This window comes from Candidatus Methanomethylophilaceae archaeon (assembly GCA_017524805.1).
In the GTDB taxonomy this organism is placed as follows: Archaea; Thermoplasmatota; Thermoplasmata; order Methanomassiliicoccales; family Methanomethylophilaceae; genus Methanoprimaticola.
In genome coordinates, this window is the sequence record JAFXUX010000043.1 from 1 (window position 1) to 57671 (window position 57671).

Consider the following 57671-nt stretch of genomic DNA (forward strand, 5'->3'; position numbering starts at 1 on the left):
AACAAGATACACGCAAGGATACCAGAACCGAACGACAATGTGACCATGACCATGGGCAACAAGTCCGTGGTGGATGCGGCGTTCGCTGACATGGGCCTGGATGATTTTCTGGATGGGCTGAAGAGGAAACAGGGCAATTCGGTCGCCGCCGAAACAGCGGCATTGGTGGCCAATTCGGTGGAGATGACAGGCATCTCCGTGAACAGGATCGACCGGATCCTCGAAGAGGATGCCGTCCGTGAAGAATACGGGCTCGACGCGAATGCACCGAGGTCCGTGTACCGCACCGTGAAGCGGCTGGGGATGAATTCCGATGCCATCGTGAGATATCTCGGGGATGTCCTGAAGAGGAAATACGGGTTATTAACGCTTTGTAGATATATTACAGAAAAACCTTGACAAATATCCAACCAGAACCCCTAATTGATGGGAAGATAAGAGCAGCTCATCCATATGTGCCGATCCTCCGGCAACATTGGAGAATCTCGAAAGTGCTTGCGGCTCGGAGCGGCGATCGATGGCACATGAAATTGTCCCCATGGGGGGCGCCGCAGCCCCCATGAAGAACAGTTCGGCTCAACTTGCCGTCAGCCGATAGGCACCGTCTTTACAACCAATCTGATATCACCCGACGGCACGAAATCGAATTCATTTTCCTGGCATATCGGATCCGATGCGCCGTCGATGAACCATCCGACCAATGAATACCCGTCGGCAGGCTGCGCCAGAATCTTGATTGAATTTCCGCTTTCTACAGTAGCGACGATAGAGGAGCCGAACTTCTTCTCACCATAGTAAAAATTACCGTTATCGATGGAAATGGACACGTGGAAAATCTCGGTCTTAAACATGACCGCCCCTGCGCTGACGTTCTGCGTTCCCATCGTGAACACTATACCCGGAGAGCTGAGGGTACTGCCATCGATCACCCAATGGTCGAAACGGTATCCGGAATCCGGGACAGCCTTCAGCGTATGCTCCTCGCCGCAAGGAACAGCGATGTCCATGGAACTGCCCATGTCAACACCATCAAACTCTATGGTTCCGTTGATGGCAGTGACGTGAAGGATCGCATCCTCCATTTTGGCGCATTCAGCCGTGGCATAGATGTCATTGTATCCCATGGTGAACGCAATGCCCGGAGAGCTGAGGGTACTGCCATCGAACACCCAATGGTCGAAACGGTATCCGGAATCCGGGACAGCCTCCAAAGTATGCTCCTCGCCGCAAGGAACAGCGATGTCTATGGAGCTTCCCATATTGACCCCGTCAAACTCTATGCTTCCGTTGACGATAGTGGCGTGAAGGATAGGGCCCTCTGTACTGACGCATTCAGCCGCGGCGCGTATGTCATCGGATCCCATAGTGAACACGATGCTCTGGAAATCCGGCCCATACTTGCTGCCGTTGATGTCCCAACCGGAAAACATATAGCCGACATCAGGGGCGACGACAACCGCGAGAGACTCGCCTACGCAAAGGCTGGCTTCGTATGAGGGGCCGACATTCTCTTCATCTATTATGAGAGTTCCATGCGAGACCGTCACGGAAAGAGTATGGATCAAAGATCCGACCACCGCCTCATAATCCGCATCTCCGGTGACGACGAATTCGTACGTCTCAGAATCGGATACCACGTCGTCGCCATTCGTCCATCCTCTGAAATAATATCCATACGCGGGCTCAGCGATGACGGTCACCGTCTCGCCCTGACGGAAAGTCCCGGAGATGGATTTGGCAGAAATTCCGTCGCCGAAAGACACCGTTCCGGCCTCTATGGATGCGGACACAGTGCGGAGAGGCGCTGCGCTCATGTATGCGATGGCATCGAAGCCTCTGCTCACATTGATTATTATAATGGAAGAATTGAACTCGGTTCCGTTGACCACCCATCTGTCGAACTGGCATCCGATGCCGGGCACCGCCTCCAACGTGATGGAATCTCCTTTTGCGAAGGTTCCGGAATACGTTTGGCCTTCATCTACCCCATTCACGCAAATAGCCCCGGATCCGCTGCCGGAAATCGATGCGGTAACATCGAACTGAGAGGAAGCCCTTTCCTTGAGCGTCCCGCGAAGGCCGGCGAAGATCTTCCCTGCGAGATTGTCCGCCGTTGCCGGAATCACCTTGCCATCGAGATCTTGGAAGGTCACCTTCCAGAATGCGTTGTTCCCGACAGAGGAAAGCGAACCGGGGAATGATATCTCCGCCAATCCGACGCAGTTGGCGAAAGCGTAATCGCCGATCGAGCTGGCGGATATGGCAGCGGATAAGAGATTGGAGCAGTTGGCGAAAGCTTTGAACCCTATTTCCTGAGCCGATGTTATGTACACCATTCTCAGGGATTTGCAGCCGTAGAATGCATAGGCCCCCACGGAAACGACCTGGTATGACTTCCCGCCGCTGCTGACCGAAGAAGGAATGATTATGCTGTACGGACTTCCTGAATACCCTTCGACAGAGACTATCCCGTTCGAGACTATCGAATACGCAATCCCATCGACGGTGAATTCCGAGGGAATGGAACTGAGAATCCTGCCAGTACCTTCGAAAATCTTTCCGGCCAAGCTTTCGGCGGAAACGGCCGGAACTCCGGACTCGTCCAAGAATTCGATGCCGTAGAACGCGCTCCTCCCGACCGAGGTCAAAACGTCGGAGAACGAAACGTAAGACAGCCCCGCACAATTGGCGAATGCGTAGTCCCCGATGGAAGATGCGCGGATATCGACGGACGCCAGCTTTCCGCAGTTCGCGAAGGCTTTGAAGCCTATATCCTGAGCCGAACCGAGATCCGCAGATTCCAACGATGAGCAACCATAGAATGCGCGCGCTTGCACGGATGCTACGCCGTATTCTTTGCCGCCTATCTGGATGGAAGCTGGCAGAACGATTGCGGACGGACTCCCGACGTATCCGGTCACGGAAACTTTCGAAACGGAAGCAATGGAATACGTCAGACCATCTACGGTCGCATCGATCCCGCCTATCCTAAGGACTCCGCCATGGCCATCGAAACTCCCGCCTCTGAGATCTGCGGCGGAAACCGCGCGCTTGCCTGAAGAATCCAGCAGAATCGTCTTGTAGAACGCGTAATCGCCGATCTGCCTCAGAGAAGCGGAGAAGAATGCGTGCGTCAGCGAAGAGCAGTTGGCGAAAGCGAAATCGCCTATGACCGATGCCGAAGAATCAATGGACTCCAACGAAGAGCAATTCGCGAATGCCTTGAAGCCGATCTTCTGGGCGGAACCCAGGTCGAATCCTTTCATAGAAAGACAACCATAGAACGCATAGCTGCCTATGGCTTTGAGAGTGCCTTCAGAACCGCCCATATATACGTCGGCGAGGCCGGAGCAGAAACAGAAGGCATATGCGCCGACCGATTCGAGGGAACCGCCCATAAACAGAGCCTTTATTCCGGAGCAATTCGCGAACGCTTTCATCCCTATGCTGCGCACATCCCCGATATCTACGGAGGTGAGGGATTTGCAGGCGTAGAACGCTTTGGTTCCTATCTCGGTGACCGGGACTGACACCCCATTGAAGACGACTTCCGGAGGGACTGCAAGCTCTTCCTGGAGCGTCTCAAATCCGGTAAGGGATGCGCTCAGAGGATTGTCGGAGACTATCCTGAATGTCAGCCCTTCGGATACAACCGTATCCCCGACGGATACACCGGATTCGCTTCCATAATCCTGAGAGGCATCGGAATCTGCCGCCGCCATTGCAAACACCAATATGGCAAGCGAAATCACCGCCATGAACACCGATTTTGCGGTCATGGCGTCTGACCTCCGTCTGATGTGCTCCCATATTCGGAAGCCCTCCGATCGAAATGCTTGAGCCTCTTAAGCTCCGAAACGATGGCGCTGATTGGTTCCATGGCCGTCCCTTCCGCTATGAGATAACTATACTGCAATAAGCCGATTCGCTTCCGAAGACCCCATTTCCGCGCACTTTGGGACGAAGATGCGTTTCCCACCGAATGCGTATCCAAACCACAAAAATACGTTCAAAAAAACGTTTTTCGAGTCGGATTCCAGCTGATTGACACGGTTCTGACAATATTTTTAATCGTTCAATGCATTACAGAAATGGGATGCGTGGATGGATGAGACACTATTATTGACGAACTTAGCGCTGTTCACTCTTCTAGCTGGATTGTGCTCTACTGTCCTCAATAAAGTGAAATTCCCGCCTCTCATAGGCTATCTGGTCGCCGGGATCGTCATCGCCAATGTGACGACCGTGGACGAGACCGGAGAGATAGCTGTGGAATTGCTGTCCGATATCGGACTGATTCTGCTGATGTTCTGTCTCGGATTGGAGATCAATCTGAAGAAGCTGAAAAAGCAGGGGACCGTAGCTATCAAGGTAGCAATAACCCAGCTTCCTCTGAGCGTCATCGGAGGGATGCTTGCCGGCACTCTGATGGGATTCGGTTCCGTTCAATCGCTCATATTGGGCGCCGTCTTGGCCGGATGCAGCACAGCGGTCGTCACGGCAGTCCTCTATGCCCAGAAAAATCTGGACCGCGAAAGCATCGAGACGATCATCCTGATCATGATAATGGAGGACATAGGACAGGTCATAATGCTGTCGATTCTGACGCCCATCATGGCAGGATCGTCGATGGATACCTCCGATCTGATCGTCCTCATAACCACCATCGCGATTTTCATGGCGGGCAGCCTTTTCCTCGGCCTGAAATTCGCCCACAGGATAATCAACTGGATATCAGACAATGTGTCCGAAGAGATTCTGCTGATAATCTCGGTGGGAATGGCTTTCTTGATGGCCCTGATCGCGAATCTCTCGGGGCTCTCCATGGCCATCGGCGCGTTCCTGATGGGAATGATAATGACCAAAGCCAGGAAGAAGAACTACATCGAGCAATCGGTGATGCCGATGAAGAACCTGTTCATGGCGATGTTCTTCATTTCCGTGGGGATGGAAGTGAATCTGGGCACCTTGGTCTCCAACGTCGGGATGATGTTCATAATCTACCTCCTGTTCGCTGGGCTCCTCATATTCACGGTCTCCCTGGGATTCTGGATCGCAGGAGTGGACGGACGCAAAGGATTCGTCTCTGCGGTCGGCCTCACGGCGATGGGAGAGTTCGCGTTCATCATATCCAAGGAAGCCCTCGATTACGGGGCCGTGAACGAATCGTTCTATACGTCGGTCATCGGGGCCGCGCTGATATCCATGATAATAATGCCCATAGCCAACAGGTATTCCGACCGCGTCTGGACCTTTTGGGAGTCCAGACGCCCCCAATTCATATCCAACTGGTCGGCGGATGCCACGGGCTTCAGGGATAAGCTGTATAGCAACTTCTCCTCGGCATCAAGGAGATCCAAGAAGATCTACAGGAGAGGGATGGCATCCGGATACATAGACCTCCTGGCAATAATCGTGATCGAGCTCGCTTTCTATATTGGCGCACCGATTCTCAGCCGCACCTTATACGACATTTTCGGAGGAAGCGTCTGGCTATGGAACTTCGTGCTGCTGATAATCAATTTCATCGTCCTCATACCCCCGATATCCTATCTGGTCAGCAACATCAAGAATCTGGAGAAGATCGTCATCGGAGCCTCCAGGAACATGGCTAAGAAGGGCGGCGGCGGGGACTTGGTCAAAACCGGGGACCTCTACGAAAAGATCCTCGGCATGAGCAACCTGATCATAGTTTTGGCCATAGACGTGGCTATAATAGCGATCATACCCAACCCGCTGGGCCTGATCGAGCATATCATGCTCCTCGCGATCGCCATCGGAGTGGCCATCGCCATCTATCTCCGCATGACCAGCAAGAAACCCAAACACACGGACGACGGGGACGACGCCGAAAAGAACTCCCATGTCGAAGAGACCGACGTCGGAATAAGGGATACGGGCGACTGAGAGCCTTAATCCCAACGTTTTTAGCCAACCTGCTTATGGGGTCTTGACCTTATATGGAAGAGATCCCCCTGCTGACAAGCATAGCCATTTTCACTCTCCTCGCCGGAGTGTGCTCCATCATCTTCAACAAAGCGAAGCTTCCCCCTCTTATAGGCTATCTCGTCGCAGGGATCGTCGTCGCCAACGTCATCGGGATAAACGAGATCGGGGAGGAAGCCGTGGAGATGCTCTCGGACTTCGGCCTCGTCCTTCTGATGTTCTGCATAGGGTTGGAAATCAACATAAAGAAAATCAAAAAGCAAGGCCGCTTCGCCATAATCGTAGCCGTCGTCCAGCTGCCGCTGATGGTCCTCGGAGGAATGGTGGCTGGGACCGTTATGGGATACGATTCGGTCCAAGCCATAGCTCTCGGCGCCATTATCTCCGGTTCCAGCACGGCGGCGGTTCTGGCCGTTCTTCAGTCGCAGAACAAACTCTCCAAAGAGGAGATCGAGATGCTCGTCCTCATAACCATAATGGAGGATATCGGACAGGTCATCATACTGTCGATGCTGACCCCGCTCCTGGCCGGATCCAGCATGGATATGATGGATCTGATCGTTCTTATAGCATCCATCGCCGTATTCATGGTCGTAAGCCTGGCGGTCGGCCTGAAATACATCCCGAGAATGATCAACTGGATATCGGACAACGTGCCGAACGAGATTCTGATAGTGTTCTCGGTCGGGCTCGCCTTCGGGATGGCATGGCTGGCCACCATAGCGGGCCTGTCGATGGCCATCGGAGCGTTCCTTATGGGGATGATCATATCCGGGTGCAGGAAGAGCAAAGACCTCAACAGATCCATCGAACCCATGAAGGACCTGTTCATGGCCATGTTCTTCATTTCCGTCGGGATGGAGGTGCATCTGAACACCTTGACGGAGAACTTGGTCACGATCGTGATATTCTACCTCCTGTTCTTCTGCCTCAAAGGCTCCACCGTGTTCCTCGGCTATTGGATCGGAAAGGAGACCGGGCGCAACGGATTCATATCCGCGATAAGCCTGACAGCGATGGGAGAGTTCGCGTTCATCATATCCAAAGAAGCGCTCAATTACGGCGTCGTGAACGATTCATTCTACACATCTGTGATTGGAGCGGCCCTGCTGTCGATGATCGCTCTGCCGATAATAAGCAGGTACACCGACAGAACCTGGGACTGGTTCTCCGCCAGAAGCCCCCAGGCTGTCGGCGGGGCCATATCGAAAGTCAACGGCATCAGAGATGGGATATACGAAGACCTGCAAATCGCCTCCAGCGTATCCAAAAAAGCAGTCAGCAAAGGCATGACCTCGATTTACATCAACTTCATCCTGATAATCATAATAGAGATCGCGTTCGCGTTCGCGATGCCGGAATTGGCTCCGATGCTCAGCGGCATGTTGGGCGGAAGCGAGCGCACATGGTATTTCGTCTTGGTCACGCTGAACTTCGTCGCCTTGCTGCCTCCGACCGCCATCCTGGTGTCGGGACTGAAGAACATAGACAGATTGGTGATCGACGGCTCCAGCAAAAAACAGGACGGGAACGCCAGAATCCTGATGCACAAGGAGCTGATGAGCGTCAACAAGCTGGCCATAATAGCCATTTTCGACCTGTTCATCGTCGCTCTGGTTCCAAACCCGCTGAGCTATGCGGAACAGGCGCTGATGTTGGTGGTGGCCATAGGAATAGTGACAGCGATTTACCTCAGATTGACCAAAAACAAGCCCGACGAAGCCGATTCTGCCGTCCCAGAAGGATCGGAGCCGACGAATAAAGAAGAAGAAACATCCTTGGCAGAGGCGGAGCCAGAAGGTTCTGAGGGAAAGATTTAACCCTGCTCCAAAGAGTTCGGCTGGCATGCTGTTCAATTTCGTCGTCCACGAAACGTCGATTCTGTTCTATATCATAGGATGGGCTTCGATGCTTTTCGTCCTCATCAAGGAATGGCGTTACCCGCGCAAGGCGGTGTTTTGGATAGCAGTTCTTTTCGCGCTGCCGATCGTCGGATTCGCGTTCTATCTGGTTCTTGGGCAATCCAGATACAGAAAATACTCCCTGAGCCTGCCTGAAGAGGATTCTGAGGCCCTGCACAAAATCAGAAAGGAAAGGAACGCGGGGCACGAGATCGGATTCAAAGGCAAAGAAATCGCCGATGCCTTAGAGAAAGTCGGATCAGACCTCACTTATGGCAACGATGTGAGGCTTTACACGATCGGGAACCCCAAATTCGAGGACCTGATGGCCGATATCAGGGGCGCCAAGGATCACGTCCACCTCGAATACTACATAATACGCGACAATGACCCCCTTAGCAAGGAGCTTTTCGATCTTCTCGGCGATAAGGCGCGGAATGGGGTCGAGGTCAGGCTCATCGCGGACTGGGTCGGACTCAAGAACAACAGGGTGATGGTCAACAAGCTCAAGAATGCCGGAGCCAAGGTCAAGATCTTCAACCCTCTGCTCCCCAATCTGTTCAGCCCCAAGAAGAACAACAGGGACCACCGCAAAATCGTCGATATAGACGGGGAAACGGCGTACGTAGGCGGATTCAACATAGGCGTGGAATACCTCGGGCTTGGGGAATTCGGGTATTGGAGGGATTCCGGAACCAGAATCAGAGGGCCGGCGGTATCCGAAGTGATCGAAAGATTCCTGATGGATTGGAAATACGTCAGCGGAGAGGACCTTTACGGGAATCCCAGGTACTCCTACAGAAGCTCCCCCGAAGGGAACATTCCCGTGCAGATCGTCAGCGGAGGGCCGGACATGGATTATCACAACCAGGTCGCGTTCCAGTATCTTATGATGATAGAGAAGGCTGAGAAGACGCTGCACATACATGCCCCGTATTTCATCCCGGACGAGACGTTCTCCATGGCCCTGAGGGGCGCGGCGATGCGCGGAGTCGACGTGAAAGTCATAATACCCGACATCCAAGACCATCCCCTCGTATTTTGGGCCAACAGGAAATTCGCGGATGAAGTCATGAAAGACGGCGTGAAGGTGTACGAATACAACGGCGGATTCATCCATTCCAAAGCGCTCGTAGCCGATGGATGCATATGCTCCGTCGGGTCCGCCAACCTGGATGATCGCAGCCTGAAGCTCAACTTCGAGACGAACGCGATGATCTACTCGGAAGAGATCGGAAATAAAATGGAAGAGGCATTCCAAGATGACATAGCCCAGTCCACCGAATACAGCCGCGAGAAATTCTCTTCGATGACTTTGTGGGAGAGAATCATCACGAAGATCTCGTGGTTCCTCAGCGGAGAGCTGTGATTCCACGAAAAGAAGAATGGAGCCCGGAATCTCCGGACCCCGGATTGCGTTTCATCTGAGGCAGAGCGATTTCCAGACTTCCTCGGATTCCGAGAGCACAGCATCGGCATCCAGAGTGACGTAACTGCCATTCTCCAGGACCATATCGCCCTGGCAGAAGACCGTCTTGACGTTGAAGCTGCTGCCGGAATAGACGATGTTGGCGATCATGTTCTCCGGGAGCAGAGGCCTGAGGTTGGGAGCTTTCCCATCCAAAATGACGACGTCGGCATACTTCCCAGGTTCGAGGGAGCCGATGGAATCCTGCATTCCCACGGCCTTCGCGCCGTTTACGGTGGCGAAATCCAGGAGCTCCTGTGCGGTCGCTATGGTAGGGTCCCATCTTGCAGATTTCTGCAGGAGGCCGAGGGATTTCATCTCCGCGAACATATCCAAGGTGTTGTTGGTGGTGCTCCCATCGGTTCCGATTGAGACGTTCACGCCATGCTTCTGGAACTCAGGGACGGGAGCGACGCCTCCTGTGGCGAGCTTCATGTTGGAGACTGGGCACGACGATATCGACATCCCTGCGCTTCCCATCAGCTTTATTTCGTTCATGGTCAGCCAAGCGGAATGGGCCGCAACGCCTCTGGGTCCGAGGACGCCGATGTCGGAAAGCCATTCTGCCGGCCTCTTGCCAGTCTTCTTCTTGTGGTCGTTGACTTCGCCGCGGGTCTCGGACAGATGGAAATTCATAGGGGCGCCGACGCTGTCGGAGAATTCCTTGGCTCCGACGCAGGTTTCCTCGTTGCACACGTATACCCCTTGGAGGCCGACCCCCGGTACGATCTTCCTCTGGCCTTTGAACTTGGAATAGAAATTCTTGCAGTTCTGCAGAGGATTCCCGGTCTGGGTGGTCATCTCCTGATCGAGAACGCACCAGCACAGGACCCCTCTGATCCCGGCTTCCTGGGTGGCCTTGGCGATCACGTCTTCGGAGTAGTAGAGGTCCATGAATGTCGTGGTCCCTCCGCGCATCATCTCCATGCAGCCTAGCTTGGTGCCTATCGCGAGATCTTTGTCGGTCCTGTCAGAATCGATTTTGAACGATTTGGATAGGAAATCGGGGAAGAGAAGGTCATCCAAGGCCCCTTTCATCACAGTCATAGCGATGTGGGTATGGGTGTTGATCATCCCGGGCATGACGATATCGCCGGAAGCGTCTATCTCCCTGTCTGCGGTTCCGCTGTATTTCGGCCCGACCGAAACGATCCTCTCGTCTTCGATGACCAGATCGCCTCTAACAATCCTCCTTTGCGCATCCTGCGTGACTATCCAGGCGTCGCGTATGGCTGTAATCATGCCGCACGCATATTTCTGATTGGACATAACAGTTTTTACGGAACTTTCCGGGTATTCGATTCGTCGAAACTTTGTGATAACACCCGTATTCCCGCAAAATACCGTGCTGGTTTCCGCAGTATTACGATAGAAGGATGATAGAAAAAGGCCACAGCGGACTGACATCCGGAACCGTGGCTTCGTTTGTATTTTGTTTTTGCACCTCACCAGGCCTTCGCTTCCAACGCCATCGCCACAGACAGATAGAAATTGAATGCGAAGTTCAGCAGCGCAACAATCCCTATTATCCAGTGCCAATAATCGCCGCCGACTATGCCAGACAACCCTACGGTAAGGAACACCAATCCTGTGGTGAGACAGATCACCGTCAGCGCTTTCGGAGTGCCTATCTTGAGCGACCATACGATCGCTACGAAATAAAGCAGAGCAAAAGTCAGATTCTCAACCGGACCCATTCCGAATCCGGTCAGCGCTACAGCGGCACCCACCAATGCAAACACGGTGAATCCGAAATTGCTTCCTGCAACGTATGCCAGCAATGCGATGACCAATATGCAGATCCCTATCACTTTGAAGGCTTCCGCAGAAGGAAGCACTGGGAACACCGACGGATCGTTCACCAGCTGCCCCAACGCCAGCGGCAGCGATATCGCCGCGACGAAGAACAGCCCGCATGCCGTCGGATCGATCGGCTTGAATTCGTTCATTTTATTCCTCCTTGGGTTTCAACCCGCAAAATAATTGGCTTATGATTGAAAATATGTTTCTAAAACTCGATGATAATAAAAGAAATATCATATTAATAGGAATTAATATCCAATATCAATCCAAATTATTACATAAAGCATTCCGACTTGGCGGCGGCCAGTGCCTGACAGCGGAACAATCGGCAGACATGTTCCTGCGGGATCTTTGGATAGAACCATTTACAGCCGGATAAAATGGAAAAAACCGTATATCCAGCCGTCGTTCTGTGGGCATGGCATTCCGCATAACTTATCTCGGCACCGGCGGCGGGAGACACACCTCCATGTTCCAAGTGCGCAGCACCGGCGGGATGCTGATAGAGCATGACGGCCATTTCCTGCACGTGGATCCTGGACCCGGCGCCCTGACTCAGATGCACAGGATACACTACGATCCCGCGCGCACCGATTCTGTTATCGTATCCCATTGCCACCCTGACCACTACTCGGACGCGGAATCCGTCATCGAAGGCATGACCCATGGCGGCTGGGAGAAACGCGGGCATGTTTATGGATCTGCCACGGTCGTCGAAGGAAGCGGGAAATTAGGCCCCTGCCTCTCGGCTTATCATAGGAACCTTCCTGTTAGCTGCGAAGCCGTGAGGCCTGGAGACTCCAAGAACATCGTCGGGATGAGAGTGGATTTCTTCAGGTCTATCCACAGCGACCCCACCAACGTGGGGATGACGTTCCATACGGAATTCGGCAAGGTTTCCTATGTGAGCGACACGGAATTCGACGAGGAAATCGCCAAGCAATACATAGGGAGCAGGGTGCTTATGCTCCCAGTGACCACTCCCAGAGGCAACAGGATACATTTCCACACCTGCACCGAGGATGCGGTATTCTTCGAGGATATCATAAAACCGGAATTGACGGTGTTCATCCATCTGGGCGTGGTTATCATCAGAAAAGGCGTAGATTCCGAGGCGTCATGGGTCCAAGAGAAAACTGGGTTGCACACCATTGCTGCCCGCGACCGCATGATACTCGATGTGGGGGAAGAACTGAGCATCCATGACGCGCCATGCTTCGATGACGAATGGATACCCCCGTCCTCGGTATAAGACTATAGTGATAATCATAAGGTAAACTATAGTCTTACTGATGACCATCTGACTTATAATCAGATTTGCCCAGCTTCATCTCAGACTTCTGATCTCCGCTTTGACAGCATCGCTAACGCGGTACGATTCCAAGCACTTCTGCATGGCCTTGGAACGGATCCAATCGTCGACCCCGCATTCCCCGCCCAAATACCCCAAAGTGACGTCCGGGAATTTCGCCATACATTCTGACAGACACCAAGCCGCGGCCATCCTGTAGTAATACCCTTCGCAGAGGACCCGATCGATCTCTGATATCACCTTATGAATGTGGCCCTCATCTATGAAATGGTCCAGCATCATGACGGCCGCGAACCTCATCTGATACTCCATCCCGGTGCTCAGATAAGGGACGATGAAATCCCACACCGCTTCTTTCTCGTTCTCTTTGGGCTTCCATGTGGAGCAGAACGAATCGCATACAGACCAATTGTCTATGAGGGGAATGAAATCCTGGTACAAGCGAAGCCTCTCATCCAGAGGGACTTTGGCATAGGCTGTGGCCAGACCTCTTAGCATATAATCCTCGAAGTATTCGGGCTCCCAAGCAGCCAAATACCCTTCGAGGTCGTCCTTCGCTATCCTTTTGGCCAGCTTTCTGAGCTCCGGAATCCTCGCTCCCAAAAACTTATGGTCGCATGGGGTCAGCTTCGCGCTGAACTCAGCGTTTCCGGGATCGGCCAAAACAAGGAGCTCTTCTCTGACGTTAATCATGCCTTCATCCTGTACCGGAAGGATACGATCCCTGCTATGATGAAGAAGACCAGCATCCCCAGCGTGAAGTAAGTCAGAGAATTATCTTTCTTGACATTGTCTTCCTCATCCAGTATCTCTACGTCACTATAGTGCTCTTCCCAAGATTTCCTGTCCTCGGTTTCGACATAATACTTCACCGAACTCAGATCCAGCCCGGAGAACACCTCTTGGATGTTTGCGGGCCAAGGGCAGTGAGCCTCTATCTCGGCTATCGAAGAGCACCCCGAGAACGCGCCTGTCCCCATGGTCTTCATGCTCTCCCCGATGACGACGCATTCCAGCTCGGATGATGCCCTGGAATTGGCGAACGCATCCGAGCCTAAAGACTCCACGCCGGCAAGATCGACGTAGGTTATGTCTCCGCAGTTGTAGAAGGCGCTGTTCCCTATCGACTTCACGGAAGCCGGGAACGTTATCCCGCCCAAAGAGACGCAATTGGCAAAGCAGCTGTCCGGAATGGCGACGATGGAATCTCCGAGCTTCACGCCCACCAGATTGGAGCACCCATAGAAAGCTGCGTCACCCATAGATTTGAGACTCCCAGGCAGAGAGACCCTTGCAAACGTCTTTGCGGAGCATCCTCTGAACCCGCCTTCGCCTATGTACAGAAGCGAATCAGGCAGCGACGGGGAGGAAAGCGAGCGGCAGCTCCCGAATGCGCCGTCCCAGATGCGGACCACGGAATCCATGCCGAACACGTTGCGGACGGTAGATCCTCTGAATGCGTCGGCCATGATGTCTGTCACGGAAGAGGGTATCTCCACCGTCTCAAGATTGTAATCGCGATAGGACAGCCCGTAAAGCTCATAATCGGACCCTTCGGCGAGCATGAAAGCGGAATTGCCGATGGCGACGATCGGATACACGTTGCCCATGGCGGAGACGTATCTGGGTATCTGGACGTAAACGCCCGACACATACCTGTGCACTATGGCCTTCCCATCGATTATGAAATAGTAGAAAGAGAACGGGTCTTTCTTGTAGGCCCCGTCGTAAAGCAGAACCGGAACCTCGTCGGTCTCGGAATCCCAGCCGGAAGCGCCGGAAAGCCTGTGTACCGTGACCGAAGCCGGGATTTCCCCGAAGAATTCTGGCTTATCCCCGAGGAAATAGACATCCGCCACGGAATTCGACCAATTGTTCCAGCTGAATTTGGATACCGTCGCGGGGACCGCAATGGCCGGGGCGTTCCTAACATCATTAAGTGCTCCCTGAGCCACGGAGACCAGCGCGTTCGATCCCAACGACGAAGGCAGGAACAGAATATCGCCCAAGTTGTCGATGGACATGGACGTCAGCTCGGCCGCATATCCGCTTCCGACGGATACCCTGGAGAACGAGGTCTTCCCCGTGGGAACGATGACCTGCTCCTTGACTGTCCCGGCGTTCTCGCTGTCGGTTCCGACGGCATAGAACTGGATTGTGGGGGATCTGAAGCTCACTTCCCTGCCATCGTATTCCGATTCCATCTGGGTCAGGACACCTTTCGAGGAGATGTTCCATGCGGCACCGTTCAATCCCTCGGCCAGATCCACCGGGAAAGAGAGCTTCGCTTCGGATCCCATCTCCGTCAGATCCGTGATGGAGCGGCCTCCGACCTTCAGAGCGACGCTGTAGAACGCTGAATAATTGATCCTCTTGAGGGCAGAAGCCATCCTGATGCTGGACGGTCCGTTGCTCACGGACAGGGTTATATCTCCGCCCTCGGCCAGAAGAAGCATATCCGAAGCCTTCATGGATACGGACCCTCTGGGAACCGACATCTTCAGAAGCGTGCCGGAACCGACCTTCTCGGCAGCCAGCCTCACCGATTCCTTGTCGATGGACGCTATGAAACCGCTCCCGAACTGGGAGATGTCGTACAGAATCGCTTCGCCGTTCTCAACTGGGATCTCTGATGCGGTCGATTGGTTGTGGGAGACGGAGATGGCATTCCCGATGACGTTCCCGGAAGCGTCTCTCTCTGCCGCATAGATTCCCGGGATCTTCTTGACGTAGACATCGGTATTTCCGATGACCACGTCGTCGACAGACATCGGGATGGAAAGGCCGCTGTCCCTGTAGAACAGAGCGATGCCTTCGCCTTCGAAGATGTCCAGGGCGGCAGCGCCTCCAATGGGCGTGTTGTATTCCCTGACATCCTTGCGGACGACGTCGCTTCCGTGATGGAAAGACACCGTGTATTCGGCTGGGAAAGGCGCATAGTACGCGTATACGAACATGGTATCGCTCACGTCCGTGAAATGGGCCGGGCTGTTGCCGTTGGGCGTTATGCTCCATGACACGAACTCGTACCTGTATCCTACGGTCGACGGCCGTGACGGGCTCTCAGGCAAGTCTGTGAGCGTCCCGCCGTACGGGACCGATCTGGTGGCGATCAGCGAGCGGTCATAATCGAAGAATCTGATCTCGCATTCCCTCTCGGCCGCCTCGAACACCGCCCTCACGGAGATGTCCGAAGTGACGGAGGACAGATCCTCGCTCCACCCCGCGAATACATACGAGTGCTGGCTGTCCGAAGGCTTGGTGGGTATGCCGCCGTAAACAGCGGCGTTCCCGTCAAGAACGACCTCCCTATGCAGGAATATCTCCCCGGTCTCGTCATAATAGCTAACGATGTGGGTCTCGACCCTGGATATGAAAGTTGCCCTGAACGTCGTGTCCTGGGTTATAGGCTGCGTTACGTCGCCCCAATACATGGTCACCCCTTCGGGCACCTCTATCGCAGGGATCTCAGACAGATTGATTTGAGCCCCCGCGGCGACCTGCTGCTCCGCTATCACAGTGCCGTCCGGCAGTTCGAAGCGCACCGTGAAATGGTCTTGGGCATCGGCCTCGCCTGCCAATGGGATGGCGACCAGCGCGAGCGTCAGCAGCAGCGGCAGCATCCAGCGCATTTCATTCCCCGCCCCCGAACGCCTCCTCAGGCGATATGGACCTCTTCGGAAGCACGTATATCTCGCCGTCCCTGTCGACGCCGACGTGGGCTTCCACCTCGTAGACCCTTCTGATGAGGTCTTCGGTGATCACTTCCTTCGGATTGCCGATGGTGACTATGTTGCCCTTCTTCATTATGATGCATAGGTCGCAGTATCTCGCCATCAGAGAGATGTCATGCTCCGCGACCATCACTGTCATGTCGCTGCGGGCCATCTTCTGAAGGTATTCCATGACCTCCAGCTTGTATTTCATGTCAAGGTGCGAGGTCGGCTCGTCCACGAGCATCAGCTTCGGATTCTGCACGTATGCCTTGGCGATAAGCGTGCGCTGCTTCTCTCCCGATGACAGCAGAGAGACCTGCTTCCTTCTGTAATTCTCGAGGCCGAACGTCTTGAGGGCTTCCATGACGATCTTCTCGTCGTCCTCGGATTCCCACCAGACTTTGTTCACGAACGGATACCTTCCGAGCATGACCATGTCCATCACCGAGACCCCGTACATGGATCCCACTTCGGCGGGAACGTTGGCGACTAGCTTGGCGATGTCTGGCGGGCGCATCTTGGACGTGTCGTTGCCGTCCACGACTATCTTTCCCGTCCACCCGGTATGAAGCTTGGATATGCACTTCATCATGGTGGATTTGCCGCACCCGTTGGGTCCTATCAGACCTACGAGCCTGCCTTTGGGGATGGAGAGCGAAATCCCATGGAGAGCCTCGAAGTCCCCGAACGAAATTTTGAGGTCCTCTATCTTCAAGACCTGATCATCCGTCATATTCGCGCCCCCTCTTGACCAGCATGTACGCGAAGACCGGCGTTCCGATCATCGCGGTTATCGCACCGACGGGCAGCTCCAGCGGGGCTATGGCCACCCTGGCTATGATGTCCGAGAACAGCATCAGGACAGCCCCCAGCACGATGGAGGCGGGCATGATGAGCCTGTGGTCGCTCCCCAGAAGCATCCTGCATGCGTGGGGGATGATGAGTCCGACGAACCCTATGACCCCGACGAATGCCACGCATATGGAAGCCAGGATGGAAGCGACGACCATCATCAGAGCCTTGAATCTCCTGACGTTGAGACCCAGAAGCCTGGCCTGATCCTCTCCCGCCGTGAACACGTTGAATTCCCTGGCCCACAGCATGGCTATCAGCGATATTCCCAGCGCCGGGATCATCACCAGAAACGCGTTCTCCCAGGTGATGTTTCCGAAGGATCCGTAAAGCCACCACATGACGTTGGTCAGGTTGTCTTTGTTAAGCGACAGGAACACGGTCTGCACGGAGGAGAACGCGAATCCGACTATCACACCGGACAGGATGTAGTTCGTCGCGGAGCCTCCGGCGCCTTCGGCCACCAGCAGCGTGGCGGCGAAAGCGATCAGACCTCCGACGATGGCGGCCACGGGGATGATGTATGCGCTGTACCCGGCGAACAGAGGGATGGAAGCCAGCATCGTGGACGCGGCCACGGCCAGACATCCGGCCCCGGAAGACACTCCGGTGATATACGGGTCGACCATCGGGTTCCTGATGAGAGCCTGGAACATGCAGCCCGCTATCGCCAACCCCGCTCCGACGCCCACGGCCGCGACTACCCTGGGAAGCCTCGACGAGAACACGTAAAGCTCCTCGGTGGTCAGGTTCTCCCCTCCCTTGGAAATAGCCGATATCAGAGACGAGAATGCGTCGGTTATCGGGATTATTCCGCCCGCTGATATGGATATGGAGACCAAGAACATGACCGCGAGGAAGAATATCCCCGCTACGAGGATTATTCTGAAGCGCTTCTTCTTGGTCTTTATCTCGCTTTTGGTGGCGTTCTCAGGGCCGATGCTATCGTTCATAGCTCTGAAACCTTTGCGAAGCGTATCGATGAACCCCTTCCCGCGGGATCCTCCGCTGTCTGCCATGCCTATCATGCCCTCCTATACATCCATGCCGTGACAGCCGCGACGGCGACGGCAATAATGACCAGGGCAGCCCACGACCAGTGAGCCAGCCCTTGCGATTCGTAGTTTATCCCGGAAGTCTCTTTGCGCTCGGTCCCGGGGACCTCGGACAGCACATATACGGCGCCGTAGTCGTTCCCGACCAAGACCTTGCCGTCCACAACCGTCGGGGCGCACATGCTGTATGCCGATCCTCCGTACGGGCTCACCTTGGCCTTCCAGACGACATCCCCGTTGTCGGCGTCGATGCACCATACCCAGCCGCCCATGGAACCTTCCGACCCCGGCGAATAATCCATGCTGTAAATCCTCCCGCCGCAGTACGTTATCCCGCCCACCGAAAGCGCGTCAGTGGTTCTGGACCAGGCGACGGTGCCGTCGTCCACCCAGAAAGAATAATATCCGTTCTCCAGCGGGATCTCCGCGCCGGTATCGTGGCTGACCAGAGTCTGGGCGCCGTTCATCGAATATGTTACGTAAGAATACAATCTGCCCCCGAACACCGCCGGCTTGCTGCAGAGGACATCTTTCTCCCATATGACCGACCCATCGGCGAGGCTGATCAGCGCTATCCCTCCGCTGGACGATACCATCCCGCCGTCCGCGAAGCATGCTATGGCCCTCTCGCCGGAGCAGATGGATATTGCGGTCACTGCCCCGGAATGGTTGCCCTTGGAATCCGCTAGTGGCGCGTCCCATATCTTTTCGCCGGTGCACGCATCGACGCAGATCATATTCCCGGCGTAATTGCCGGATATGACGGCCTTCTTGCCTTCGACTGTGGCTATGTGGGGCGGATAGAAGTAGAAGCATCCTCTGACCGAGGAATCGGGAACGTGGGTCCAAAGCTCCCTGAAACCGTCCTCTCTATCGACGGAATAGCAACGCATGATGCCGTCAGAGCCGTTGAAATAGAGGGCACCGCTGTCATAGACGGCGTTCGATATGCCCGAATTGTTGTGGAGCCTGTCCTTCACCACGGAAGGGTCGCTTCTGTCTACATCGTATTCGGTGGAGCGGGCTATGTTGCACTTGTCCGGAGACGATCCCGACGGATACAGCTCGGCCACGGGATCCCCCGTGAACCTGTCCAGACAATAGATGTGCCAATTGCCTGCGGTCAGGATTATCATATCACCGATGATGACGGGAGTCGAAATCTCGATGTTCCCTGAGTCCGAATAGCTCAGAGACCACGCAACCTGTTAGTTGACCGGGTCCAGGCAATACAGCCATGCCAAGCTGTCCATACCCACGCTTCCATACAGCCCCGCGGCGGTGTGGTATATGAGGCCGTCGGCATAGAGAATGGAGCAGTCGACTGCGCCGGGATAGGCATTGTACCACTCAAGAGGCTGCGCTATGGAATCCGGGCCGTACGAATAGCTGACGCCATCGGACGACGAATTGCCTTTGTAACAGATCCAAACGTCTGTGTAATCTGGGTTGGACACCGGCACTATGCTCTCGGTCGGATAGAATCCCAGCGCCAAAGGGCCTCCGAAATACTGCAGGCTGGCATCCCTCGGCTCCGGCTCCCATGCCACCCCATCCCAGGAATAGATCCTCCAGACGCATTCCTGGGCTTGTTCTCCCGTGCCGATGGAAATGGACTCTTGCCCGTTTATCGACCTGATGTATTCTTCTTCTCCTGCGGCCTCAAATTCCAGGGGAACGCCGGCGGATGCCAGCGCAGAAGAGATGACGTCTTTGACGGTCTCCCCGGCAGACAGTCCGTACCAAGACAGCTTGCCATTGCCATAGTCTACCAGCAGCCCGTCCGAATCGGCGTCCGAGACATCTGCGAACGCGAGGGGAGCCAATATCGCCAGCAAAAGCGCCGCAAACGCAATCATCTTTGCCATTCCAACAGCCCCTTCGCTTTGACATACGTCAGATACCCGTCCACCGGGTCGTTATAGCTATCGTTGTAATACTTCACGCCGACTATATCAGTGGGGTCGGCGGCCTCGAAGGATTCCGGATCCATTATCTTGGCCAGAAGCTCCAAGGATTCCGGGATCCTGGCCCCGGGCCTGGAAAGGAGACTGGCGGCGTCCCCGGAGAACACGTACACTTCCCCGCTCTCGAACGCTGGAGTCTGCTTCCACATATCGTTGAGGCCGGACAGAAGCGCCCTGTATTCCCTTGGGGTGCTGATTTCTCCGGCATCGTAGATTATTATGATGATGTCGGGCTGCCTGTCGTAGACGGCCTCTCTGTCCACCATGAACCACGATTGGGTTCCATCCGCGAATATGTTCTCCGCGCCCAGCGACTCGATCATGTTGGTCACGTATGTGCCTGGGCCTGGCGTATATGGGGAATCGCTGATACCGAGCGACAAGAACACCCTCTTGCCGCTGAGATCGGCGATCCTGCAGATGTTGTTGATCACTTCCTTGGCGTCTTTAATGTATGAATTCCCGTTCTCTGGGAATCCCAGTGCCGAAGCGCATACCCACAGGTTCATCATGAAATCGTTCAGGCTGTTCGCCGGATGCAGGACGACGCAATTGATCCCCGCTTTGCGGAGTTTGTCAGCCATCGTCACGTGCTCCCCGGTGCCCCCGTCCAGGAACACCAGGTCCGGCGATTCCGCCACGATCAGCTCGAAGTTGGGGTCGGTAAACCCTCCGACCAAACGGACCTCTCCGCTGTTCTGGCGCTCCACCAAACGGTTGGGATAATCGCAATACCTATCGGTGGCGATTATGTTGTCCAGGCCCCCCACGGCGCAGACCGTCTCGGCAACGGACGGAGCCAAAGTCGCCACCCTCAGGTCCTCTCCGAAACGGTTCTTTCCTTCGGTGGCATAGCTGTAATAAGTGAACCCGGTGGCATCGACGGCAGGCATCATCGCGCTGCCCTCGCCTGCCCGGGCCCACGAGATTATCTTCTGGCTTGAGACGTCGTATGATGAGGGATCTTCGACCTCTGCCCAATGGGTATCCTTGCCGACACCCTCGAGGATGTACATCCCCCAGTCGACGTTGATCAGCTGGGGCACGTTCCCCACGGAATATACCGTGCCGTCCTCGTTGTACTCTATCCCGTAGCCCTTCTTGGAGCATGCCGATTCGAGCGCCCCCATGCCGGTCAGCCCATCCAGATCCAATTCTACCCATTCCACATTGTAATAGGCGAAATCAATCATCACGCCCTGCTTCTCGTCGGTCATGTCGACCGAGAAACCGATGAACGGTATCGATGCGAGGATCAGTGCGGCAATCGAGGCGGCGGTTGCCAGCTTTATAGAGGACGCTCTCATGGCTCAGCCCTTTCTCTTCATCACGATGACGGCTATTATGGCAATGGCCACTATCGCGGCTATCGCTGCTCCCACATAGAGCACCGTGTTGTCGGAGCCGCTCCCGGAATCCTCTCCGGTCGGAGGGATGTCCCTGCTTTCGGTCTCCCCGCATACGGAGCACGTGCGTGTCTCCGTGCCTTTGTCCTTCGAGGTGGGCTGCTTCGTGACCTTCCATTCGGACCATGAATGCCCGAGCGCGGGAATTGGCTCGGTTTTGACCTCACCGCAGGAGCAGGCGTACGTCTTCACGCCTTCCGAGACGCATGTCGCGGCCTTCGTTACGACTCCTTCGCCCCAGGAATGCTCATGCGCCAACGGGACCGCTTTGAACACGGGAGTCACGTCCATATCTGAAGTCACATGGGTCAGATCCGCGCTCCATCCTTCGAACTCGTATCTGAACTCGGAGGTCGGCGCTTTGTACGGGGTCGTCCCCTTGTATGTGGATGAAGAACCGCTGGCGACAGTCTCCGCATACAGGACGGCCGTCTTCGACTCGTCCCAATAGCGGACCATATACGAAGCGGCATCGATGAAATTGGCCGTGAAAGTCGTGTCGCGGACGATCGGGACGGTGGTGTCTCCCCATCCGGAGAATGTCTTGCCCTTGGGAGCCTCTGGCTCAGGAACGAGAGCCATATTCGGGGTCTCCCCATACTTCAGAACTTGGGTCGCTACTGCGGTCCCGTCGGGGAGTGCGAACGTCACGACGGGATGGTTGGAGATGCAGATGACCTCTTCCTTATCCGGATTCGGGAGGTCCCCGCCCACGTCTATGATGTAATCGGTGCTGTAGGGATCCGGAGTGGATATCAGATAGATGCACATGACATACTTGTACACGGCAGGGTCATAGAATCCCAGAGTCCATTCGTTATAGCTCCAATCCCCTTCGACCCACGTCCACTGGCTCCAATAGTGCCATATGTCGTCGCTTCCTTCCTCGAGCTCGTCTCCGAGACCGAACATCGTCTTGATCCATCCCTGGATGTTGTTTCCGTTCTTGTCCTGGGTATAATTGAGCTCGACGTCGAATCCGTTCGACTTGATGGCATCGTCCAGCACTTCGGCCATGGTGGAACCGGTTCCCTTGAGCCAGAACCCTTCTTTTCTGACTTCAGATGTGAAAGCCTCGAGGACTTCGGGGATGGTCGGTATGAACCCGTTCGCGAACCTGAAGAATATGTATCCTTCGGATTCGGGCTTGAAATCCGGCGCCACATAGTCCTGAGACCCGTCGATGTTCACGCGCTCGCATATATGCAGGCAATACGAAGTCCCGGAAACCATCCCGTCAGACTTGTCCAAAGCCGTATGCTTCCAGCCCGAGGTTCCCAATGGAAGCCACTGGTGCACCCTCCAATATTTGTCGCTCTCAGGCTCCAGGCCGTCGACGGATCTCACTGCCGAGCCGTTGCTGACCAGCGCGATGATCTTTCCTTGATCTGCCGCGGCGGCTTCTATGGCCTCTTTGACCGTGGAAACCCCTCCGACGACAGACATGTCGTATTCCCCGCTGGCGTTCTCGATGTATACCCTTATTTCGCTGTATGTGGCCGCAGAACTGTCATCCGACATAGACAATGTCGGCGCAAGGATTGCTGCCAACGCAACGGCAAAGAGAACGAATTTTCCGTAACGCATCATATCACTCCAAACGCGCGCTTGGATGGGAGCCGATCAAGGCTGGCCATCCGACTGGATGAATTGGGATTCCAGTCATTAAGCTGTATCATCCATCCAATTATATCCTTAGAGGGATGGATTTAGAGTTATATATTTTTCTTTGGGATGTGCTTCACGAAAAACATCTGGCCCCCGGATTGACTGGCTGCTGGCATCGCATAACGACGGAAATAGCGCCGATCGGATGTCTGGCCATCGCATGCACTTCCTGCTGGAAACACCGAAGTCGACCGCCCATCATCGCGGTTGTCAGCGATGAGGATGATAACCGCAGAATGAACGAGAATAGAAAACGCGATGGATAAGCACGAGAGTGGGCCCGCCCAGATTTGAACTGGAGTTACGTGCACCCCAAGCACGAAGGATACCAAGCTACCCCACGGGCCCACAATGGCGTGATTAACTAATCGATTATAAAGATTGCTATCGAGTCAGCGCCCAGAAAAACTGCGGGAAATAAAACTGAAAACAAATGGGCCCGAAGGCCCGGTTTGAATCGCAGCGAATGATTCGCTGGCTTATGGAATCATCCGAGGGGAGCGATCTCTCCGATCAGATCGGCATGCGCCACGATCATCCTGCGGCAGCAGTACCTCTCAAACCCCAGGTCGTCGAGGACCGTCTTAGGATCCTCTCCAAGCCCGACGCGCCTTACGTATTCGGAATAGGCCGATCCGACGACCTTTCCGCACGTGAAACATCTAACCGGAATTATCATGAGACCACTTCAACGGTAGGACTTCTGCTTCTTGGCGCGGGCGCCAGGACCGAGGGGGTTCTTGGGAAGCTTGCGCCTGTCGTCATTGATGATGAGGGTCCTGTCGTATGTCCTGAAGACCGCTTCGAGCTCTTCGTCCTTGTAGAACTCGACGAGCCCTCTGGCGATGGCGGTCCTAGCGGCCGCGGCCTGGCCCATGACGCCTCCGCCGTTCACGAGGACGGCGATGTCGACGTTCTGGGCTTTCTCGGGGACGAGCCCGAGAGGCTCCTCGATCTTGAGCTTCGCAAGCTCGGGCGTGAAGACTTCGATGGGAACCTTGTTGATGGTGACCTTTCCGGTTCCGGCCTTCACAGTGGCCCTGGCAATTGCGGTCTTCCTCTTTCCGCTGGTGTTTACGCACTCAACCATGAGATCATCTCACATTGGAACCCAGGAATTTGGAAACGGCTCCCAGGGTAGTATATTTGCCGGTGATCTTCCTGCAGGCCTGCTCCGGTCTCTCTTTCTCGACATCCTCGAACTGCTTGGGGGTGCCGACGAAGACGTGAAGCCTCCTGTAAGCTTCCCTTCCGCTGGAGGAGTTCCAGGGGATCATGCCTCTGACGCATCTCTTGAAGAGAAGATCCGCCCTGCGAGGATAGAATGGTCCTTTCCTCTTGGTAGTGTCTCCACGGTCGACTTTGGCTTTGAAGTCCCTGAAGACGTTCTCTTTGACGCCGGTGATGACGATGGACTCCGCGTTGAGAACGACGATCTCCTCGCCGTCCATGATCCTCTCCGCTACGAGGCTGGCGAGCCTTCCGTGGATGAGGTTCCTTCCGTCGATTACTGTTACCATCCAAATCACCTCATAATCCTGACGCCAGTTCCCTTGGGGTTGGACTTTGCCAGTTCCTCGATGGTGAGCGTCTTTCCGCCTGCGGCGGCGATCGCTTTGGCTGCGGCTCCGGAGAAGCTGTATGCCGCCACGGTGACCTTCTTGCTGATGCTACCTGCTGCGAGAACTTTGCCGGGGACGACGATGGTCTCGCCGTCTTTGGCATACCTCTCGAGTTTGCTGAGATTCGCTTCGGCCCAGTTGCTTTTGGACTTTTCGAGCCTAAGCGCGATATCACGCCAGATAGCAGCGTCGTTCTCCCTAGTCATCGCCTTGAGGTTGTCGATGGTGGCGACGAGCTGGGGATTAGTCTTTCTGCTTGTCATATTTCTGACTCTCCCAGTGTTGGTGAGCGGTCGTATACAGGGGTTACATTTAATATTAACTACATTGGGAAAAGCAGAAAGCCTTCAGAATGAACTTTTTCCGATGCCCTGAGCCGCGGGAGCCCGACGTTTAGATCGGCATATCCAGCCCCGGATGCTCCGCCCGATTCCCGTATGGGACGGGAAGTCCAACGTTTGGCGGCAATATAAATTAATAATGCGCCGAACATGGCGCCGTCGTGATCGCATGATAAGATTCGGACCCGCCGGCATCCCTCTTTCCTGCAAAGGCCGCACACTACAGGACGGCATCGAAGATGTCCATAACCTCAGCCTCAGCGCCCTGGAAGTCCAGATGGTAAGGCCGATGACCCATCTCATAACCCCTGACGACGAGGAGATAGGGAACGGATTCAGGGACATCGAATCCAGGGACGTCGAGGAAGGATTCGCGATCAGCATCCTCAGGAACGACGAGGTCATCTGCGATCCGGATGAGCCCATCGACGAGGACGACTACATAATCATGCTCCAATCCGACATCGTAAAGAAATACAGCGAGTTCGCGGCCATCGGGAAAAGGGCGAAATGGCTGGACGTCAACCTGTCGATCCACACGCCTTATTATATGGACCTCGGATCGGATACGGCTCTGACCGAGACCTGCCTGCAGAGCGTCCAGAACACTGCGCTGGTGCTGAACGCCCTTGACGGCGACATTGTCGTCACCAGCCTCGGGATATACGATGACGAGCGCAGAAACCGCAAAGAGATCGACGAGATGATCTACGACAACGTCGAATACCTCACCGAATGGTGGGAAGACAACAACATCAAACCAAGATTCGGCGTGGAAGTAACCGGGCAGCAGGGAGTCTTCGGATCCCTCGACCAGATTTTCGACCTCTGCAAAGAATTCCCGAGCATCACGCCTGTCATGAACTTCTCGCACTACTATTCGCGCACCAACGGCGCCCTGAAAGAGGTGGACGACTTCCGCGAGGTCTTGGATGACATCAGAAAGCACTGCAAAGGCAGGATCCACACCGCGTTCGCCGGAGTCGAGTACGAGGACGGGGACGAGAAAAGGCTCACGCCCATCAAGAAAGGCAACCTCAAATTCGATCCGCTGGCGGAAGCCCTCATCGAGATGAAGCCGGATGCGACCGTGATCTCCACATCACCGCTTCTTGAGCACGACGCGATGTATATGAAAATCATATATGAGAGGGTTCTCGCCAAAAAGGTGGCCAAATCCCTCAAAGACAAGAAGAAGAGCGAATCCAGTGAATGAGATGCGGGAAAACCTCGGAAAAATTCTTGAAGGCTGCATGTCCGCGGTGGATTCCGTGGACAATGCGGCCAAAGACAGGCTGCTGGACCTCATCTTCTCCAGCGAAAGGATATTCATCTACGGATCCGGGAGATCGGGTCTGATAGGGCAGCTTTTCGCCGTTCGCCTGGTTCAGCTCGGCTTCGACGTCCATTTCGTCGGAGAGATGACGACCCCCATCATCGCCAGCAAGGATCTCGTCATCCTGCTGTCCAACACCGGGAAGACGTCTTCGGTCGTGCAGACGGCGAAGATCGCACGCCGCATCGGCTCCACCGTCGTCTCCCTCACATCCCAGCCGAAAAGCGAATTGTCGAAATCCTCTGATGTCACAATAGTTATCAAAACCGATTCGTCCAGCGGGACCATGCCTCTGGGATCGGCCTTCGAGGATTCCGCGCACCTGTTCTTCGAATGCTTGGTGTGCGAGATAATGGAGCGCGGCGGCATCACCGAAGAGGACATGCGCGGCCGCCACGCGATTTGGGTCTGAGCTCGCTCCCTCATCAGAACCGATGCGGGCGCTATTCCATCCTCTGAGCGCTTGTAGAACGCGATTTTCTGGGCGTAGACGTCGGCCACCATCAGTATCCCGTCGGGGAATCCTTCGAGGAACCTTCTTTCGTCATCCGGAGAAGGCTCCAAGCCCCCGCTTTCGTACGCGACGGACAGGCCGACGGCGCCGGCGGGAGAGGCGGATATGCCATTGATGAGCACGTAAGTCCCGTTGCCGTCGCGGCAGATCTCGCCCATGAGGAACGATTCCGCGTCTTCCCCGGATTCGGTGCGATCCTCCCCGACCAAGACCGCGGCTTCAACCGCGCGCGGATCCGCGATCGCATCGGCGTGCGACCCCAATCTTCCTGCCAAAATCTTCCTGCCTCCCCATATTTGGGTCGGAATCGGGATCCGGTATCGCCTCGACGACGTCTCCGTCGGAAATGAGATCCCCGACCTTGCCATCCGCCCTCAGCAGACTGTATCCCCTGCGCAATATGAATCCTCCGCCCCAGTATTCGGATGCCGTGTCGCTGATCTCGGATATCTCCTCTTCGTTGCCGAGATCCATCTTCACCGAGACGGATCTCGCCCTGTTCCTAAGAACGAACCTAACCATTGCCTTTCCTCCGCACCGACGGGGTGCGGTATGAGACCCCTCAGAAACGCTTTAAATCAAAGCCTATCCGATTAAGATTGCTAAACAATCGTCAGCATAAAATATCGGCATTCGCTTGACAAAGACATGGCAGGAACGAGGCTCCCCGACCATTCCCACTGCAAATACTGCGGCGAGCCCATCGAATTCGGGAAGGAATACTGCGGGGAGATCTGCGAGGAATCCTTCAGAGAGAGGGAGCGCGGCGACAGGAGAAAGGAAATCGCGTTCTATGCCGCGGCCGCCGTATCCGTGATCGTCATACTAGCCGCCGGGTTTTTGCTGCGATCTGGATGGTGATTATCTTGGACAGAAGGGGCACCATCGAACCGCTGTGGCGGAAAGAAGCCGAATTCGACGTGCTGTGCGCATCCGGAGTCAGCGAAGCGGCGCTGATCCTGGGGGAATGCGGATACAAAGTCGGAAACCTGCTGGGCATCTCATTCTCGGATGGCGACATATCTTTCCCGGAAAAACGCTCGGAATGGATAGCCATTGATGTCAGATCGATATCCGGCGACTATTTCGAGATTGACCGCGGAGGCATCAAAGAGCACGTTCCCTGCGGTAGGTTCGGATTCGAAGAGCCTGACGGTTCCGTGGGCAGGATCGGGTTCAACAGCATCCCCGGCCTGGACAACCGTCTGGACCGCATCTGCCAGGCGATAAAACGCTCTTACGGAGAGAAGGCTGTCGCCATTGACCTGAGAGATCCGCTTTACTCCATCGGCAAAGATGGCGATGTAAAATACCTCGGAGATCCCGACGAGGATGCCATAGAGTCGGCGAACGAATGCCTGCTCGGATTCGTGGACAGCCTGGGATGTTTCTGCGTGCGCACCCCAACCAACATATTGGGCTCCGACTCAGGGAGATATGCCCCCGAATTCCTCGGATACGCGGAATCCTGCCTGGACGCTATGGTAGCCGGAGGCGAAGACGCGCGCAGACGGATGATAGAGCTGGGAATCTCTATCGGAATCAGGATGGACTGCATGCGCGGGGAAAGCTACGCATTCGATCAGGACGCGATAAGACGTCTCGACAGGCAGTGGAACGCAAGCAACAAAAAAGATGGCGTCGACGGATTGATGAGCTCAGCCATGGCCAGATACAGGAATGCCAGAAGCGCCGAAGGCAGAGGAGAGCTTGAGCGCCGCATCGGATCCATCTGGAAGGACAGGAAGGACGGCAAAGCCGATATTTCGAAGGCCGCGGAATGGATGAGGAAATCCGCGGGTTCCGGCATCCAAAGCGCCGAAAGCGATCTTTTGGACATACTGTGGAGAGAAGGCTCCGACGATTCCCTGCTGGAGATGGTCGCCTTGGCGCGCAGGATGACCGAAAGAGGGAACGCGAAAGCCATGCTGATCCTCGGAAGGGCATACCGCGACGGGAAAGGTCTCCCCCAAAGCAAAAGCAACGCAATCAGATGGTTGTCGAAAGCCTCCGAGAAAATCAAACAGGCCGAGATCGAGCTAAAAGAGCTTGAAGGAAAGGCTGGAGGATGATATCGTGGACGAGGATTACGAATATTACGGCGAGAAATCCCAGGCCAAAAAGAAAACGGCCTCGTTCGACATACTGGGCGTGTGCGTTTCCCGCGACATTTTCGGCCTGGCCAACGGCAACGAGTATGATGTCGGGAAATACACGAGATTGTCTCTCCCATACTATTCTGACATGGAGAATGTGGACCCTGAACTCTGGGCGACGATGGACGATGTCAAGGGCGAGAGGGATTTCCACAAACGGCTGAAGCTGGACGACCTCAACATGAGATACGCCGACGAACTGAACGGCTCCGGGTCGGAATGGCTGCTCATAGATACCAGATCCCTCACATTCGGATACCACGAAGCCAAATTCGGCGGAAAGACCCATTACTATACCGCCGAGAGCATTTCCGCCGATGAGATCCGCGCGGCGACGAGGAAAAAAGGCTTCGAGCCGGAGAGCATCCGCTTCGTCGAGACGGAAGACGTCCCCGGGATCGAAGGGATGATGGACGCATTCTGCGAGTTCGTCAGGGGAAGATATGGGAACAACATCATATTTATTGAGATGAGGGACGCTCTCTGGCACGTCGACAAAGAAGGCAAAGTGGGCTACATCCGCGATTATCCAGTGGAAAGAAGGCGCAGAATCACCGGAAAATACTGCGAAGCGCTGATGAAAAAGCTTGGCTGCCGCTGCATCCCCATGCCGTCGAACATCATCTGCGACTACCTCCATTTATGGGGCATGTCCAAAGGCCATTACATCCAGGAGTACTACGATTACGCGTACAGATGCCTGGACGCCATCGTGAAAGGGGCTCCTGACCTTGACCTTCTTTTGGAAAGAGAATTCCTGAAGGTATGCGCCGCCATGGATTCCATACGCTCCGGCAGGATGCTGTCCAGGAACAACACCGTAAGACGCGCGGAAAACCATTGGAAAACCTCTGACGACGCCGACGCCTCCATCTCGAACGCCCAGCTCCTTATGGCGGAAGCCAACAACCCGCTGCTGGAGTCGGAGCTGGCCGGTATAGTGGGCAGGATATGGCGCGACAGGACGGACGGAAAAGCCGACATGAGGAAGGCATCCATGTGGCTGAAGACGGCATCGGACGGGGGCATAGTATGGGCTTCGAAAGAGCTGGAGGAGCTTGGGGAAGGCCAATGAAAGCCTGTCCAGGGGATAACGCTTTATTTTATGTAGTATACGATTCGGTGATGGCGATAGGCCGCATTCAGGAGGAGTGCTATGGGCGGAAAGACTGACGGGAGAATCGTTTTCGATGTTCTGGGCGGGTGCCCCGACGGGGCGATGCTGGAGACGATGCTCATCTGCGATTTTGGGATAGGGAACATCATAAGAGCCGAATTCGAAGCGGAGCCCATAACGCCGCCCGCGAACCCGTCGAGATGGCTGGCCATCGACATCAGATCCATCGCATGCGACCATTTCGAGGCGATCAGCGAGGACGAAGACGTGAGATACGTGCCGTGCACCGGATCGTCCGTGAGGGAGCTGAAGATGGGCGGAGCCAAATCGGTCCGCAGGATCGGGTTCGCCGACATCCCAGCCCTCGACGAATACGTCAAAGATCTCTCCTCAATCGCGCAAAAGTATGGGAAAAACGTCATAGCCTTCGACCTGAGAGACCCGGCATGGATCTCCACCCCGGGAAGGAACGTGGTTCCCGCTGACGACCCGAATTCCGCGCGCAGGAATGAAGCCGAAGACATGCTCTCCCTGATGCTGGTCGACTCCCTCGGATGCCATTGCATACGCACTCCCTCGAACATAGTCGGCCGCGGAAAAGACAGCGACGAGATGCCGCGCTACGGCGAGGGTTTCTACGCCTACGTCAAAGACTGCGTCAAAGTTATAGCGAGCAGAAAGCCGGAAGCCTCCAGAAAGCTCAGGACGCTGGGATTGGAGATAGCCGACCACATGGACGCGGCCCGCAGAGCCCCGTTCCTGTCTTCGGTCTCATTCCTAGAGAGTATGGAAAAGGAAAAGGAAAGCATGGACGATTGGGACGAGATCATCGGCATGCTCCGCAAAAAGATGGCCGTAGCCAAAAGCGAGATCCTCAAGGCAGAAATCGAGGGACGCATCGGAGCGGCATGGCGCGAGAGGGATGACGGCAAAGCGGACCTGAAGAAAGCCGTCCGCCTGCTCAGGAAATCCGCCGACTCCGGATCGATATGGGCGAGAAGGGAGCTGCTATCCGCGCTGTGGGCGGAAGGTTCCCCCAACTCCCTGCTGGAGATGGTGTCCAGAGCGTATAACTATTCCATAGAGGGGGACAAAGACGCGATGGAATTCCTCGGCTGGGCATACGAAGAGGGCGTGGGGCTGCCCAAGAACGCCGCTGAATCGAGGAGATGGCTCGCCAAAGCGGAACGGAAGACCGAAACCATATCGCTGTCGGAGTGACTGCCATGACCGATGACATCTCCAAAGGTCCGGCCGTGCCGGAAAGGAAACCGCCATTCGACGTGCTGGGCGTATGCATAGGGCGCGACGTGTTCGGAGTGGCCAACTGCAACGAATATGAGATAAGGAAATACACCCGCCCATCGCTCCCCAGCTTCGCGGACGACGAGCGCGTAAAAGAGAGCGAGCGCCTGGGAGACGACGACGTCAAAGGCAAGACCAGATATCTCCGCCGCCGCAAGCTGGACGACCTCAACAGAACTTGCGAGGAAGGCCTCTGGGAATCCGGTTCCGAATGGCTTCTTCTGGAGATCAGAACTGTCTCCTACGAATACTGGGAGGCCAGATACGGCGGGAAAACGCACTATTTCCTAGGAAACACCACTACCGAGGAGGAGATGCGCAAGGCCGTCGAAAAGAGGGGCTTGGAATTGGAGTCTCTCCGCAAAGTCAAGATCGATGACATCCCGGGGACATCGGAGATGGTGGATGCCGCCTGCGATTTCATAAGGAAGAGATACGGAAACAACGTGATCCTCCTCCAACAGAAGGAGGCCCTATGGCGCATGGACCGCTTCGGGAACGTGGCCCTGAACCGCACCTTGGAAGCGGAATCGATGAACAGCACCATCGACAAGTTCACAAGGATGATCCTCAGAAACCTCGGCTGCCATTTCATCCGCATACCTTCCGACATCATAAGCGATGCCTGGCAGAGGTGGGGAGATACGCCCGCCCACTACATCCAAGAATACTACGATTACGCTTATGCGTGCGTAGACGACATCGTTAGCGGGATCCCCAATCTGGATAGGTCGCTGGAACGCAGGTTCATGGAATTCAGCGCCCAACTGAACGCGATACGCTCCGGGAAGATGCTGTCGAGAAAGAACGCCGTCAGCCGTGTGTCCGATCTTATGGAAAGAAGGGGCAACGCGGACCTCTGCATAAAAACAGCGACTCACCTCAGAAAAAGAGCCAACAGCCCTATGCTGGAAGCGGAGCTCGACGGCGCCATAGGAAAGCTGTGGCGCGACAGGGCTGATGGGAAGGCAGACCCGGAAAAGGCGATGGCTCTCATGAAATCGTCCGCGGAAAGCGGGATAGAATGGGCGCAGACCGAATATCTGGGCATGCTGAGAGCATCCGGGAACTATGAAGAGACTCTGGAGGCTGCCATAAGGTATGCTTCCCTAGGCAACGGCGAGGCCATCGGGTTCGTCGGGAGGGCCTACAAGAACGGCGAAGGCGTCGGCAAGGACAAGGCGATTGCTGAGAAGTGGCTGGAAGAGGCGTCCGTCAGGGACGTGAAATGGGCCGTCCTGGAGTACATGCAGCTCCTTTGGGAAGAGGACGCCGACATACTCGTCGAGAAAGCCCAGAGATTCGCGAACCACAGCGGAATCGCAATGGGATACCTCGGCAGGGCATACCGCTACGGCAAAGGCACGAAGAAAGACCTGGCCAAGGCGAGGGAATGCCTGTCTAAGGCAGCGGAGATGAAAGTTCCTTGGGCCGAGAGAGAGCTGAGAAGTCTGGATGCGAATATGGCGAAAGCGCAGGAAACCAAGAGCAAACGCAGGGATGGAACGGGCGGGAAATGAGCGCGAAGAAAGGCTTGCCGAAATAGATCTGGATTGACGTACTGGGGGGAGAGCCCGACGGGATAACCCTGGAAACGCTCTGCAGAAGCGGGTTCGGCGTCAAGAATTTCATAAAGGTCTCGTTGGACGGCGGAAGCAGGAAAGTCAAAGCCGATATCCCGAAGAAGAAATCAAAATGGATTGCGATCGACGTAAGGTCGCTTTCGTCCAATTGGTTCGCTGTCGACGAAGAACCTACCGTATACGTGCCTTGCGCCGGCGGATTCAGATCCGAGCTGAGGCAGAAGAATGACGATAAACCGTTCCGCATAGCCGCGTTCTACGGCATGGAAGACTCCGATGCTTTCCTCGATTCCCTTGCCGATCTCATCGAAGAGCAGTACGGGAGCAATGCCGTGCTGCTCGACATCAGAGACGCATACTGGACCTAGACCATCGGGGCCAACGTCGTATATTATGATAACAGGGAGCAGACCCGCATGTCCCTGTCGGGGAATGCGGTAGCCCTGAGATTGGAAGGCAGATTGGGATGCTTCTACGTCCGCACGCCGACGAACGTCATCGACTGCCCGATCAGAAGAAGCACATCGCATTACCCTGCCGCCGTCTACGACTATATCAGCGCATGCCTGAGGGCCGTCATCGATGGTAAGGAGGACACAAGAGCCAAGATCAATGATCTGAGCATCGAAATCGCCAATAACATGGACATCCTCCGCAGCGACCCATACCTAAGGGCGCTGAACATACTGGGCGAAATAGATTCCATGGGCATGGACAATCCCGAAGAGGTTCTGGCGGTCATCGATGACTGGATGAAGATCGCGAGGAACGAAACGTTGGTATCAAGGCTGAAAGGATTCGAGGCGAGAGTTTGGCGCGACAGAGCCGATGGCAACGCCGATCTGGCGAAAGCTACGGGACTGATGCGCATATCCGCGGATTCAGGGACAAAATGGGCAAAAAATGAGCTTCTCGGCTTGCTCTGGGAGATCGATACCCCCGAATCGCTGCTGGAGATGGTCTCCCGCGCATTCGCCGATTCCCAAGAGGGGAGTTCGACGGCCAAAGGCTGCATCGGATAGGCCTACAGGGATGGAAGGGGATTGCCCAAAAACGAGGCGAAATCCGCCGAATGGCTCCTCATGTGCAAAAAGGCGGAAGCGAAAGAGGCAAAGGTCAAATCGGAAGAAGAAGAGAGGGAGGAAGGGGAATCGTGAGCGGGACTGATGATACCCACCAGCATCCGGAGGCTCTGGCGACGATCGACATCATGGGAGTGTGCGTCAGCCGCGATGTCTTCGGCCTCAAGGATGACCGCGAATTCCTGATCGGAAAATACGTAAGGCTGTCGATGCCCTATTTCCTGGACGAAGAAGAATTGGACGAGGACAAGCTTGCCACCGAGAGCATGCTGACCGGCAAGAAATTCATAAAGCGCTTGAAGCTGGATGAACTCAACAAAAGATACAGGTACCTCAAAACTTCCGGCTCGGATTGGGTTCTGATCGACCTCAGGGCGCTTTCGTACGGATTGTACGCGGTTAATTACGGAGGCGAGACCCACTACATCATGAAGGAAAGGCTGACCCAGCAGGAGATCTGCTCGGCCATAGAGAAAAGGGGCTATGCCGTGGAATCTATCGAAGAGATGGAATTCGAGGATGCCCCCAATCTCAATGAGATGATAGATGCCACGTGCGATTTCGTCAAAAAGAGATACGGCGACAAGATAATCCTCCTCGAAATCAGAGATGGCATCCTTAGGATGGACAGAGCTGGCAGGACTGCGCCCATGCAGAGAGAGATAATCGAGAACAGGCGCAGGGAGATAGAAAGATACACGCTGTTATTCAAGGAAAAGCTGGGATGCCGCTGCATACGCATGCCCGCCGAGAACATCTGCGACGGCGCCCACAAGTGGGGCTACAACCCTGCGCATTTCGTCCAAGAGTACTACGACTATGCCTTCGCATGCATCGAGGACATAGTCAAAGGAGTCCCGGACCTCGACAGAGCGCTGGACAGAAGATACATGGAATTCTGCGCCCAATTGGACGCGATGCGGATCGGCGCCATGGTCTCCAGGAACAATGGGGTCAAGCGCGTGAAAAGAAATCTCGTAACCAAGAAGTACGATGCGGCGCTCGAATTGGCATCGACGCTCAAAAACAAGGCCAACAACCCGGCGCTTGAATACGAACTGGAAGGCATGATCGGACGGATATGGTTCGAAAGGGAAGACGGCAATGCCGATGCGGAGGAAGCCGAGGCCCATATGAGAGAGGCGGCAAAGGGAGGCATATCCTGGTGCGAGACCTATCTCCTCCGCATCCTCATAGACAAGGGCGAATTGGATGAGATGGCCGAGAAAGCCGAGGAATACGCGATGAAAGGCAACTGCGAAGCCATGGGATACCTTGGAAGGGCTTACCGCGACGGGCTGGGCGTGGATAAAGACCTGGACAAAGCGAAAGAGTGGATGAAAAAATCTGCAATAAGAAGAGTCAAATGGGCCAAAAAAGAATATGCCAAGCTCATCGAGGCCGATCCAACTTCCTGACCGTCAGAGCGACATTATGCACCCTGACCATATCCGCGCCCCATCTGACCGATTCCCATGCCGCCTCGGCGGAAGCCTCGTCGCGGTCCATGCCGGGGTAAGCCAGAGACAGAAACCTCTTCCTGGAAGAGGCCATCAGGACCGGATACCCGTCGGAGAAGAAGCGGGAGTTGCGGAGCACCATGAGATTCTGCTCCGGAGTCTTCCCGAAGCCTATCCCGGGATCCAAAGCTATCTTCTGCCTTGGGATTCCGGCCTCCAGAGCCGCCGCGGCGCGCTCCCTGAGGAAATCGCGTATCTCATCCATGTATCCGTCCCCCATCAGAGACGAATGCTGATCTTTTGGGCCGCATGGGTTATGCATTATTATGGCGCATATGCCGGCCTCGGCGCAGAGCTCCGGCATCCCTGGGTCCCTGAGCCCGTTGACGTCGTTTATTATGTCCGCGCCCAGATCCGCCGCCTTCCTGGCCACCGCGGTTTTCATGGTGTCCACCGACACCGGCACGCTCAGAGACGGGACTATCTCCCTCAGAACGGGCGCCAAACGCGATATCTCAATCTCGGCCGAGATCGGAGACGAACCGGGACGGGTGGACTCCGCGCCCACGTCTATGATCCCTGCCCCTTGGTCCTCCATCTCGAAGGCATGGCGGGCGGCGGCGCGAGGATCCGACCAAACGCCGCCGTCGGAGAAAGAATCGGGCGTCACATTGAGGATGCCCATTACTATAGGCCCTCCCCGGAGGGAGGCTCTTTGGAATTCCATGCTCAGAGCAGCCCGTCGATGATCTCCACGAGATCCTTCACTTCGACCTTCCTGTCCCCTTTGGCGGAAGCCAGATTGTTGACGCAGAACGGGCAGGTCGTTATGATCACGTCGGCGAACGACGCCTCATCCAGCCTGGTATTGGCGATGTCCATGGACTCTTCGGGATACGCGGATCTGACTCCTCCGCCTCCTCCGCAGCAATGGCTGGTGCTGCGGTTGAATTCCATCTCCCTGAAGTCCAGGCCGGGAATCTTCTTGATGACTTCCCTGGGCGCCTCGTACACGCCGCAGTGCCTTCCCAGATGGCAGGGGTCGTGGTAAGTGGCGACAACTCCATCCATCGGCTTCAGCTTCAGATCCTGCTCTGCGAGGAATTCGGTGATGTGGAGCACCTTGAACGGGACGTCCACGTATTTGGGGTACTCAATCTTGAACATCCTGTAGCATCCGGCGCAGGCGAGGACCAAAGTCTCTACACCCATGGCGCGGATGGCCTCGACGTTCTTCTTCATGAGCTCAGTGACGTCGTCCAGGGGCCATCCGACCCTCTGCATGACGGATCCGCAGCATACCTCGTCCACGGCAGTGTAATCAACTCCGAGCTTGTCCAGTATGGAGAAGGTCGCCTCCGCGGTCTTCTTGGATCTGTACGTGGCGGTGCAGCCGACGAAATACCCGATCTTCGCTTTGTGCGGCTCTTTCCCCAGCGTCTGGCGCCTTGAAGCCTTCTCCCCGAAAGGGTTGCCATCGGCCAGGATGTTCTCGCACATGGCCTTGTGCTTCGGGAGGATGTTGCCGCTCTTCACGAGGTCGGCGCGGCACATCTCGATTATATCGACGATATCCACTTTGGATGGGCATCTCCTCACGCAATCCGCGCAGGTGGTGCACGTGTACATGTTCCTGACGAGGGATTCGTCCGGCTGAAGGTCGCCGTTCAGAAGACCGTAAGTAAGCACGATGCGTCCCCTGGAAAGAGCCGAATCCCACCCGATAGCTTTGAACGAGGGGCAGACGCTCTTGCAGAACCCGCACATGGTGCAGACGTTGACGGCCTTCCTGACCGCCTCCAGCTTGTCCGCTTCGAAAGTCATTCGGCCACCTTCGGTATGGTGACGCTTCCGTCCATGAGGACGATGACCTTCGCGGACGGGTCTTTCTTGAGGGCCTCCGCAACCGCGTCGGCAACGCTCGGATATGGAGTTATGTTGGCTTTCCTCAGGATCTCCGGGTCCAAATCGGTCACCGCGCATATGTTCGCCCAGGTGGCGATCTCGGCCATCTTGGCAGCCTTGTGGTATCCCAGCTTGTACTCGGCCTTCAGGTTCTCCAAGACTTTCTTTGGGTCCGAAGAGGAAGACAGCTGAGTGAGGAAGGTGGCATGGCCGATGCCTTCCCTGCATTTGGAGACCATTATGATGGTTCCGCCCTCCTTCAGAGCCCATTTCCCGTTGTCCAAAGCCTTCTGCGACTGGTACAGATCGACGTCCATGGGGTAGGGGGCGACGGAGATGACGATCCCCGCTTTCTCAGGGATGGGGACCGAGAACACCTCGTTGGCCCAGCCCACGGCGCGGGCGAAGGCCTGGTTCAGGTCCCCGGAAGCCACTTTGTATATGTTCTGGTGCCTGTCGAGGACCATCTGGATGGAGAATATCTTCTTGCCCTTGACGACGGCCAGCGCATCCATCATGTCCTCGTGGACGGGGTTGCCTTCAAGAGCGAGGGACTGGGCGTCCATGCTCATCGCGAGCTTGTGGTTCGCTTCCACGGTCCTGAAGGACGCCACTCCGGGCAGGAACGACTTCCTCCCTCCGGTGTATCCGGCGAAGTAATGGGGCTCCACCGAAGTGATTATGACGAGGCGGTCGGCATCCACGGCGATCTTGTTGACTTCCATCGGGGTGCCGTTCTTGGACGTCCCCAGATTCACGCACTCGGATTTCTTGGCGTCATGGCAGATTATGCGGTCTTTGAGCTCGGCATAGTGCGATCCGAACACGAAATCATATTCCTCAGAGGTCATATCCCTGTGGGTGCCGGTGGCTATGAGATATCTGGCCTTCCTGAGGTCCATCCTCTTGGAGAGCGCGTCCAGAACTTTGGCGGTGGGGGTGGGCCTGGTCCCGTCGTTGACTATGAAGACGATGTCTTTCCCGCCTTCGAGGAATTCCTCCAGGGAACCGCATCCCAAGGGGTTGCCGATCGACTCCCCTATGACTTCGTCCGGGTCCCCGCAAACCACATCCTTGGGATAGAATGTGCCCAAATAGTTGGCATCGGGAATGTCCACTTTCTGGACTCCGTCTTTCCCGTATTTCACGTCGATCATCATGATTATCTGACCCTCTTAACAGTGCACTAATAAATAAGGTGAGCGTCGGATGCGCCTCCGAACAACCTTTTAACAGGGAGCATGGATTCACCGTCCGATGCCCCTGATAGAAGATATCGGCGAACGCCAACTCATCGACGATTTCAGAAGTTTCATCAGGCCTGAAGGCCGGGTAGGCCCCGGGGACGACGCCGCAGTGATCGAAAAAGGGGTGGTGGTGACCACCGACATAGTCACTTTCGACAGGCACTTCCCCGCAGGGATGACCTATGAGCAGTTCGGCTGGTATGCCGCCGCCGTCAATTTCAGCGATCTAGCCGCCATGGGAGCAAGACCTACGGGCTTCCTCGCCGCGCTCGCCCTCCCCCAGGATCTTGAGGCGCAGGCGGCATACGACATCATGAGCGGAATAGACCAATGCGCAGAATTCTGCGGCACCGGAATCGTCGGCGGCGACACCAAACCAGGCCCCGGGATCGTGGCTGGGACCGCCATCGGGAGCATGGACGACAGAAAACCTATGCTGAGAAGCGAAGCCGCCCCGGGAGATTTCGTGGCCGTCACCGGTTCCATAGGGGGCCCCGCGGCGGCGCTGGAGGCTCTGGATCTTGGCATAGAAGCTGAAGAAGCCAAGAATTCGCTTTACATGCCCATCCCAAAGGTCGCGGATGGCATGGCGCTGGCCGAATGCGGGGCCATATCATCATGCATCGACCTATCCGACGGCCTCGGCACCGCCTTGAACACTTTGTGCTCCATGTCCGGCGTTGGAATAGAGATCGAAATGGAGTTCATACCTCGCGAAGACTACGTCGAAGAGATCGCGAAAGAAGCGAAGATCCCGATAGAAAAACTCCTGTTCGATTGCGGCGGAGAGTACGAGCTCCTTTTCACCGCGAACAGGAGCAATATGAGAAAGATTTACGAATCCGGAGTTGAATTTTCTATCATAGGGATAACGAACAGCAGCGGGAAAGCCGAGCTCATGAAGAACGGAAAAAGGAGCGTCATCTCAAATGGCCGTTATTAACGATCGCGTGGAAGCCAGATATTACGAGAAGGACGGGAGCGCCTACATATGCGGGCTGTGCCCCCACAGATGCAGGATAGCCGTCGGCAGCTACGGCAGATGCGGGTCCCGCAGGGCAGACGAGGACATGCTTGTGGCCTATTCCTACGGGAAGGTGTCGTCTCTGTGCGTCGATCCCGTGGAAAAGAAGCCGCTGTACCATTACAGGCCGGGCTCCAGATGTTTCTCCGTCGGCGGGGTGGGATGCAACATGAACTGCAAGCACTGCCAGAACTACGCCATATCCCAGCTGCCGTCCGGCAAGAAGCGCAGCACCTACAAGAAACCGGACGAGATAGTCAACCTATGCCGCAACGAGAAGCAGGATGCCATCGCGTTCACCTACAACGAGCCGATGATCTGGTTCGAATACATCATGGACGTCATGAAAGTGGATCCGGAGCTGCAGCTGATTCTGGTGACCAACGGCCTCGTGACCGAGGAGCCGCTCAGAGAGCTGTGCAAGGTGACGGATGCCATGAACATCGACATCAAAGGGTTCACCGACGAATTCTACATGAAAGTCTGCGGAGCCCACCTGAAAGACGTCCTCAGAAGCGCGGAGATCGTCCATGAATGCGGAGTGCATCTGGAACTGACGTACTTAGTCATCCCCGGATACAACGACTCCGACGGGGAGATAGCGGAATTCTGCCGCTGGGTCAGGGACAGCCTTTCCGAAGACGTTCCCGTGCATTTCACACGGTTCCACCCCGACAACGAGATGATGGACGTGCAGTGGACTCCGGTGGAAACGGTCATGCATTGCAGGGATATGGCCATGGAGATCGGGCTGAACTATGCGTATGTAGGCAATACCCTTACGGACAGCGCCGACGACACCTACTGCCCGGAATGCGGGGCCACCGTAATCAGGAGGCTGGGATACCTGGTGGACCCTGTTTCCCTCGACGGAGACAGATGCGCCGCCTGCCGCCATAGGATGAATATCAGACTTTGAGCATGATTTGACCGAAAATTAACAATATGTTTGATGAATCTGATGGCATATACATCCAATAAAGTTTTATAGTACACTACCATAATGAATATCGGAGTCTGGGTCGGACAAGATCCGGAAGCCGTCCGCAACCCGGCTCTGTTTTCTTTCAAAGCAACCCGAACAACGGGTTCCCGAGGATGATCACCAAAGCGAACCCTATCGCTATCGGCGCCACGAACGGTATCATCGGCGTCACAGTTATCTCTTCGATCCCTTCGGATTTCAGCCTGGCGTAGACAGCCTCGACATCTCCCGCAGGCCTGCGATGGACCAGCTCGCCCCCTTCCACATCCACGGCCGGCCACACGTACGATGTCTCCGCCTCCTTCAACAGCATCGGATATTCCGTGAGCATCCTCGGCCCGAACCTGCCCTCCAGAACGTTCTTGGCTCCGATGGCTGCCATCGGAAGGAGGGATATCAAAACCGCGACGATCAGCGTTGACACCGGAAGCGAGACCACCGCGGATGCTGGATATTGAGGCGCCCATAACAGAGGCAACCCAGGTATCGAGGGGTAAGCTGGGAACGCCAGAGACAGCGAGATCAGAGCTTTGGCATCGGCGCCCCCGGCCAGAATCCCGGAGTAATACATCACCAAAAACAGGACGGAAGAGATGGCCGGCGACAGCATGGCCTCCCTCCCCGAGCATTGCGGGCATATCAGGTACGAGACCATCGATAATGCCAGCGAAACCGCCAATGCCCAATGCCCGCCTGCCCTCTCCGAAAGCACGTAAGCCGCCATCAGCGCGGAGGAAATCGAACATATCGCCACCGGAAGGGCCGGGATGCTTCCCAGCAGGGCCAAAGCGGAGCACGGGATGCCGACCGCGCATATCGCCGCCCAATGGGTATCGCTGACCTCGCGCGTAAAGACGTCCGAGCGGGCGGCGGACAAAAGAACCAATGATACGGATATCGCGCAGACGACCCAAAGAAGGCTTTCCCATAACATCGCGACAACCATCGGTCATTTTGATATATACCTGCAATATCCTGTTTCCATGCGCGTTAAAATGGCCGTGGCGATGGCGGCGATCGCATTCGTCCTGATGGCTTCCATTCCGCTGGTCCCTTCCGATGGCCTGACCGAAGACGAATTCCGCGTTAGCATACCCGAGATAGGCTACGATTCATCGAACCCGACGTATGCCCCTTCGATAAGCATCGAAAGCAACTCCACCAAAAGATGCACCATCTATCTGACGAACAGCTCGTCCGAAGTCATCGCTGCCGTGCTCAAGGAAGCGTCGATGAAAGACGTCGCCACGATCTCGCCGGAATCCGGCAGCATCGATGCGGCCCCCGGAAAATACGCGTCTACGAAGATCACTGTGAAGGCGGCGGAATACGTCAGGAGCGGAACTTACATCATTCCGTTCGAAATCTACGTTCAGAGCCTCAGCGGAGACGGGAAATTCATCGAAACCGTCGAGATAACTCTGAACGTAACTTCAACGTACAGCTCCGACAACCAATACAACAAGTTCTTCGGGCTGATCCCGAACACATTGGATGGAGTGCTGGGAGATCCTTGGTTCCCATCTTTGGTCACCATGGTCATCCTTCTGATCCTGAACGTGATCGTATGCTATGCTCTCGTCCCCCTCCTCACCAGGCTGGCGAAAGGGAACGTCAGCGAAAGGGAGAAAGTCCAGTTCAAGAGATCGGTCACCAAGATCACCGCGTTCCTGATGTTCGTGTATTCGCTGAACCTGTGCGCGCAGATAGTCGGCGCCGACCCGAGCGTTTGCTATGCTCTCGGAGCCGTCTCCACAGTCTCCTACGTTATCATAGGGTCGCTGCTGGCGTGGCGCATTTACACCTTCATCCTCCACATCCTGTTCAGGGGGATGGACAGCATAGACGTCGAAGGCGTGGATTCCTCGCTGGTGCCCCTGTTCAAGATGCTCGGGAAGATCGCCATAGCCGTGGCGGCCGTGACCGTGATCCTCGCATCCTTCGGCGTGGATCTGGCGGGGATACTGATGAGCGCCGGAGTGGTGACCTTGGGAATAACCATGGGAGCGCAGAACGTCCTCGGCCAGTTCTTCAGCGGAATTGTCCTGCTGGCGACCAGGCCGTTCAGGAAAGGCGATTACATCAAAGTCAACGGCACCGTGTACATCGTCAAATCAGTCAAACTGATGTTCACAGAGCTGTACACATGGGAGGTGGACCAGACGATCACCATGCCAAACAACGTCCTGACATCGGCCACGATCTCCAACGTCACAAAGGAGACCAACGACGTCAGAATCTACGTCTACATGTCGATAGCTTACGAAGCCGATCTGGAGCTCGCGAAGAAACTTATGATCCAGGCCGCGAACGAGCACCCGCATGTGGTGATCAGCGAGACGAGGTCCGCCCCTTCCACCAGGCTCACCAATTTCCTGGATTCTGGCATCGAGATCAGGCTCGCAGCCTACGTCGACGACTTCGACAGCAGCGGAAACTACGCCGGAGAACTGAGGGAACGCATGTTAGAGCTGTTCAAGGAGAATGGAGTCGAAATCCCGTACACCAAGTACGAAGTCACCATAATGAACGCCGACGGGAAGAAGAGACCCGGGGACAACTACGATTGAGTTCTGCGAAATCCGCAGAATACCAAACCTCTTACCCCTTTTTACGTCATAGCATCTATGGATTCCGTTATGAAGGTAACGAATTACCATGATTTAAATAACAAAATTGATTTACGTCCGACGTGCTCAATGAGCAGGATGCCGGCCTTATGATAGACAACCTCGACAAAAAAATCATAGAGATCCTGAAGAAGGATTCCAGATGCCCCTTCGTCGAGATAGCGAACCAGCTGGGGGTATCGGAGGGGACCGTCCGCAGCAGAGTCCACAGGATGACCGAAGAGGGCGTCATCAGAGGATTCACCATCAAAACCAGTTCCAAGAACGTAAAGGCGCTCGTGGAGATAAGGATCGACGTGAACACCGACACCCAGCAGATCGCCAGGGAATTAGCCGGTTATGAGGGGGTAACGGAGGTATTCGAGGTCACTGGGGACCAGGACATCATCGCCATCATAGACGTCGAGTCATCCCAGCATCTGAACGAAATAATCGAACGCGTCAGGCGCTACGACAACATCCTCAGCACCCGCACGCGCCTCATACTCAAGGAACATTTCGGGGAGGCATAACATGTTTGCAGGAACTGGAACGGCGATAGTAACGCCTTTCGACAGATACGGAGAGATAGACGAGGAAGCGCTAAGGAGGCTCGTCGATTTCCAGGAGGAAAACGGGGTCGATGTGCTGGTGCCTTGCGGATCCACCGGGGAATCGGCCACCCTCAGCCACGAAGAGCACATACATGTGATCGAGATCGTCAGGGACCAGTCCAAGAGGTGCAGGATCCTCGCCGGGACCGGGAGCAACTGCACTTCCGAAGCCGTCGATCTGAGCAAGAAGGCCGCAGACCTGGGAGTGGACGGCATCCTGTCGATCACCCCCTACTACAACAAGCCCACGCAGGAAGGGCTGTACAAGCATTACGAGCAGATATCCCGCAACATAAGCTGCCCGGTCATAGTGTACAACATACCTGGAAGAACCGGATGCAACGTGAACGTCGACACCCTGATGGCTCTGGCGGAGCTCCCCGGGATCGCCGGCGTGAAGGAAGCCAGCGGAAACATGACTCAGATCCAGTCCATCCTCGCCCGCAGGCCGGAAGGATTCGAGGTCCTCAGCGGAGACGACAGCATAACCGTCCCGCTGATAAGCCTCGGTGCCGACGGTGTCATATCCGTCGCCGCCAACTGCTGCCCCGGACTCATGTCCGACATGGTTGGGAGAGCCCGCAAGGGAGAGTTCAACACCGCGATGCAGCTTCACAACGAGCTGTTCCCGCTGTTCAACGCCCTGTTCTGCGAGACCAACCCCATTCCGATCAAGTATGTGATGAGCCGCATGGGATACGGCACCGAAACCCCCAGGCTGCCTCTGACGCCCCTCTCAGGGAAGGGAAGGGCCATCGTGGAGCCTGTCATGAGAGATCTGGGATTGCTCTGAAAAAATGCGGGTTCCGGCCCGCTGATCCCATCCATTTTGCAGAGGTCATAAGATGATCACCGTAATGAAATTCGGAGGCACCAGCGTAGGTTCCCCCGAAGCTTTGAGGAGAGTCGCCGGGATAGTTTCAAACACCGAAGGCGAAAGAATAGTGGTCGCCTCGGCCATGTCGGGAGTCACGAACTTCCTCGTGTCCGCGGCCGAGAGCGATAAGATCGACATCGAAGGCGTGAAGGAGCAGTTCGCCAACAAGCACATCACCGCAGCGGAGAAACTCTTCGAGGGCGATGCCATGGACGCGTTCAGGGCGGAGTTCGACGAGAGGATGGTTGCGTTCGAAAATGCGCTGAGATCCGACAGAGCCGACCCGTACTACAAGGATGGCGTCGTATCCCAGGGCGAGCGCTTCTCCACCCTCCTTCTGGCCCATGTTCTGAAGGGCATGGGAGTCGATGCGAAAGCCATAACGTCGGAGGATGCCGGAGTCGTGGCGGAGGGCCACCCCCTCAACGGCTCCGCCAACCTGCCGAAGAGCGAGGCGGAGATGGGGATGAGAGTCAGGCCGCTCCTTTCCATGGGCATCGTGCCGGTCATAACCGGATACTACGGGGTCACGGCGGAAGGCAAACCGCTGACCTTCGGAAGAGGCGGATCGGATTACGCCGCGGCCGTGGTAGCCAACGCCATCGGGGCCGACATGCTGGAGATCTGGACCGACGTGGACGGATTCATGTCCGCCGACCCCAGGATAATCCCCGACGCGAAGAAGATAGACGAGATGAATTTCGGCGAAGCGGCCGAGCTCGCCTATTTCGGCGCCAAAGTCCTCCATCCCAGAACCATAGAGCCAGTCAGGATGAGGCACATCCCCCTCAAAGTCAGGAACTCGTTCAAGCCTGAGGAGCCCGGCACTCTGATACACCACCTCAGAAAGCCGAAGAACGACCTTCTCAGAAGCGTCGCAGCCAAGACAGACCTGTCGATAATAACAATCAGCTCCGCGGAGATGGCCTACAGGCCGGCCATGACTGCGAAGCTATTAGAAATGGTCGCCGCGGCGGACGCGATAATCTATTCCATATCGACGTCCCTGTCCACCGTCGCGTTCCTCGTGAGCAGCGTCGACGTCAAGACCACTCTGAGGCAGATAAACAGCATCGAAGGATACGACATCGAGAAGATCGATGTGAAGAGCGGGGTCGCTCTCATCTGCGCGGTAGGAGACAACCTCCTCAACAAGTGCGGCGTCTGCGGGGACATTTTCTCCGCCGTGAAGGAGGCGAACGCCAACGTGGAGATGATCTCCGAAGGCGCATCCGAAGTCTCCCTTAATTTCGTCGTCCCGATGGGCAAAGTGGTCGACGTGGTGAAGATCCTCCACAGCAAATACATGAGCTGATACGATGATGCGCGAATTCGAGAGCGAAAATGGGCAGATGATCATCGGCGGAGTTCCGGCCGCGAAGATAGCGGAGGAATTCGGTACGCCGGTATACGTCACTGACGAGCAAAGGGTCAGGGAGAACTACAGGAACATCTGCGGTGCTTTCTCCAGGTTCATGGACACCAAGATCCATTACGCCTGCAAAGCCAACACAAACCTGGCCATACTCAGGATCCTGGAGCAGGAAGGCTCCGGCATCGACGCGGTTTCCATCGGAGAAGTGAAGGCCTGCCTCAAGGCCGGATTCACCCCCGACAGGATCATGTACACCGGCGTCAACGTCAGCGACAGGGAGCTCAAAGAAGTCTCTGACCTGGGAGTGATGATCAACCTGGACTCGGTCTCCGAGATGGAAAGGCTGGCCAAGATCGCGCCGGGATATCCGGTATCGTTCAGGATCACCCCCGGAGTCGGATCCGGGCACGGCGCCAAGGTCATCACCGGCAACAAGGGCGCCAAATTCGGGATCCCGCTGGACGATGTGATCGGCACCTACGCCAGAGCCAAGGACCTTGGCTTCGACATCAGGGGGATACACGCCCACATCGGTTCCGGAGGACAATCCGTGGAGCCTTTCTCGGAGATGATGGAGGTTCTGGTCGGGCTGACCAACGAAATCGCCGAGCTGGGCATAGACCTGGAATTCATCGACATGGGCGGAGGCATCGGCGTGCCGTACAGGCCCCAGGAAGAGGAGATGGACGTCGGGGAATTGGCATCGATGCTCACCGACATGATCTCCGAGGAGACGGATGTCAAGACTCTTATCCTCGAGCCCGGAAGATACATCATATGCGATTCAACGATCCTCCTGACGAAGGTGAACGACGTCAAGGACGCCGGCACCAAGAAGTACGTCGGATGCGACGCGGGATTCAACACTCTCATCAGACCTGCGATGTACGATTCCTACCACTACGTGGCTCTGGCCAACAAATTCGGCAAGGCATGCACCGCCAAATACGACGTCGTCGGCCCCATATGCGAGACAGGGGACTATCTGGCCCACGACCGCGTGCTTCCGGACCCTGTGGAGGGAGACATCGTCGCGGTGTACAACGCCGGGGCGTATGGATTCTCGATGTCCAGCAACTACAACTCCAGGCCGCTCTGCGCTGAAGTCCTCGTCAACGACGGAAAGGCTGAGCTCATACGCGAGGCCGAGACCGTCGAGGAGCAGTGGAGGCACCAGATAATACCTGAGAGGCTCAGGAAATGAAGTTCTGGAAGTACCAGGGGATCGGGAACGACTTCATCCTGCTGGACGGCATGGACGGCTCGCTCGAGATAGATGCCGGATGGTGCAGGAAAGCTTGCGACCGCCATTTCGGAATCGGAGCGGACGGAGTGCTCTATGTGCTCCCCGGCGCCGGCACAGACATCACCATGCGCATAATCAATGCCGACGGGAGCGAAGCGGAGATGTGCGGCAACGGCATCAGATGCGTCGCCAAGCACGCCTACGACTTCGGCATCGTCAAGAAGGAAAGGTTCTCCATACACACCCTCGCCGGAGACCTGGAGGCGGACGTCACCGTGGAAGATGGGAAGGCCCGCACCGTCAGAATAAACATGGGCGCCCCCATCCTCGAAGGAAGGGAGATCCCGATCGACCGCGGCGGAAGGTTCATAGACCAGCCTTTCGAGGCCGGAGGAGTGGAATTCAGAGCCAACGCGGTATCCATGGGCAACCCGCACTTCATCACCTTCAGCCCTCTGGACGGCCCCACGGTCGACAGATTGGGGCCCATCCTCGAATCCCACCCGTTCTTCCCCAGGAAGACCAACGTGGAGTTCTGCAGGATAGAGGACGGGAAAATCCACATAAGAGTTTACGAAAGAGGCGCCGCTTGGACCCTCGCCTGCGGCACCGGAGCCTGCGCTTCGACGGTGGCGGCCGCCCTCAACGGCTTGGTCCCCTTCGGAGAGCCGGTGGATGTCCGCCTCCCTGGCGGATGGCTCAGGATAACGGCCGACAGAAACCTGGGATATGTCCTCATGGAAGGTCCGGCCGAACTCGTGTTCGAGGGAAGCATCTGAGTTGATAATATGAAATTCGAACAGGCAGACAGGCTCAAGCAGATACCTCCGTATCTCTTCGTGAGATTGGAGCAGCTCTCGGCGGAGAAGAAGGCCGCGGGCTGGGACATGATCGACTTCGGGATCGGAGACCCGGATCTCCCAACGCCCCGGCGCATAGTCGACAGGATGCGCGAAGAGGCTGGGGTCAATGCGAACCAGAAATACTCGTCGTCCGCGGGCGAGAAGGACCTCCGCGCCGCCGTGGCGGAATGGTACGGCAGAAGATACGGGGTCAAGGTGGACCCTGACACCCAGGTGTGCGTGACCATAGGCTCCAAAGAGGCCATATTCAACATCGCACAGGCGTTCGTCAACGGCGGGGAGACCATCATCGCGCCTTCGCCCGGATATCCGGTGTACTCCGGAGCGGCAACCATCTTCAACGAAGCCAAGTGCGTCAAGGTGCCGCTGAAAGCTGAGAAGGGATGGCTCCTGGACGTGGACGAGTGCCCCAAGAACGCCAGGATGCTCTATCTGAACTACCCCAACAACCCCACCGGAGCCACCTGCGACCTCGCATATCTCAAAAAGGTCTACGACTGGTGCCAGGAGAACGGCACGATTCTATGCTACGACAACGCCTATTCAGAGATGTGCTACGACGGATACAAGGCGCCCTCCGCGCTCCAGGCCGGACCCGACTGCATAGAGTTCGGATCCTTCTCGAAGACGTTCAACATGACCGGATTCAGGCTCGGATACGCCGTCGGGAACCCCGATCTGATCGCAGGGCTGAAGAAGTGCAAAGGGCAGACGGATTCCGGCGCGCCCATATTCATTCAGAAGGCGGGCATCGAAGCGCTGAGCATGTATGGGGAGCATGGGGAGACCCCCGAGGAGATCGCCGACAACATGAAGATCTACGCCGAAAGGAGGAAGACCTTGGTCGACGGCCTCAGAGACCTGGGATTCGACGTCCAGATGCCCAAAGGGACGTTCTACGTGTGGTTCAACTGCGGCATGTCCTCGTCGGAATTCACACAGAAGATGATCGACGTCGGAGTGATCGTCACCCCGGGATCCGGGTTCGGAGAATCCGCCGAGGGTTACATCAGGATGACCGTCACCGAACCGGTCGAGCGCATCAAGATAGCCTTGGAAAGGATGAGACAGGGCAGATACTTCTGATAAAACCGGCCTCTTCCGGTCGGGGGAGGCCTTCCTTTATCCGGCCGCTTCTTTTGATGGCCTGCATGTTGCTTCGACGCAGCCGCTTCCCGGATGGCAACCGATTTATCGCGCTTGCGACCTACTCCGGCACCATGCGGCTCATCGCGCTCGATTCCGACCTGACGGTTTCCGAACCAATAGCCCTGATGAACGGGGACGACTGCCTTAAGCTTGGAGTCAGCCCGGGCGACCGCATCCGCATAGCCTTCGAAGGGACCGCGGTCACGGCCGTCCTGATCTCGGACTCCGTCAAGAAAGGGACGATAAGGATGCCCGCATCGGTGATGGAGAAATGCTCCGCGAAGCCCAGGCGCGAGGTCGAAGTCTCGTATTCCCCCCAGCCGGAATCCATCCGCTCCATCAGGAAGAAGATAAACGGCGGGAAGCTGGACAAAGAGGAGATCGATTCCATAGTGTCCGATGCCATGGAAGGCAACCTTTCCGAGAAGGAGATAATCGCCTTCGTTTCCTCGTTCAACGTCAACAACTCCGACCTGTCCGAGGTCGCATACCTCACCAGGTCGATGGCGGACACCGGAGCCCATGTTGACTTCGGCGTGAAGCCCATTTTCGATTTCCACAGCTTGGGAGGGGTCCCAGGAAACAAGATCACCCCTATCGTCGTCTCGATAATCGCGTCCGAAGGGCTGATAATCCCGAAGATGTCATCCCGCGCGGTCAGCAGCGCCTGCGGAACATCCGATTTCGTCGACACCTTCTGCGACGTCGAAATGGATTCCAGGCGCCTGAGAGACGCCGTATCCAAAGTGGGCGGGGTCTTCGCCTGCGGCAACGAGGATTACGCGCCGATCGGAAGCAAGCTCATAAAAGCGGAGCGCCCGATGGGGATAGACCCCTGGCCGACGATGATGGCTTCCATCATGAGCAAGAAGATATCCTTGGGGACCACGCACCTCCTGATGGACATCCCGATGGGCCCCGGATCGAAGATCCCCGACATGGACGCGGCCAAAGCGTTCTCCGATGGCATGATAGACCTCGGCACCATCCTCGGAATTCACGTAGAATGCGCCGTGACCAGGGCGGAACAGCCGATCGGCCGCGCCATAGGCCCGATATTGGAGGCCAAAGAGTGCATAATGGCGCTCGAGAACCGCGATCCGGACCCGTACGTCGTAGACAAAGCGTGCGGATTGGCCGGAATAATTCTGGAGATGTCCGGCGAGAAGGACGGAAAAGCCCGCGCATCGGAGATATTCAGGTCCGGAAAAGCCCGCGGAAAGTTCCTCGAGATCGTCGAGGCGCAAGGAGGGGACAGAAACCTATCTTCCGACGACCTCTCCCCGGGATCGTTCTGGAAGGATGTGCACGCAAAAAGGACTGGTGTCGTCCAGGACCTTGATGGATCCAATCTCGTGGCAATAGCAAAAGGAGCCGGGGCCCCGGCCGACGTCGGAGCGGGAATCTACCTGTTCCACAAGAAGGGCGACCGCGTGAAAGAAGGGGACACCCTCTTCAGAATATACGCCGAAAGCCGGGGGAAGCTCGATCGCGCTGTGGAATCCGCCAGATCCAGACGCCCCATGAAAGTCATTGAGGAGCCCGCTGACCCTATGCCGGAGGACATGGTAATCCGCAGGATCCCTTCGAAGGAGATGCTGGACCTCATAAGGATGCGCGTGCGATAATCCCAGGTTTATCGGGAAACCGACGGACAGCCTTAACAACTGGCTTGGGATACGCATCGCCGGGATGATGCCATGGCGGACGGAAAGATAAGGTTCCCATGCGAGCTGGCGCTGCTGTGCGGGCTGCTGCTGGTCGCGTTCTCAGTGTGCCTGTTCATCAGGAGCGGGTACGGCACCACCGTGATATCGTCCATACCCCTGATGCTCAGCTACGCCATGCCTGAGCTGGGTTTCGGCGCGTGGAACGTCATATACCAGCTGGCGCTCATCGGGCTGTGCATACTGATGACGAAGAAGGCCAGCGGAAGCTATGCGTTCTCCATAATCGTGGCCCTGCTGTTCAGCGCCTTCCTGGATGTCATGAAGGGCCTTCTCAGCGGCCTCCCGAAATCGACTGAGCTGGACCTGATCTACATCGTCGCCGCGCATATCCTGCTGTTCTTCGGCGTGTCCTTCTTCATGAGATGCTACATCCCCCTGCTTCCGGTGGACATATTCATCCGCGACGCCGTCATCACCTACAGGATCAGATACAGAATCGTGAAGACCGCGTTCGACCTCAGCTGCATCTCCATATCCGCTATTATCTGCTGGCTCGCCCTGGGCAAAATCGTGGATCTGGGAATCGGAACGCTGGTATCTGCCTTCGTTACAGGGTATTTCGTAGCGTTCATAACCACCAGAATCTACGACAGATTCTTCGAGTTCGTCCCGGCTACGAGCTTCGCCGCCAGATTCCTTTCCGATGACGCCCCCTGCAAAGCGAAATCAGAGGCTTGCCAATGACCGTCAGCCTCGTGGAAGCAACCTCTGAAATCGACGCGGAAAGCGCCCGCCGCATCGCCGACAGAATGCAGACAGACATCCGCGGCTGCTCCGCCATATGCAAAGATGGATTCCTCGGCAGGAACTTCGGCATCGGCGGGAAGGACGCCGCTATAGTGAGGTCGCGCTCCGGGAACCGCGAATCCATCGGGGTTTCGTTCGGCTCGGGGGATATGGCCGAATGGCTCATGGCCGACGGCATCAACGATTCGGGTTTCGCATGCTGCCTCAGCGGCATAGGATGGAACGACAAAGGCCGCTCGTCCGGGAGCGCCCTCGGGAAGGATAGGATGAATGCCCTCACATGCGTGCGCTTCCTTCTGGACAACGCCGATTCCGTGGGTTCCGCTGCGAGGCTCCTATCCGAAAAGGACATCTATTCTGCGCCCGGGAATCCGGAAGTGCATTTCCTGATGGCCGACGGAAAAGATTCGGTCGCCCTGGAATTCGTCGGCGGAAGGATGACTGCGATCTACGACGCAGAATATCTGACAGATTTCCACATATCCGGTTTCGAGACGGAAGCCGACCTTCCCAACCACCCGGTCGGCTTGGAGAGATACCGCATCCTGCTCGAAGAGGAGCCTATTCCCGAGCTTCTGAGGAGGACCGCCTATTCCAACTCCGCAGGAGGCAGGGATTCCCCTTGGATCAGCGAGTGCTACGGCGACTATTCGCCGGCAGGGCTGGGCGATTTCGGGATGCGCACCCCTATGAAGGAGTGGATGCTGGACATGGCCGACAGACTCATGTCCTCGCCTGGGAAGACCTCGCATACGTCCATATACGACCTCAGGAAAAAAGAGCTCAGAATATGCGCGGCAGAAAGCTGGGATTGGTCCGTCTTCAGCATATGACGGCCGGTTTTCATTGGTAATACCCACTTTCGCACTTTCGGCGACCCCTCTGTCCCCTATTAAATACCGATTCTTGCATGGCAATCTGAGGAATCACAATGGCCCACAAGACCCTTGAAGACATACCAGGAGTAGGACCAGCCATATCAGAGAAACTCCGCGAAGCAGGATACAACGATCTGATGGCCATTGCCGTAGCCTCACCGAAAGAGCTCGCAGAAACGTGCGAGATCGGCGAGAAGAAAGCAATGGACATCATCGAGGGTGCGAAGCTTTGCGCGGACATTGGCGGATTCGAAACCGGAACCGACATCCTTGAGAGAAGGAGAACGATAACCAAGCTCACGACCGGCTCCAAAGCGTTCGACGAGCTCCTCGCCGGAGGCCTGGAAAGCCAGTCCATCGTCGAGTTTTTCGGTGAGTTCGGAAGCTGCAAGACTCAGGTCTGCTTCCAGCTCGCGGTGAACGCCACCCTGCCAGAGGACAGGGGCGGGCTCGACTCGGACGTCATCATCATAGACAGCGAGAACACTTTCAGGCCGGAGAGAATCATACAGATGGCGAATTACCTTGGCGTCGACCCGGACCAGACGCTGAGCAGGATACACGTCGCCAGAGCGTTCAACTCCCAGCACCAGGTCCTCCTCGTCGACAAGGCGATGGAGATGGCGCAGACCATGAAGGTCAGGCTCCTCATAGTGGACTCGCTCACATCCCATTTCAGGGCGGAATACGTCGGAAGGGGATCTTTGGCCGAGAGGCAGCAGATCCTCAACCGCCATATGCACGACCTCCTCAACTTCGCCACGGTCAACAACGCCGTCATAGCCGTCACCAACCAGGTCGCGGCCAAACCTGACGCGTTCTTCGGCGACCCGACCAGACCCATCGGCGGGAACATCGTGGGCCACACAGCCACCTTCCGTATCTACCTCAGAAAAGGAAAGGCCGGCAAGAGAATCGCAAGGCTCATCGATTCGCCCAACCTCCCCGAGGGAGAGGCCGTCTTCACCGTGACCGAAGATGGTATTAAGGACTGAAACTTAACCGGGGGCGTGACCTGCCCCCATTTTCTCTTCGAGCTCAGCGGCGAATCCAAAGACATGCCCAAGGCCGAAGTCGAGGGCTGCCTCAAAGCCGTGACGGATTGCCACAGAATAACGTCCTCCGGACCCGGGTATGTCATAGCGCAATTCGACGCCCGCTTCTTCGATGAGATCGCCGACCGTTTGGGGATGACCCACAGCCTCGGCCGCTATCTCGGCGCTTATGATCCTGGCGACGTCTCCGGATTGGAGAGCGCCGAACTCCCTGAGGGGACGTTCGCGGTCAGGGGGAAGAGATTCGAAGGCATGATGAGGGACGTGGATTCCCAGGCTCTCGTCCGCAAGGTCGGAGGTCTGCTGTCGAAGCATAACGACGTCGACCTCAAGCATCCCGATGTCATCGTCAAAATGCTGATGAGCGACAGAGTCCACATTTTCATAGAGGAGAGAGTAACCGAAACCGACCTCCTCAACAAAAGGAAAGTCAGCGAGAGACCGTTCTTCTCGCCGATATCGCTCCATCCGAAATACGCCCGCGCGCTCATAAACATGGCTTGCGTGAGGACAGGCGGCACAGTTTTGGACCCGTTCTGCGGGACCGGAGGCATCGTCATAGAGGCGGCATCCATGGGGATGAAAGCCATCGCGTCCGATTTCGACGAAGAGATGGTCATCGGGTGCCGTGAGAACATGGATTTCTACGGCATGAAGCTGAGCGATTGCGACGTTCTGGACATAGGCGAGATAGGGGACAGATTCTCTGACTTGGACGCTGTCTGCACCGACCCGCCGTATGGAAGATCCACTAAAACCGGCGGCGAGGACATAGACCGCATATACAGAAGAGCCGGGGAGGCAATACCGAAGGTCCTCAAACATGGGGCGAGAGCCGGGATCGTCCTCCCGCATCCGATGGAGCTGAGCACCATGAGCCTCGAACGCATGTGCGTCCAAAGGGTCCACAGCTCCCTGTCCAGGCATTACCACGTGTTCAGGAACGATCTCTGAGAACCGGTATAGCCAAACTGAGAAGAGAAAGGGCCATCCGGTGCAACATACACGCACCGTATGGGCTTTATCCTCTCCGCCGGAAGTTTCCTCGGCATGATTAAGGAGGAGGACTCGGAGCTGCGTTTGGACCAGCTGTACAAGCTGACGCTGGAAGACCCGCGCGTTCTCGCGATGCATCTGAGGCTCCTCAAAGAATTCGAAGGCATGAGCGATGAGGAAGTGCTTGGATGCGTAGATTTGACTCCTGCCGGTAAGGCCATGAAGATCAATACAGAACTTTATTCCCCCGAGGGACCTTTGCATGCCGACAACGCATTCCACATCCGCATGCCGGATGGCAAGCAGAAAATGATAGCGTTCATCGAGGGGCAGGGCTGGATAGGGAACTGGGATGAGCTTTACAATCGGATGCTCATCTATGGATTCCGTTTTCTGGACGCGGCAAGACGCACCGACATCGCGGACCACAGCCATGGGAACCTGCCATTGGTTCGGGGAATGATCGTTGTTTTCAACCCTCCGGCTAGGCTTAGGAACAAAACTATCAAGGCTGAAATGGCGATAGTAAAAGGCAAGGGATTGTTTCGGTCGAGCGTCCCGATCCGTCTGACGTTCCTGTTCCTGGGGATGGCCGGGGACCTCCCCGGAACGGATCTGGGCGGGCTGAATCTGCTGTACGCCAGAGGGATCGGAAAGAAAGAGAGGGCTAAACGCCTTTGGGAAGATTACAAAATAAAGATCAACGCATTGATAGGCGAGGAGGATGACATCATGAACATTGCAGCGAGCTTCCGTTACGACGGAAAGATGGAGGGCATAGCCATAGGAAGGGAAGAGGGAAAGAACGAGATGGCAGAGTACATGACTGATGCATTCGCCAAACAGATTGTCAATTACGCCAAGAATAATGGGATAACCATCGAAGAAGCTATGGCTTGCTTGAGCCTTCCCGAAGAATACGCTGACACAATAGAGCGCAAAGCTCGCAAGCTGATGTCGGATTCGGAGTGAGACTCCTAAGTCTGAGGGGATTATGGGGCAATACCGCTCATAGTGTGTGTCTAGCCCGATTATTTATACGGATCCCAAAGAAACCAAACGTTTTTGAAAGATAATGGGAGGGGAAAGTCCCCTCGTTTATGAAAGGTTTCAAATCTCGGCGAGGACGCCGCCGGATCCGGAGAACGTCTTGCCGGCGAGGTTGCCCGCGGTCTGAGAAATCGCTTTTCCATCGGCGCCCACGAAGGAAATCCCGTAGAACGCGTTCTTCCCGAGAGCATTGAGACTCTCGGAGAATGATACGCTATTCAGCCCGGAACATCCGGAGAAGGCGCTGACACCGATGCTGCTGGCGGCGGAAAGGTCTGCCCCAGATAGAGATGAGCATCCCATGAAGGCGTATCCGCCGATGATATCCGCGGAGAGCGTGACGCTCTTGAGAGAAGAGCATTTGGCGAAAGCCTTCAGGCCGATTTCCCTCACGGATCCGAGGTCTGCGCTCTTCAGAGCGGAGCAGCCATAGAACGCGCTGCTGCCTATCGAATCGACGGAATAAGATTCGCCGGCATAGGATATCCCATCGGGAATGGCTATGGCGATCGGGGCGCCGCTGTATCCGGTTACGGACAGCAAGTTGTCTTCCTCCGAGGTTATGGTGTATTGCAATCCGTCCAGCATGAAGGAGTGCCCGTCAGAAACCAGCTCAAGCTTCCCATCGGACCCTACGAATCTCTGCCCGGCCAGATTCTCGGCTGTGGCTTTGATCGAGTTTCCTTTGGCATCTGCGAACGAGAGGCTGCGGAGGGCATCCTTCCCAATGGAAGAGAGGCTCTCAGAGAACGATGCATATCCGACCTTAGGGCATCCGTAGAACGCCCATCCGCCTATCGAATCGGCAGACAGCGACATCGATGCGAGATTGGCACAGTTGGCGAAGGCCTTCATCCCTATGGACGAGACGTACGGGAGATCGATCGACACCAAGCTTGAGCATCCGTAGAACGCTTTATCGCCCACGGAGACGACCCTCAGGGATTTCCCGTTGAATTTAACGGTCTCCGGCAGGGATAACGAAGCGGGGCTGCCCTCATAGCCTTTGACCGAGGCGGTCATGTCCACTGCAGAAAGGACAGAGAAAATCAGCCCATCGGCCATGAACTCCGTCCCGTCTCCAAACTCGGAGAGCTTGCCCGCAGATCCGGAGAAGGTCCTGCCGGCAAGGTTGCCCGCGGTCTGGGCGATCGCTTTTCCGTCGGCGCCCACGAAAGTGATTCCGTAGAACGCATTCTTCCCAAGTGTTGTGAGGTTCTCAGAGAATGATACGCTCTTCAGCCCGGAACATCCGGAGAAGGCGCTGACGCCGATACTGCTGGCGGCGGAAAGATCTGCCCCGGAGAGGGATGAGCATCCCATGAAGGCGTATCCGCCGATGGTCTCCGCAGAAAGCGTGACGCTCTTGAGCGAACTGCATGATGCGAATGCCTTCAATCCTATCTCTTTCGAAGAGCCCAGATCAGCGCTGATCAGGCTGGAGCATCCGTAAAACGCTTTATCGCCCACGGAAACGACGCTGAGGGCCATTCCGTTGAATTGGACGGCATCCGGCAGGGATATCGAAACAGGGCTGCCTTCGTAGCCGATAACCGAGGCGGTCATGTCCGCGGCGGAAATGACGGAGAAGATCAGACCGTCAGCCTTGAACTCCATCCCGTCTCCAAACTCGGAGAGCTTGCCCGCAGATCCGGAGAACGTCTTTCCGGCTAGGTTGCTGGCCGTAGGAGAAAGACTCTTACCGCTCGCG

51 protein-coding genes and 1 tRNA gene (1 of these 52 running past the window's edge) are annotated in these 57671 nt (G+C 55.9%); 30 read left to right on the plus strand and 22 right to left on the minus strand.

What is annotated here, in order from left to right; all coding sequences use genetic code 11:
* A partial coding sequence (locus IKP20_08635; GenBank protein MBR4505011.1) for a hypothetical protein occupies window positions 1-399 on the plus strand: 399 nt, incomplete at its 5' end.
* 188 nt (window positions 400-587) lie between these two features.
* Here IKP20_08635 and IKP20_08640 read toward each other — a convergent pair.
* Entirely contained in the window at window positions 588-3779 is a 3192-nt protein-coding gene (locus tag IKP20_08640; GenBank protein ID MBR4505012.1) for a leucine-rich repeat protein, read from the minus strand.
* Window positions 3780-4104: 325 nt separating this feature from the next.
* Between IKP20_08640 and IKP20_08645 the strand changes: the two genes are divergently transcribed.
* From IKP20_08645 to cls, 3 genes are read left to right on the plus strand one after another with little or no spacing between them, the layout of a single operon-like run.
* Window positions 4105-5907: a cation:proton antiporter gene (locus IKP20_08645; GenBank protein MBR4505013.1), complete on the plus strand. Its 1803-nt coding sequence runs from the start codon at window positions 4105-4107 to the stop codon at window positions 5905-5907.
* Between the two features lie 53 nt (window positions 5908-5960).
* Window positions 5961-7766, plus strand: coding sequence for a cation:proton antiporter (locus IKP20_08650; protein MBR4505014.1), 1806 nt, complete (start codon window positions 5961-5963; stop codon window positions 7764-7766).
* Window positions 7767-7791: 25 nt separating this feature from the next.
* Complete coding sequence (gene cls, locus IKP20_08655) at window positions 7792-9216, plus strand: cardiolipin synthase (GenBank protein ID MBR4505015.1); 1425 nt, start codon at window positions 7792-7794, stop codon at window positions 9214-9216.
* A 51-nt stretch (window positions 9217-9267) separates the two neighbouring features.
* Here cls and IKP20_08660 read toward each other — a convergent pair whose 3' ends face one another.
* Window positions 9268-10557 carry an amidohydrolase family protein gene (locus IKP20_08660; protein ID MBR4505016.1) on the minus strand — a complete coding sequence of 430 codons (1290 nt, stop codon included), beginning with the start codon at window positions 10555-10557 and terminating at the stop codon, window positions 9268-9270.
* A gap of 203 nt (window positions 10558-10760) precedes the next feature.
* Window positions 10761-11264, minus strand: a complete 504-nt coding sequence (locus IKP20_08665; GenBank protein MBR4505017.1) for a hypothetical protein — start codon at window positions 11262-11264, stop codon at window positions 10761-10763.
* A gap of 272 nt (window positions 11265-11536) precedes the next feature.
* On the opposite strand from IKP20_08665, the gene IKP20_08670 reads away from it, so the two are divergent.
* Window positions 11537-12370: an MBL fold metallo-hydrolase gene (locus IKP20_08670; GenBank protein MBR4505018.1), complete on the plus strand. Its 834-nt coding sequence runs from the start codon at window positions 11537-11539 to the stop codon at window positions 12368-12370.
* Window positions 12371-12445: 75 nt separating this feature from the next.
* Here IKP20_08670 and IKP20_08675 read toward each other — a convergent pair whose 3' ends face one another.
* From IKP20_08675 to IKP20_08735, 13 genes are all read right to left on the minus strand, one after another.
* Complete coding sequence (locus IKP20_08675; protein ID MBR4505019.1) at window positions 12446-13123, minus strand: DNA alkylation repair protein; 678 nt, start codon at window positions 13121-13123, stop codon at window positions 12446-12448.
* Complete coding sequence (locus IKP20_08680; GenBank protein ID MBR4505020.1) at window positions 13120-16062, minus strand: leucine-rich repeat domain-containing protein; 2943 nt, start codon at window positions 16060-16062, stop codon at window positions 13120-13122. Before IKP20_08680 ends, IKP20_08675 begins: the two co-directional genes overlap by 4 nt.
* A gap of 1 nt (window position 16063) precedes the next feature.
* Entirely contained in the window at window positions 16064-16879 is an 816-nt protein-coding gene (locus IKP20_08685) for an ABC transporter ATP-binding protein (GenBank protein ID MBR4505021.1), read from the minus strand.
* Window positions 16869-17951 carry an iron ABC transporter permease gene (locus IKP20_08690; protein MBR4505022.1) on the minus strand — a complete coding sequence of 361 codons (1083 nt, stop codon included), beginning with the start codon at window positions 17949-17951 and terminating at the stop codon, window positions 16869-16871. Before IKP20_08690 ends, IKP20_08685 begins: the two co-directional genes overlap by 11 nt.
* A gap of 71 nt (window positions 17952-18022) precedes the next feature.
* A complete protein-coding gene (locus IKP20_08695) occupies window positions 18023-19189 on the minus strand; it encodes a PQQ-binding-like beta-propeller repeat protein (GenBank protein ID MBR4505023.1) in 1167 nt (388 codons plus the stop codon).
* A 72-nt stretch (window positions 19190-19261) separates the two neighbouring features.
* Complete coding sequence (locus IKP20_08700) at window positions 19262-19921, minus strand: hypothetical protein (protein ID MBR4505024.1); 660 nt, start codon at window positions 19919-19921, stop codon at window positions 19262-19264.
* Window positions 19909-21327 (minus strand): ABC transporter substrate-binding protein, encoded by a 1419-nt coding sequence (locus IKP20_08705; GenBank protein MBR4505025.1) that lies wholly within the window; start codon window positions 21325-21327, stop codon window positions 19909-19911. Before IKP20_08705 ends, IKP20_08700 begins: the two co-directional genes overlap by 13 nt.
* Before the next feature lie 3 nt (window positions 21328-21330).
* Window positions 21331-23013, minus strand: a complete 1683-nt coding sequence (locus IKP20_08710; protein MBR4505026.1) for a hypothetical protein — start codon at window positions 23011-23013, stop codon at window positions 21331-21333.
* A 356-nt stretch (window positions 23014-23369) separates the two neighbouring features.
* A tRNA-Pro gene (locus tag IKP20_08715) sits at window positions 23370-23442 on the minus strand.
* 139 nt (window positions 23443-23581) lie between these two features.
* Window positions 23582-23773 (minus strand): DNA-directed RNA polymerase subunit N, encoded by a 192-nt coding sequence (locus tag IKP20_08720; protein ID MBR4505027.1) that lies wholly within the window; start codon window positions 23771-23773, stop codon window positions 23582-23584.
* Between the two features lie 9 nt (window positions 23774-23782).
* Complete coding sequence (locus tag IKP20_08725; GenBank protein MBR4505028.1) at window positions 23783-24184, minus strand: 30S ribosomal protein S9; 402 nt, start codon at window positions 24182-24184, stop codon at window positions 23783-23785.
* A gap of 4 nt (window positions 24185-24188) precedes the next feature.
* The gene (locus tag IKP20_08730) at window positions 24189-24614 is read right to left on the minus strand and encodes a 50S ribosomal protein L13 (protein ID MBR4505029.1); all 426 of its coding nucleotides are present in this window, start codon (window positions 24612-24614) and stop codon (window positions 24189-24191) included.
* Between the two features lie 5 nt (window positions 24615-24619).
* On the minus strand, window positions 24620-24979 hold the full coding sequence (locus tag IKP20_08735) for a 50S ribosomal protein L18e (GenBank protein MBR4505030.1): 360 nt from the start codon (window positions 24977-24979) through the stop codon (window positions 24620-24622).
* A gap of 247 nt (window positions 24980-25226) precedes the next feature.
* Here IKP20_08735 and IKP20_08740 point away from each other — a divergent pair, with 247 nt between their 5' ends.
* Together IKP20_08740 and IKP20_08745 are read left to right on the plus strand one after the other, a co-directional pair.
* Entirely contained in the window at window positions 25227-26273 is a 1047-nt protein-coding gene (locus IKP20_08740; GenBank protein MBR4505031.1) for a TIM barrel protein, read from the plus strand.
* A 37-nt stretch (window positions 26274-26310) separates the two neighbouring features.
* Complete coding sequence (locus IKP20_08745) at window positions 26311-26805, plus strand: SIS domain-containing protein (GenBank protein ID MBR4505032.1); 495 nt, start codon at window positions 26311-26313, stop codon at window positions 26803-26805.
* Between the two features lie 321 nt (window positions 26806-27126).
* Here IKP20_08745 and IKP20_08750 read toward each other — a convergent pair whose 3' ends face one another.
* The gene (locus tag IKP20_08750) at window positions 27127-27429 is read right to left on the minus strand and encodes a hypothetical protein (GenBank protein ID MBR4505033.1); all 303 of its coding nucleotides are present in this window, start codon (window positions 27427-27429) and stop codon (window positions 27127-27129) included.
* A gap of 126 nt (window positions 27430-27555) precedes the next feature.
* Here IKP20_08750 and IKP20_08755 point away from each other — a divergent pair, with 126 nt between their 5' ends.
* From IKP20_08755 to IKP20_08790, 8 genes are all read left to right on the plus strand, one after another.
* Window positions 27556-27768 carry a DUF2116 family Zn-ribbon domain-containing protein gene (locus tag IKP20_08755; GenBank protein MBR4505034.1) on the plus strand — a complete coding sequence of 71 codons (213 nt, stop codon included), beginning with the start codon at window positions 27556-27558 and terminating at the stop codon, window positions 27766-27768.
* 5 nt (window positions 27769-27773) lie between these two features.
* A complete protein-coding gene (locus IKP20_08760) occupies window positions 27774-28979 on the plus strand; it encodes a sel1 repeat family protein (GenBank protein ID MBR4505035.1) in 1206 nt (401 codons plus the stop codon).
* The gene (locus IKP20_08765) at window positions 28957-30138 is read left to right on the plus strand and encodes a hypothetical protein (GenBank protein MBR4505036.1); all 1182 of its coding nucleotides are present in this window, start codon (window positions 28957-28959) and stop codon (window positions 30136-30138) included. Before IKP20_08760 ends, IKP20_08765 begins: the two co-directional genes overlap by 23 nt.
* 81 nt (window positions 30139-30219) lie before the next feature.
* Window positions 30220-31401, plus strand: a complete 1182-nt coding sequence (locus IKP20_08770; GenBank protein ID MBR4505037.1) for a sel1 repeat family protein — start codon at window positions 30220-30222, stop codon at window positions 31399-31401.
* A 5-nt stretch (window positions 31402-31406) separates the two neighbouring features.
* A complete protein-coding gene (locus tag IKP20_08775; GenBank protein ID MBR4505038.1) occupies window positions 31407-33005 on the plus strand; it encodes a sel1 repeat family protein in 1599 nt (532 codons plus the stop codon).
* 122 nt (window positions 33006-33127) lie between these two features.
* Complete coding sequence (locus IKP20_08780; protein ID MBR4505039.1) at window positions 33128-33436, plus strand: hypothetical protein; 309 nt, start codon at window positions 33128-33130, stop codon at window positions 33434-33436.
* A gap of 48 nt (window positions 33437-33484) precedes the next feature.
* Complete coding sequence (locus IKP20_08785) at window positions 33485-34090, plus strand: hypothetical protein (GenBank protein ID MBR4505040.1); 606 nt, start codon at window positions 33485-33487, stop codon at window positions 34088-34090.
* A 131-nt stretch (window positions 34091-34221) separates the two neighbouring features.
* On the plus strand, window positions 34222-35568 hold the full coding sequence (locus IKP20_08790; GenBank protein ID MBR4505041.1) for a sel1 repeat family protein: 1347 nt from the start codon (window positions 34222-34224) through the stop codon (window positions 35566-35568).
* On the opposite strand, the gene folP is transcribed toward IKP20_08790, so the two are convergent.
* From folP to larA, 3 genes are read right to left on the minus strand one after another with little or no spacing between them, the layout of a single operon-like run.
* On the minus strand, window positions 35543-36337 hold the full coding sequence (gene folP, locus IKP20_08795; GenBank protein MBR4505042.1) for a dihydropteroate synthase: 795 nt from the start codon (window positions 36335-36337) through the stop codon (window positions 35543-35545). The genes IKP20_08790 and folP overlap by 26 nt on opposite strands.
* Window positions 36338-36339: 2 nt before the next feature.
* On the minus strand, window positions 36340-37434 hold the full coding sequence (locus IKP20_08800; protein MBR4505043.1) for a 4Fe-4S dicluster domain-containing protein: 1095 nt from the start codon (window positions 37432-37434) through the stop codon (window positions 36340-36342).
* Window positions 37431-38675, minus strand: coding sequence for a nickel-dependent lactate racemase (larA, locus tag IKP20_08805; GenBank protein MBR4505044.1), 1245 nt, complete (start codon window positions 38673-38675; stop codon window positions 37431-37433). Before larA ends, IKP20_08800 begins: the two co-directional genes overlap by 4 nt.
* 97 nt (window positions 38676-38772) lie before the next feature.
* Between larA and thiL the strand changes: the two genes are divergently transcribed.
* Entirely contained in the window at window positions 38773-39705 is a 933-nt protein-coding gene (gene thiL, locus IKP20_08810; GenBank protein ID MBR4505045.1) for a thiamine-phosphate kinase, read from the plus strand.
* Complete coding sequence (gene amrS, locus IKP20_08815; GenBank protein ID MBR4505046.1) at window positions 39692-40705, plus strand: AmmeMemoRadiSam system radical SAM enzyme; 1014 nt, start codon at window positions 39692-39694, stop codon at window positions 40703-40705. Before thiL ends, amrS begins: the two co-directional genes overlap by 14 nt.
* Before the next feature lie 148 nt (window positions 40706-40853).
* On the opposite strand, the gene IKP20_08820 is transcribed toward amrS, so the two are convergent.
* A complete protein-coding gene (locus IKP20_08820) occupies window positions 40854-41717 on the minus strand; it encodes a hypothetical protein (protein MBR4505047.1) in 864 nt (287 codons plus the stop codon).
* Between the two features lie 37 nt (window positions 41718-41754).
* On the opposite strand from IKP20_08820, the gene IKP20_08825 reads away from it, so the two are divergent.
* The 13 genes from IKP20_08825 (at window position 41755) to IKP20_08885 (ending at window position 55882) form a co-directional block, all read left to right on the plus strand.
* Complete coding sequence (locus IKP20_08825) at window positions 41755-43341, plus strand: mechanosensitive ion channel family protein (GenBank protein ID MBR4505048.1); 1587 nt, start codon at window positions 41755-41757, stop codon at window positions 43339-43341.
* Between the two features lie 149 nt (window positions 43342-43490).
* A complete protein-coding gene (locus IKP20_08830; GenBank protein MBR4505049.1) occupies window positions 43491-43913 on the plus strand; it encodes an Lrp/AsnC family transcriptional regulator in 423 nt (140 codons plus the stop codon).
* 1 nt (window position 43914) lies between these two features.
* A complete protein-coding gene (locus tag IKP20_08835; GenBank protein ID MBR4505050.1) occupies window positions 43915-44787 on the plus strand; it encodes a 4-hydroxy-tetrahydrodipicolinate synthase in 873 nt (290 codons plus the stop codon).
* Between the two features lie 52 nt (window positions 44788-44839).
* Window positions 44840-46186, plus strand: a complete 1347-nt coding sequence (locus IKP20_08840) for an aspartate kinase (protein ID MBR4505051.1) — start codon at window positions 44840-44842, stop codon at window positions 46184-46186.
* 7 nt (window positions 46187-46193) lie between these two features.
* Window positions 46194-47450 (plus strand): diaminopimelate decarboxylase, encoded by a 1257-nt coding sequence (gene lysA, locus IKP20_08845; GenBank protein MBR4505052.1) that lies wholly within the window; start codon window positions 46194-46196, stop codon window positions 47448-47450.
* The gene (locus IKP20_08850; protein ID MBR4505053.1) at window positions 47447-48271 is read left to right on the plus strand and encodes a diaminopimelate epimerase; all 825 of its coding nucleotides are present in this window, start codon (window positions 47447-47449) and stop codon (window positions 48269-48271) included. The genes lysA and IKP20_08850 overlap by 4 nt, the downstream gene beginning before the upstream one ends.
* 9 nt (window positions 48272-48280) lie before the next feature.
* Window positions 48281-49441, plus strand: a complete 1161-nt coding sequence (locus IKP20_08855; protein ID MBR4505054.1) for an aminotransferase class I/II-fold pyridoxal phosphate-dependent enzyme — start codon at window positions 48281-48283, stop codon at window positions 49439-49441.
* Window positions 49442-49575: 134 nt separating this feature from the next.
* Window positions 49576-51132, plus strand: a complete 1557-nt coding sequence (locus IKP20_08860; GenBank protein MBR4505055.1) for a thymidine phosphorylase — start codon at window positions 49576-49578, stop codon at window positions 51130-51132.
* A gap of 72 nt (window positions 51133-51204) precedes the next feature.
* Window positions 51205-51918 carry a hypothetical protein gene (locus IKP20_08865; protein ID MBR4505056.1) on the plus strand — a complete coding sequence of 238 codons (714 nt, stop codon included), beginning with the start codon at window positions 51205-51207 and terminating at the stop codon, window positions 51916-51918.
* On the plus strand, window positions 51915-52814 hold the full coding sequence (locus IKP20_08870) for a hypothetical protein (protein ID MBR4505057.1): 900 nt from the start codon (window positions 51915-51917) through the stop codon (window positions 52812-52814). The genes IKP20_08865 and IKP20_08870 overlap by 4 nt, the downstream gene beginning before the upstream one ends.
* Window positions 52815-52912: 98 nt before the next feature.
* Entirely contained in the window at window positions 52913-53854 is a 942-nt protein-coding gene (gene radA, locus IKP20_08875) for a DNA repair and recombination protein RadA (GenBank protein ID MBR4505058.1), read from the plus strand.
* Between the two features lie 63 nt (window positions 53855-53917).
* Complete coding sequence (locus IKP20_08880) at window positions 53918-54868, plus strand: RsmD family RNA methyltransferase (GenBank protein MBR4505059.1); 951 nt, start codon at window positions 53918-53920, stop codon at window positions 54866-54868.
* 96 nt (window positions 54869-54964) lie between these two features.
* Entirely contained in the window at window positions 54965-55882 is a 918-nt protein-coding gene (locus tag IKP20_08885; protein ID MBR4505060.1) for a hypothetical protein, read from the plus strand.
* Window positions 55883-56020: 138 nt separating this feature from the next.
* Here IKP20_08885 and IKP20_08890 read toward each other — a convergent pair whose 3' ends face one another.
* Window positions 56021-57671, minus strand: partial view of a leucine-rich repeat protein gene (locus IKP20_08890; GenBank protein ID MBR4505061.1) — the end only. The gene runs 7643 nt beyond the window's last position; the window shows 1651 of its 9294 coding nt (coding positions 7644-9294); its start codon lies off the right edge, out of view; its stop codon occupies window positions 56021-56023.

Bases quoted from the DNA above. Each gene is read 5' to 3' on its own strand.
- larA (MBR4505044.1), bottom strand. From the start codon at position 38,675: ATGATGATCGACGTGAAATACGGGAAAGACGGAGTCCAGAAAGTGGAC.
- lysA (MBR4505052.1), top strand. From the start codon at position 46,194: ATGCGCGAATTCGAGAGCGAAAATGGGCAGATGATCATCGGCGGAGTT.
- IKP20_08680 (MBR4505020.1), bottom strand. From the start codon at position 16,062: ATGCGCTGGATGCTGCCGCTGCTGCTGACGCTCGCGCTGGTCGCCATC.
- IKP20_08785 (MBR4505040.1), top strand. From the start codon at position 33,485: ATGTCCCTGTCGGGGAATGCGGTAGCCCTGAGATTGGAAGGCAGATTG.
- IKP20_08640 (MBR4505012.1), bottom strand. From the start codon at position 3,779: ATGACCGCAAAATCGGTGTTCATGGCGGTGATTTCGCTTGCCATATTG.
- IKP20_08870 (MBR4505057.1), top strand. From the start codon at position 51,915: ATGACCGTCAGCCTCGTGGAAGCAACCTCTGAAATCGACGCGGAAAGC.
- IKP20_08665 (MBR4505017.1), bottom strand. From the start codon at position 11,264: ATGAACGAATTCAAGCCGATCGATCCGACGGCATGCGGGCTGTTCTTC.
- IKP20_08710 (MBR4505026.1), bottom strand. From the start codon at position 23,013: ATGCGTTACGGAAAATTCGTTCTCTTTGCCGTTGCGTTGGCAGCAATC.
- IKP20_08835 (MBR4505050.1), top strand. From the start codon at position 43,915: ATGTTTGCAGGAACTGGAACGGCGATAGTAACGCCTTTCGACAGATAC.
- radA (MBR4505058.1), top strand. From the start codon at position 52,913: ATGGCCCACAAGACCCTTGAAGACATACCAGGAGTAGGACCAGCCATA.
- amrS (MBR4505046.1), top strand. From the start codon at position 39,692: ATGGCCGTTATTAACGATCGCGTGGAAGCCAGATATTACGAGAAGGAC.
- IKP20_08705 (MBR4505025.1), bottom strand. From the start codon at position 21,327: ATGAGAGCGTCCTCTATAAAGCTGGCAACCGCCGCCTCGATTGCCGCA.
- IKP20_08885 (MBR4505060.1), top strand. From the start codon at position 54,965: ATGATTAAGGAGGAGGACTCGGAGCTGCGTTTGGACCAGCTGTACAAG.
- IKP20_08735 (MBR4505030.1), bottom strand. From the start codon at position 24,979: ATGACAAGCAGAAAGACTAATCCCCAGCTCGTCGCCACCATCGACAAC.
- IKP20_08880 (MBR4505059.1), top strand. From the start codon at position 53,918: ATGCCCAAGGCCGAAGTCGAGGGCTGCCTCAAAGCCGTGACGGATTGC.
- IKP20_08825 (MBR4505048.1), top strand. From the start codon at position 41,755: ATGCGCGTTAAAATGGCCGTGGCGATGGCGGCGATCGCATTCGTCCTG.
- IKP20_08725 (MBR4505028.1), bottom strand. From the start codon at position 24,184: ATGGTTGAGTGCGTAAACACCAGCGGAAAGAGGAAGACCGCAATTGCC.
- IKP20_08695 (MBR4505023.1), bottom strand. From the start codon at position 19,189: ATGATAATCCTGACCGCAGGCAATTGGCACATCTATTGTCTGGACAGG.
- thiL (MBR4505045.1), top strand. From the start codon at position 38,773: ATGCCCCTGATAGAAGATATCGGCGAACGCCAACTCATCGACGATTTC.
- IKP20_08720 (MBR4505027.1), bottom strand. From the start codon at position 23,773: ATGATAATTCCGGTTAGATGTTTCACGTGCGGAAAGGTCGTCGGATCG.
- IKP20_08840 (MBR4505051.1), top strand. From the start codon at position 44,840: ATGATCACCGTAATGAAATTCGGAGGCACCAGCGTAGGTTCCCCCGAA.
- IKP20_08645 (MBR4505013.1), top strand. From the start codon at position 4,105: ATGGATGAGACACTATTATTGACGAACTTAGCGCTGTTCACTCTTCTA.
- IKP20_08855 (MBR4505054.1), top strand. From the start codon at position 48,281: ATGAAATTCGAACAGGCAGACAGGCTCAAGCAGATACCTCCGTATCTC.
- IKP20_08650 (MBR4505014.1), top strand. From the start codon at position 5,961: ATGGAAGAGATCCCCCTGCTGACAAGCATAGCCATTTTCACTCTCCTC.
- cls (MBR4505015.1), top strand. From the start codon at position 7,792: ATGCTGTTCAATTTCGTCGTCCACGAAACGTCGATTCTGTTCTATATC.
- IKP20_08850 (MBR4505053.1), top strand. From the start codon at position 47,447: ATGAAGTTCTGGAAGTACCAGGGGATCGGGAACGACTTCATCCTGCTG.
- IKP20_08750 (MBR4505033.1), bottom strand. From the start codon at position 27,429: ATGGTTAGGTTCGTTCTTAGGAACAGGGCGAGATCCGTCTCGGTGAAG.
- IKP20_08740 (MBR4505031.1), top strand. From the start codon at position 25,227: ATGATAAGATTCGGACCCGCCGGCATCCCTCTTTCCTGCAAAGGCCGC.
- IKP20_08830 (MBR4505049.1), top strand. From the start codon at position 43,491: ATGATAGACAACCTCGACAAAAAAATCATAGAGATCCTGAAGAAGGAT.
- IKP20_08670 (MBR4505018.1), top strand. From the start codon at position 11,537: ATGGCATTCCGCATAACTTATCTCGGCACCGGCGGCGGGAGACACACC.
- IKP20_08770 (MBR4505037.1), top strand. From the start codon at position 30,220: ATGGGCGGAAAGACTGACGGGAGAATCGTTTTCGATGTTCTGGGCGGG.
- IKP20_08675 (MBR4505019.1), bottom strand. From the start codon at position 13,123: ATGATTAACGTCAGAGAAGAGCTCCTTGTTTTGGCCGATCCCGGAAAC.
- IKP20_08865 (MBR4505056.1), top strand. From the start codon at position 51,205: ATGGCGGACGGAAAGATAAGGTTCCCATGCGAGCTGGCGCTGCTGTGC.
- IKP20_08690 (MBR4505022.1), bottom strand. From the start codon at position 17,951: ATGAACGATAGCATCGGCCCTGAGAACGCCACCAAAAGCGAGATAAAG.
- IKP20_08660 (MBR4505016.1), bottom strand. From the start codon at position 10,557: ATGATTACAGCCATACGCGACGCCTGGATAGTCACGCAGGATGCGCAA.
- IKP20_08685 (MBR4505021.1), bottom strand. From the start codon at position 16,879: ATGACGGATGATCAGGTCTTGAAGATAGAGGACCTCAAAATTTCGTTC.
- IKP20_08860 (MBR4505055.1), top strand. From the start codon at position 49,576: ATGCGGCTCATCGCGCTCGATTCCGACCTGACGGTTTCCGAACCAATA.
- IKP20_08800 (MBR4505043.1), bottom strand. From the start codon at position 37,434: ATGACTTTCGAAGCGGACAAGCTGGAGGCGGTCAGGAAGGCCGTCAAC.
- IKP20_08745 (MBR4505032.1), top strand. From the start codon at position 26,311: ATGTCCGCGGTGGATTCCGTGGACAATGCGGCCAAAGACAGGCTGCTG.
- IKP20_08730 (MBR4505029.1), bottom strand. From the start codon at position 24,614: ATGGTAACAGTAATCGACGGAAGGAACCTCATCCACGGAAGGCTCGCC.
- IKP20_08775 (MBR4505038.1), top strand. From the start codon at position 31,407: ATGACCGATGACATCTCCAAAGGTCCGGCCGTGCCGGAAAGGAAACCG.
- IKP20_08820 (MBR4505047.1), bottom strand. From the start codon at position 41,717: ATGGTTGTCGCGATGTTATGGGAAAGCCTTCTTTGGGTCGTCTGCGCG.
- IKP20_08700 (MBR4505024.1), bottom strand. From the start codon at position 19,921: ATGGCAAAGATGATTGCGTTTGCGGCGCTTTTGCTGGCGATATTGGCT.
- IKP20_08755 (MBR4505034.1), top strand. From the start codon at position 27,556: ATGGCAGGAACGAGGCTCCCCGACCATTCCCACTGCAAATACTGCGGC.
- folP (MBR4505042.1), bottom strand. From the start codon at position 36,337: ATGGAATTCCAAAGAGCCTCCCTCCGGGGAGGGCCTATAGTAATGGGC.